Genomic DNA, 54,913 nt, shown 5'->3' with positions numbered 1-54,913 from the left:
GCCCACGGCCAGGCGCACCACGGCGCCCAGGGCGGGCACTACGCCCACCCGGCCTGAAACGGCTCGCAGGTCGCCTGGCAAGCGCTCAAAGATAGCTGGGCACCGGCTTTTTGGCCGGCAGCGGAATGAACTCGGTTTCGCCCGGCACCTTGGGGAAGCGCTGCGCTTCCCAGTCCTCGCCCGCCTGCACGATGCGCTCCTTGCTCGACGAAACGAAATTCCACGAGATGTAACGGTGGCCGTCCAGCGGTTCGCCGCCGATCACCACGAAATGGGCGTCACTGTCGTCGGCCGCCCTCACCCGTTGTACGTCGGCCGTGGCCAGCAGCGCCATCGTGTGCAGCGCCAGCGGTGCGCCGTCGATGCCGACCGTACCCGTCACCGGATAGATCGCCGCTTCTTCCGGCAGGCCGGTCAGGGCCAGCTCCTGGCCGGCCCTGAGCACGATGTCGAGGTACAGCGTCCGGCTGTAGGTCTTGACCGGCGACGTCTGGCCGAAAGCGCTACCCACCAGTACCCGGATCACCGCGCCATCGACAGTCAGCTGCGGGATGTCGGCAGCCGGCGTGTGGCAGAAGCCCGGTTCATCCTCTTCGTGCGCGCGCGGCAGCGCCGCCCACAACTGCAGCCCGTGCGTACGGTGCGGCACCTCGATCAGGTCGGCCGGCGTGCGCTCCGAATGGACGATGCCGCGCCCCGCGGTCATCCAGTTGACGGCGCCCGGTTCGATCCGCTGCACGGTGCCGAGGCTGTCGCGGTGATCCATCGCGCCCTCGAACAGATAGGTCACGGTGGACAGACCGATATGCGGGTGCGGGCGCACGTCGTGGTCGGCGTGGGCCGGCGCGTCGACCGGACCGAAGTGGTCGAAGAAGATGAACGGCCCGACCGCCTGCTTGATTGCGGACGGCAGGTAGCGGCGCACCAGAAAGCCGCCTCCGAGATCCTTTTCGTGGCCCTTGAGCAGATTGGCGATGGTCATGCTTGGTCTCCTTGGGTGAGATGCTAGATAACTTTGCGGACGAATTCCGTTTTCAGGCTCATGGCGCCGAAGCCGTCGATCTTGCAGTCGATATCGTGGTCGCTGTCCACCAGGCGGATGTTCTTGACCTTGGTGCCCACCTTGACGGTGCCGCCGCCGCCCTTGAGCTTGAGGTCCTTGATGACGGTGACGGTGTCGCCGTCGGCCAGCACGTTGCCCACCGCATCGCGGTACACGCGCGGCCCGTCTTCAGCGGCTGCGGCAGCGCCGGCGCCGGCGCCGGCCGTCGCGCTCCACTCGTGCGCGCATTCCGGGCAGACCAGCTGCCCGCCGTCTTCGTACGTGTATTCGGAATTGCATTGTGGGCATGGTGGCAAGGCGCTCATGGGTGTGATCCTGATGTTGGTAAAGAGAGCCGGCAGTATACACGCCCTGCACCCCACTTTACCCCACGCCATCCCGCCCTGCCTCCCCCATGTGCTAGACCAGCTTGCGGGCCACGCGAAAACCGACGATGTCGTTGGCCAGCAGGGCCGAATAGCCGTTGCGCACTGCCGAGCGCAGGTAGCGCGGGTTGTACAGCCAGGAGCCGCCACGCAGGATGCGGCGCGCCTGGTCGCCGCCGGTCTCCCACGCGCTGCCGTCGGCCGGCGCCCCGTCATAGGTGTCGTGCACCACGTCCTGGGTCCATTCCCAGACATTGCCATGCATGTCGAACAGCCCCCATGGATTGGGCGCAAACGCATCGACACGGGTGGTGCCCTGGCGGAATTCACCGCGCGGACCGCCGTTATAGACGTAGTTGGCGTCGTAATTGGCCTGGTCGGCACCGATGGTGTCGCCGAAGCTGAACGCGGTCCTGGTGCCGGCGCGGCACGCATATTCCCACTCCGCCTCGCTGGGCAGGCGGTAAGTCTGACCGGTTTGCTCCGACAGCCAGCGCAGGTAGCGCTGCGCGTCGTACCAGCTCACCCCCACCACCGGATGCTCGTCGTTCTGGGCGAAGCCCGGCGCGCGCCAGTCGACGTCCGATTGCGATTCCCATCCGGTGGCGCGCACGAACTGGCGCCACTGGCCGACCGTGACCGGGTAACGGCCCAGCGCAAACGACTGGCCGATGCCGACCCAGTGTTGCGGCCCTTCGCGCTGCAGCCACTTGTGCTGGGCGCCTGCCTTGACTGCCGCTGCCTGCTCCACCTCGTGCGATCCCATCTGGAAGCGGCCGGTGGGAATCAGCACCAGGTCGGGACCGGTGCCGGCGCCATCGACAAAGCGGTCGCGCAGCACGCCGCTGGCGTCGGCGACCGGACTGGCCGGACCGGGCATGAGCGCCGCCAGTTCGGCCGCATGGCGCTCGGCCTGCTGCTTGCGGTGACGATCCTGCTCGGCGCGGTAGGCCGCTTCCGCCTTCAGCTGGGCCGCCTTGCGCTGCTGTTCTTCGCGCGCTTCGCGCGCCTGCCTGGCGTCGGCGTCGCGCCGCGCGGCCAGCTGTTCGCGCAGCACCTGCTTGCGGGCCTGGGCGGCCGCCTCGGCCTCGGCACGCTGTTTGGCTTCCAGCGCGCGGCGTTGCTGCTCGAGCCGCAGCTTTTCGATGGCGGCCGCCTTGGCCAGCGCGTCGCGCCGCGCTGCCAGCTCGGCGGCCTTGGCGGCCCGTTCGCGTTCGGCCTCGCGCGCCAGCTCGGCAGCCTGGGCGTCGGCCTGCGCCTTGGCCTGTGCGGCGGCCACGGCGGCAGCCTGTGCGCGTTCGCGTTGCTGGCGTTGCTGCTCCTCCTGCTGCGCTAGTTGCTCCTGCTGCTGTTCCTCCCGTTCCCGCGCGCGCTGCGCCGCTTGCGCCAGCTCCGCCTCGGACGGCCCGGCCGCGTCGCGCAGCTCGGCCAGCAGCACCGCGACGGTGGCCTGGCGCCGCTCGGCCACCACGGCAACCCCCTGCTGCAGCACCTGCCACTGGCGCGGGGTCAGGCCGGGCGGCGCCGAGGGCTGAAAGTCGGCCGGGCGCAGGTCGTCGAACGGTACCCGCCCCTCGAGCAGCTGGTAGATCATCACCGCGACCGCGTACACATCGAGCCGTGGCGATGGCTGCCGCTGGTGCACCCCGGCTTCGGGCGCCCGGTAGCCCGCCGTGCCCGCATTCGGGGTCTGCAGCCCCAGGCTGCTGCCGGCATTACGGGCGCGCGAGGCGATGCCGAAATCGAGCAGCTTGACTTCGCCTTTGCGGGTGAGAAAGACATTGCCCGGCTTGAGGTCGCGGTGCACGAGCTTGTGCTTGTCCCAGGCATAGGCCAGTGCCTCGGCCACCGGCGACAGCAGGCGGAAGATGGCGTCGAGCGCCAGCGAACCCTCGCGCGCCAGGTAGGCGTCCAGGTCCTCGCCTTCCAGGTATTCCATGATGATGAAATAGCTCGAGGTGGCGGGATCCTGCGCCCATTCGTACACGCGCACGATGTTTTCGTGCGCCAGCCGGCGCGCCTGCGTCGCTTCCTCGATCAGCAGCTTGGCGTGGGTGGCGCTCTGGGTCAGCTGCGGCGGCAAGATCTTGAGCGCCACGGTTTCGCTATGGCCGAGCTCCGCGTGGGTGGCCAGGTCGGTGGCCTGCCACACCTGGCCCATGCCGCCCATGCCGATCAACCGTTCGAGCCGGTAGCGGCGATGCAGGGGGCCGATCTCCTGGCCCGTCATCAGGCCCAGCTCCGTCCCCTGGCGCGGCGCATGCAACGCAGCGGCCGGCGCAGCGGCGCTGCCCGGCGGCGCATATTCCGCATCGAGGATGGCGTTCTTGCGACGATCGAACTCCTGCAGGCTCAATAGGCCGTCTTCGTGCAAAGCGCGCAGTTCGCGTAGTTTGTCTCTTGCTGATTGCATCATCGCAGTGTAACCAACCCTAGGCCAAGCCAGCGCCGCATTGCGGGCAGAACTTGTCCTCGGGGTGGCCGGCGCGCTGCGGATGGCCGTTCGGGCAGCGGCGCGCCGGCGGCATGCCGGCCTGGTCCCAGGCGCCGTGGGTATGGCCGGTGACGGCGCCGGTCCGGTTCATGCCCGCCTGGATCTGGGTGGTCAGGGCGTTGGCATTGGCGACATTCTGTACATCGAGCAGGTCGAGCTGATGGCGGCGGTCCTTGTCGAGCTCCGTGTCGCGGTGGCGGCGTTCCTCGGCCACGCGCTCGTGGGCAAGGCGCGCCGCGTCGGCCGGCGTGACGCCCTGCTCGGCCGCCACGACCGACGCCAGCGACTGGATCTGTTCCGCCGTCATGCCGCCCTGGATCTGCATGCGCATGATCTGCGCCACCGCCTGCGCATTCGATTCGTTGGCGGTGGCCGCCATGCCGATATCGCTCAGGCGTCCGATCGCTTCGATGCGGCTGATCTCGTGGCCCTGCTGCGCCAGCAGCACGTCGTAATCGCCCTTCCAGCGTGCGTATTTTTCCTCGCGCTCGATGTCGAGCTTTTTCAGCTCCTGCTGCCACTCGGCTTCGCGCTCGCGCTGGCGCAGGATCTGGCGCTGCTCCTCGATGGCCAGCTGGTCGAGCGCGGCCTGCTTGCCCAGTGCCTGGTTCTGGCGCGCGTGGACACCGTCCGCCTCGATGGTGCGCAGCAGCTTCTCGTACTGGGCGATGGCGTCGGCCTCTTCGCCGCTGCGGCGCAGGTGCGCGATCTTCTGGCTGATCTCGGCCACCTCGACGGCGTTGGCGGCATCGCGGACCGCATCGCCGCGCAGCAGTTCGCGCTGGCGCGCCAGCGCCAGCTGGTCTTCCCATTCCTGCACCCGTTCCGCCTCGCGCTGGCGCGCCGCTGCAGCCACGGTCATGCCGTGGATGCGGGCATCATGGGCTTCCTGTTCCAGCTGCAGTTCGCGTGCCTTCTCGTCCTTTTCGCGCTGGCGCAGTGCAGCGAGTTCGTTCCTGCGATGGGCTTCGTCCTCGATCTGCAGGGCCTGGGCGATCTGGTTGTCGATGGCCTGCTGGCGCAGCTGGTGGCCCAGGCGCTGCTGCGCCAGCTGGCGCTGTTCGGCAGCGGTTTGCTGCAGCACCTCGAGCTCGGTACGCATCTTGAGCTGCGCCAGGTGACGCACATGCTCCCAGTCGGCCTGTTCGCCGGCGCGCACCATCTTCTTTTGCGCCAGTTCGTGTTCGAGGTCGGCCAGCACGGTGCCGGCGCCCTTGTCGATGGCCACCTTGCGGGTGTTCGCTTCCATGACCTGGCTGTAGAGTTCCACCTCGCGCGCGCGCAATGCCTGTACCCGCTCGCTTTCCCTGAGCGTGAGTTCGGCCTTGCCGACACTGGCGTCCTGGCGCAGTTCGGCGCGCCGGAAGTCCGAGCGCAGCTTGTGCTCTTCGCGCCGGATCGCCTGCCATTCTTCGGCGTCGTAGATCTGGTCCAGCTGCCTGACGTGGTCCAGTTGCGCCTGGCGCTCGTCCGCCACCAGCCACAGGGTGCCGACGCGGTCGCGGTTATGGTCGAACTTGTCGTGGCGCAGCGCGGCAGTCTCTGTCCGCTCCACCGTGAGGCCGTAGGCGGCCAGGCGCTGTTTGAGTGCGCTGTGCAGGCGCTCGTCGAGTTGCGCACGCAGGTCGGGGTTGCCGGCCATGTCGCGGATCGACCGGCTGCCGACGAATTCCGACGCCAGCTGGCGCACCGACGGCGCCAGCAGCTCCTGCAGCTGCGCCGTGCCGACCGCGCCCGGCGCTGTCATGAAGTGGCGCGAAAAGGCTGCGACATTGTCGATCCTGATGGCGAGCGTGAACCGTGCCGACATTTTCAGGTGTTCGGCCGTGTGCAGGTCGTCGTACGCCAACTCCACCGGCAGCGCAGTGCTGCGGGTGATCAGGATCTCGGCGGGCTGCTGGCGCTGCAGGTGGTTCAGGCGCGTGAAAAAACCGTCGCTGCCATCGCTATCGTACTCGCCCGGCGGAACCTCGGTGACCTGGTCGGCTTGCAGTACATAGGCGCGGGTGGCGGCTGGCACGCGCAGCGTCTTGCCGAAGATGGCCGTCAAGGCGTTCACGCCGAAATACACGGCCAGCTCGTCGTCGCCGGGCGCCCAGCGGTTCTCGCGCAGGACGGCGTCGCTGCGCGGTGCGCCCAGCGTCAGGCCGCAATGCCGGCAGTAGCCCGACCGGTCGTCGCTCTTGTGCGCGCAGCGCGGGCATTTGACGCCGCCAAACCCAAACATTTGAAACATGTCAGACTCCTTGATCTATCATCGCGCGGTGCCCGCCGCGTGCTGCCCGCCGGCCATCCGGACGATTCTAGCAGGGCGACGCGATTGGTCCGGTGCACCGGGGCCAGGCTGCGCGCGCCCGATCATGATGCCACAGCCGTGGCAGGCCATTGCCGCGCTTACAAGGCGAATTACCCGTCTGTTTCGGCGACTGCACCGACCGCATCGGCAGCTGCTGCCGCACTACCTGTCGCTTACAATTCGCCGCCGACTTTGTGTCATATGTAAAAAGTTGCATCAGTTAATCAAGCGCGGCACCGTGCTTGTTATATTGGCGCATGCACACAATGCATCGTTCAACAGGAGAACTGCCATGACCATCCGCCCGCACACCGTTTTTGCCGCCGCCCTGCTGGCCGTGAGCGCTGCCGCCTTCACGCCCACGACCGCTTCCGCCCAGGTGGGCGTGAGCGTGGTCATCGGCCAGGCGCCGCCGCCGTTGCGCTACGAAGCCGTGCCGCCGCCACGCCACGGCTATATCTGGTCGCCCGGCTACTGGGACTGGCGCAGCAACCGCCACGTCTGGGTCGGCGGTAACTGGGTGGCGGTACGCCCCGGCTATGTGTACTCGCAGCCGCACTGGGAGCAGCGCCAGGGCCGCTGGTACCGCGAACAAGCCCGCTGGAATCGCGGCCCCTACGGCGACCGCGACCACGACGGCATCCCCAACCGCTACGACCGCCACGACAACCGCGGTCATCACCACGATAACCGCCGCCACGGCTGGGGCGACCGCGATCATGATGGCGTGCCGAACCGCTACGATCGCGACCGCGATGGCGACGGCATCGCCAACCGCTACGACCACCGTCCGGACAACCCGCGCCGCGATTGATGACGAATATCGATCCACCGTTTGAGATGCTGGCCACGGCCGCCTACCATGGCGAGCGCGTGGCCGCGCGTCGTCTGGCCGCGCGCAGCCACATCACCATGTCGCAGGCGCTGGCGCAGGTGCTGACGACGGCAGCAAGCCGCGACGGCCTGGCCGACCTGTCCGAGCTGCTGGCAGTGCGCGCCCAGGCGCGCCAGCGCGAAGAAGAACGGCGCACCAGCCGCCGCGCGCAGCAGGCGCACGAGCTGGCGCTGCGCCAGGCGCAAAAGACGCCGCCGCCGGACCGCTGGCGCGGCTGGTTCGACGGTTCGGCCCATCCGAATCCGGGCCGGATCGGCATCGGCGCCCTGCTGTGCGGCCCCCATGGCGAACGGGTCGAGATCAGCCGCCGGGCCGGCCACGGTAACAGCAGCGTCGCCGAATACCTGGCCCTGACCGCGCTGCTTGCCGCAGCCGTGGACGCAGGCGCGCACAACCTGCTGCTGTACGGCGACAGCCAGGTGGTGATCAACGATGTACATGCGGGGATGACGGAAAATCAGGCGCCGGCCGGCGCCAGGACGGCCAGCACAGCCAGGGGGCTGGAAGACTACCGCGCCCGCGTGCTGGCGCTGATGCAGCAAACGGCCACCAGCCACCTGCAATGGATCCCGCGCCACCGCAACAGCGAAGCAGACCGCTTGTCGCAGCAAGCGATAGACCATATGGCGGAGGAACCTTAGCGCACAATGGCTTATTGCCGCAGGCACGACGATAGCGGACCGCGCAATAAGTTTATCTCCGGCCGCAGGCACGGCGAGAAACCGTAGCGAGCGGTTCGATATCGTCGCGAGTAGCGCAAGCGTACTTCAGTACGCTGAGCAACGCAGCGGCGATAGCGGACCGCGTAATAAGTTTATCTCCGGCCGCAGGCACGGCGAGAAACCGTAGCGAGCGATCCGATATCGTCGCGAGTAGCGCAAGCGTACTTCAGTACGCTGAGCAACGCAGCGGCGATAGCGGACCGCGCAGTAGGTTTATCGCCGTGCCTACGCTGCCAGGGCGGTTTTTTCGATGAGCCCCATGTCTTCGCTCGACATCAGCTTGTCGATATCGACCAGGATCAGCATGCGGTCTTCGATCGTGCCCAGGCCGACGATGTGGTCGGTGTTGATGGCGGAACCGATTTCCGGCGCCGGCTTGATCTGCTCGTGGGTCAGCGTGGTCACATCCGATACGCGATCGACCACCATGCCCACCACGCGGTTGCCGATATTGAGGATGATGACCACCGTGAACTGGTCGTAGCCCGGCTCGCCGAGGTTGAACTTGATGCGCATGTCGACGATCGGCACGATGATGCCGCGCAGATTGACCACGCCCTTGACGAATTCCGGCGCATTGGCGATGCGGGTCGGGGTTTCGTAGCTGCGGATCTCGCTCACTTTCTGGATGTCGATGCCGTATTCTTCCTGGCCGAGCGTGAAGGCCAGGTATTCGCCGGCGGTGGAGTTGGGGTGCAATTCGCTGACATTGCTGGTCATGGTGTGAGTCCTTGATGAAAAATATGGCGTAATGTTACCCTAAGCCAAGTTTCTTGACATTAACTATTCGTGACTTGAAGCACCGAACGCACATAATCGGCTGGTCAGACCGACAACCTTTGCAGTCCGTGCAATTATCTCGGAGACAACATTCAGCCTCGTTGGCATTTCAGCGGACGGCGGCGCGCGGTATCATGGGCATTTGATGTGGAGTTTCATGGACAGTTTGCTCGATTACTGGCAGCCGCGCCTGATCGCCCTGGTCAGCGCCGGACAGGACGACGATGGTGCGCACGACATCAATCACCTGCACCGCGTGTGGCGCAATGCAACGCTGCTGCTGGCCGAGCACGAAGAAGCGGACGCGCTGGTCGTGCTGGCCGCGTGCTATCTGCACGACCTGGTCAACCTGCCCAAGAATCACCCGCAGCGCCATCTGGCCTCGCGCCAGGCAGCCGCGCTGGCCGTGCGCGAACTGGCGGCGCGCGAGTTTCCGGCGCAACGGCTAGACGCCGTGTCCCACGCCATCGAATGCCACAGTTTTTCCGCCGCCCTGCCCGCCCGCACCATCGAAGCGCAGATCGTGCAGGACGCCGACCGTCTCGACGCGTTGGGCGCGGTCGGCCTGGCACGGCTGTTCTACATCGCCGGCCGCATGGGGTCGCGCCTGGCGCATGGCCAGGATCCGCTGGCGCGCCACCGCGAGCGTGACGACCGCGCCTATGCGCTCGACCACATCGAGACCAAGCTGGCCACCCTGCCCGCCATGATGCAAACCGCCACCGGCCGCCGCCTGGGCGAAGAGCGGCTGCAGGAGCTGCTGGCGTTCCGCGAGCGTTTCGCCGGCGAATGGTGCTAGTGGCCGCGCCATGGTGCACGGGCAGCGGTGACTGGCGGAGCGGCCTTGACAGACCGCCGCCGAACTGCAACCATACGTCCATGAATTTTTTCACCACATTGCTGATCGATTGGCGCCGCTCCTAGCAAGCGCGGCCACTGTTTAACGATAGTGATGTGATATTTTTATCAACGCCGCCCTGGTCTGGTGGCGTTTTTTATTCGTCGAGCCGGTCCGGGGCAACCCCAGGAATACTGCCCGATGAACCAGCCAGACCAGTCCCAAGTTGTTTCTTCCGCCCCCGCTGCCAATGCTGCCCAGGGTCCGACCGTGATCCTGACCGGTGACCGTCCCACCGGCCCGCTGCACCTGGGCCACTACGTGGGCAGCCTGCGCAACCGCGTGACCTACCAGGACGACTACAAGCAGTTCATCATGCTGGCCGACTCGCAAGCGTTGACCGACAATATGGACGACATCAACAAGGTCCACCGCAACGTGGTCGAAGTGGCGCTCGACTACCTCGCGGTCGGCATCGATCCGGCCAAGTCGACGATCCTGATCCAGTCGCAGATCCCGGAGCTGGCCGAACTGACCTTCTATTATCTGAACCTGGTGACGGTGGCGCGCCTGGAGCGCAACCCGACCGTCAAGGCCGAGATCACGCTGCGCGGTTTCGAGCGCGACATCCCGGCCGGCTTCCTGACCTACCCGGCTTCGCAGGCGGCCGACATTTCGGCGTTCAAGGCGTCGATCGTGCCGGTCGGCGAAGACCAGATCCCGATGATCGAGCAGACCAACGAGATCGTGCGCCGCTTCAACCGCATCGCCAACCGCGACGTGCTGGTCGAGTGCAAGGCGCTGGTGCCCGACATCGGCCGCCTGCCCGGCACCGACGGCAAGGCCAAGATGAGCAAGTCGCTCGGCAACACCATCAACCTCGGCGCCAGCGCCGCCGAGATCACTGCGGCCGTCAAGAAGGTCTATACCGACCCGCTGCACCTGCGCGTGGAAGACCCCGGCCACCTGGAAGGCAACGTCGCCTTCATCTACCTCGACGCCTTCGATCCCGAGCAGGACAAGCTGGCCGAGATGAAGGCCCACTATGTACGCGGCGGCCTGGGCGACTCGATCGTCAAGAAGCGCCTGGAACTGGTGCTGCAGGAAATGCTGGCGCCGATCCGGGCGCGCCGCGAGGAACTGGCCCAGGACAAGGGTTACATCATGCAAATGCTTAAGGAAGGCACGTTGCAGGCGCGCGAAGTGGCCGCCAGGACCGCCGAGGAAGTGAAGGCCGCGCTCGGCCTGTCCTACTTCTGAGCATGTCCGCGCCGGCAGTCTGGCCCCTGCTGCTGATGTGGCTGGCCTCGGTGTATGCGGTGGCCAGCACCGCATGCTACATCGCCTATGCCATCGACAAGGCGGCGGCCAGGCGAGGGGCGCGCCGCATCCCGGAGCGGGTGCTGCTGCTGGCCGGCTTGCTGGGCGGCTGGCCAGGCGGCTGGCTGGCCCAGCGCCGCCTGCGCCACAAGACAGCCAAGACCGCGTTCCAGGTGAAATTCTGGCTGACGGTGGCGCTCAACGTAACGGCGCTGGCGGCTGCGGCCTGGCTGGCCTGGCGCCGCTGACATGAACAACAGTGTCCTGAAAGGTGTGCTGTGCGGCCTGCTGGCTGGCGCCATGTGGGGCATGGTGTTTGTCGCGCCTGCCTATCTGACGGCGTTCACACCGCTGGAAATGGCGTGCGGCCGCTACATCGCCTACGGCCTGATCGCCGCCAGCCTGCTCGGGCGGCGCCTGCTGCCGCTGCTGCGCCGGCTCGATCGCAGCGACGTGACCGCCATGGTCAAGCATGCGCTGGCCGGCAACATCGTCTATTACATGTTGCTGGCGCTGGGCGTCCAGATGGCCGGCGTGTCCGCCACCTCGCTGATCATCGGCGTGCTGCCGATCAGCGTCACGCTCATGGGGCGCAAGGACCACGGCGCGGTTGCGCTGCACCGCCTGGCCTGGCCGCTGCTGCTGGTGGCGGCCGGCATCGTCTGCATCAATCTCGACGTGTTGACGCATGGCGCGGCAGGTGGCGAGGCAACGCTGCCGGTCAGGCTGGCCGGCGTGGCCTGCGCTGCCGGCGCCCTGCTGTGCTGGACCTGGTATTCGGTGGACAATGCGCGCTACCTGAAACGCAATCCCCATTTCAGCAGCGGCGAATGGTCGGCCCTGTACGGCGTGTCCAGCGGGCTGATCGCGCTGGCGATCGCCGCGCTTGGCTTGGCCCTGTTCCACCGCGACGTCACCGGCGCCGGCGCACTGTTAAGCGGGCGCGACTGGTCGGTGTTCTGGATCGTCAATGGCGTGCTGGCGCTGGGCGCCTCGGTGATCGGCAACCATCTATGGAATATCGCCAGCCGCACGGTGCCGCTGACCCTGTCGGGCCAGCTGATCCTGTTCGAGACGCTGTTCGCGCTCGGCTACGGATTCATCTACCACCAACAATGGCCGCGGACGCTGGAGCTGGCCGCCATCGGCCTGCTGGTGCTGGGCGTGATGTGGTCGGTGCGGGTCCACGCCCTCGACGGTGCCGCGCGGGTGCATGCCGGGGATTGAAACAGGCCCGGCCGATGACCTTATTGGTCGAGCAAACCATTTTCGCTGAGTACATCCTGGATTAATTCCAGGCGCAGCACGGGATTTTCCTGCAACAGCAGCCGTTGTTTTTCCTCTTGCGGCAGACGCAGTAATTCGCACCAGCGATTGGCCACCCAACCGGCCTCATCTAATCGATACGGCGGCGCCAGCGGCATTTTGGCAATTGAAATCTGTTTTTTTTGCAAAGATCGAATCAGCGAACCGAGCGCATCCGCTACATCCTGCTGTTCGGTGGGAATGGGCACCACCATGTCGTCATCGACATTCTCGACGTCGGCCATCCATAAACCGTGTTTTAACTGGTGCGTGGAACGCACATGAAAACGCGTGGTGCCGATGCACGATATCTGCAATAAACCCGCCATCGGCGTCACGCATTCAGTAATCCGGGCCATCGTGCCGCCGTTGGCCAAGGTATCGTGCTGATCGGGCACGCGGGTTTCGCTGCCCTCGAGCAGGGACACCACGCCGAATTGCTCGTCGTTTTCGATACAGCGTTTGACCATGTCCAGATAACGCACTTCGAACACCTGCAAGGGCAAATGTCCGTCAGGGAACAACGTCGTATTGAGGGGAAAGAGAGGAATCGAAGGCATGCCAGCATCATCGCACGAAACCGGGGTTGAAGGTTTCCACGCGCATACCTTTCATCAGAAAAGCAACGGCTGTCGGATAGCGTACAGCGATCGACAAGAATCAACAGAACAAGACAACACACGCGTTAATCGCCGGGCATTTGCCGCTGCCGGCGATCACGCGCGTGCTAGATTGCAATCGGGTTTGCAGATGACCTTGAAAAAACCAGTACTGCATTGCCCACTAAACGATTATTTAATCAGGTACTGGTTCTTGTCTTTACCCTCCAGCCATTTCGGAGCACGGCCGCGTCCGGTCCAAGTCTGGCCGGTCGCCTCATCGCGGTATTTGGTTGGCACCGGCGCACGGGTTTTGACCGGCTTGGCTTTGGTCACAGTGCCGAGGTCGGCAACGGTCAGGCCGTAATCGCGCATGATGGTGGCGATTTGCTCTTTGGCTTTGGTAATCTCGTTTTTACGTGCATTTTCAGCCAGGTTTTCCAGTTCGGCGATCTTGGCTTTGTACTCTTGATAGGTGGTCATCTCGTATCCTTCTTAGCGGCGGTTGATTACAAAAAAATCACAGGTGAGAATGTGTGAGAATTTTATAGACGCAATTTACCATAACTCTGGCGGTTTTCTCCATAGCGCACGTTACAAATGCCAATATAACTATAAATCCGGAGTTTTTCCACAAGTGTCGTCGCTGATCGAAGACGGCTTCGATCAATATCATGACTTGCTTATCGGGACTAAGGGGAGGAGTAAGTGCAGGGCCAGAACGGTGCCTGGTGATACTGGTGCGGAGTTTAAGCGATTTGAATCGGCAGGCCTTGTACCAATTATATGCCACAAAAATTATCCGGGTGGCGCAGCGCCACCCGGCAAGACCCGGCTTAAAACCGGCGTTCCACGGTGACGCGGAACTGGGTTTCTCCGGCATTGACGGTGGAACGCGCCGAGGTTCCCTGGGCATCGGCGTACAGGGATTCTGTGGTGTAATCCTGGGCCAGTAAATTCGACACGGCCACGCGCAGATTATTCCGCGTGTCGATTTTCCACAACGCATAAACATCGAGATCGCGGCGCACCGAGTTGTAGCCGCTCTGGGTATCGGTCAATCGCGCCAGGCCGCCATTGCGGAAGCTGAAACTGGTGCCGGTGCTGAGTTCGCCATCGGCAGTTTTATAATCGAGGCCCACCGTGGCGCTCAGCGGCACTTGCTGGTCGAGCCGGTTGTCCGGCCCCGGCACGCTGTCCACCCGCGACCAGTTGCGGCTGACGCTGGCGCGCACGTCGAGCGCCGGCGCCGCGTCCAGCACCACCCGCAGCGGGAACTTCGCTTCCAGTTCGATGCCGCGCGTTGCTGCCCGGCCGTCGTTGACCTGCATCGCCAGCCAGCGCTCGCCCTCCTGCATCAGCACGTTGTGGGTGTAATCGTCGATCTGGCGCAGCGAGGCGCTGGCGCTGAGCATGGCGCCGCTGTCACCGAAATAATGCTCGATCGAGGCGTCGAGGCCCAGCGCCACCTCCGGCTTCAGGCGCGGATTGCCGCGGCGGTCAGGGTCGAGCCGGCTGTTGTTGGCGGAGATGAAGTTACGCGGCACCATGTTGGCCGTGGCGGGCGCCTTGTAGGTCCGCGTGAGCGCCAGGCGCAGCTGGTCCTTCTTGTTGGGCAGCTTGTACAGCGTCTGGAAAAGCGGGCTGAGCACGCTGGAACGTTCGTTGACCGGGTCGAAACCGGCGCCGTCGATCTCGGTCCGGTAACCCTCCCAGCGCACGCCGGCGTACACCGACCAGCGCGGGGTGACGTTCCACTCGTCCTGCCCGTACACGGCCACGCGGGTGACGCGCGCGGAAAAATCCTCGTCGAAATTGGTCGGATCGCTGCCCGGCAGCGGCGCCTCGCGCTGGCGCCGCTGGTCGTCGCGCCCGGTCACACCGACGTCCCAGCCCAGCGCCAGCGCGTGCTCGGGCGCGTCCTCGCCATCGCGGGCCATTCCCAGCACCAGCGGGCGCGAATACTTGCCCTGGCTGCTCAGCCCCTGCTCGGTGGTGGTGGACGTGACGTTGCGCTCGAGCGTGGGCGCGGCGCCATCCTTGCTGCCCAGGTTGTAACCGTCCGATGCGTTGCGGCTGCCGTTGATCCCGAGTTTGGCATCGAGCTTGGCGCCGTCGTCCAGCTGCTTCACCCAGTTCAGATCGGTCCGGGCGAAACCGTTGTGGCTGTTGAAGCGGCCATCGATGCGGTCGTAAGCGGGGCCCGGATCGGCGGCCAGCGCCACGCTGGTCAGGCTCTGGTTGTTGCTGTCGAAGGTGTTGTAGTTGACAAAGGTTTGCCAGGTCAGCGTGTCGCCGTCGCCGAGCGCCCAGTTCAGGCGCGGCGACAGGTTGACGCCGTCCGACCGGCCGCGGTCGGCCCAGGTCGAAGCGCGCGCCACGTCGGGCGTGCCGAACGCATCGCTGCCGGTCTCGACGCTGGGCGTGGTGCGGGCGTACTGATAGCGCCAGGCGTTGGCGCTGACCGAAGTCGACAGCGCGCCGTCGCGATCCGACCACTGGAGGCTGGCGCCCGGCGACCAGAAGGTGCTACCCTTGGCCGCGCTCAGCTTGACCACGTGCTGATCGAGCTTGACGGTCTTCTTGAGCACGATGTTGATGGTGCCGGCGATCGACTGGGTCGAAAACTCGGCGCTGGCCGCGCGCAGTACCTCGATGCGTTCGATCACATCCGGCGACAGGTTGTCGATCGAGAAGCCGGCCGGCGCCTTCTCGCCATTGATCAGGATTTGCGTGTAGCCGGCGCCGAGGCCGCGCATGCGGATTTCACCGCCGCCGCGCCCGGCAGCGCCACCGACGGTGATGCCGGGCAGGCGCTTGAGCACGTCGTTGACCGAGGTGTCGCCGTATTTCTGGATTTCCTCGCTCCCCACCACCACCTTGCTGGCGGTGTCGTTGCGGCGCGCATCGTAGGTGGCGGCACTGCCCTTGATCATCACCATCTGCATCACCGGCTTCACCGCGCCGTCCGACCGCGACTTGGCGCCGTCCGGCGCCTCGTCGGCATGGGCCGGCGGGTGGAGGCTGGTGGCAAGACAGATGGCGCAAACGGCGGCGGCGATCCGGGTAGGACGCAGGATGGGCGTGGACATGGCGTGACCGGGAGAATGTTAAATGATGGAATCCGTTATTATGCATTGCCTGTATTAAACATTCATGACGAAGTTGGCCGCTGTGGCGCGTCTGCCGCAGTTTGGTGAAATTTCATAACGGCAGCTGGTAAAAATCTGAGTGCCGGTGACGTGGTGACAACAGCGTTACAACCGCGACGATCCGTTTATAATGCGCGATCGTTCCTCCGTTATTGGATTGCCATCGTGTCCGACCGCCTTGCCGTTTTGCCCCAATACCTGCTTCCCAAGGGAGCGCTGACCAATTTTGCCGGCCGCGTGGCCGGCGCCAGGGGCGGCGCCATGACCACGCGCCTGATCCGCTGGTTCGTCGGCCGGTACGATGTGAACATGGGCGAAGCGTTGAATCCGGACATCGCCAGCTATGCCAGCTTCAACGAATTCTTTACCCGGGCGCTGCGCCCCGATGCGCGACCGTTGGCAAACGCCGCCTTCATCTGCCCGGTCGATGGTCGCATCAGCCAGTTCGGCGCGATCGAGGACGACCAGATCTTCCAAGCCAAGGGCCACCGGTTCACCACCACGGCCCTGGTCGGCGGCGACCCCGCGCTGGCGGCAAAGTTTCAGCATGGTAGTTTTGCCAACCTGTATCTGAGTCCGCGCGACTACCACCGCATCCACATGCCGGTCGATGGCAAACTGACCCGCATGATCTATGTGCCCGGTGAACTGTTCTCGGTCAATCCCACCACGGCGCGCGGCATTCCCGGCCTGTTCGCCCGCAACGAACGGGTGGTGTGCGTGTTCGACACTGCGCACGGCCCGTTCGTCATGACGCTGGTGGGTGCGACCATCGTCGGCAGCATGGCCACCGTGTGGCACGGCCTGGTCAATCCGCCGCGCCTGCCCAAGGTGACCGAATGGACGTACGATGACCAGCACATCGTGTTGAAAAAAGGCGATGAACTGGGCCGCTTCCTGCTCGGTTCCACGGTCGTCATGCTGTTCCCGAAAGATACGCTGCGCTTCAATCCGGCGTGGCAGCCGGCGGCGCCGGTGCGTCTCGGCGAAGCAATGGCTGAGCTGGCCTGATCGAGTCCGCTCCTACAATGGCGCGGCATGTGCGCCTACGTGGCATTGCTTCAGCGCGGCTTAGAATGTGACTTCGGGTGACGAGAATATTAAATCAATGCTCTCGATCCCGCCCATTCCAGGAGAATTATCATGAGCCAAGCGAACAAACGTGGTTTCAAACCCGGCGCCAACATGCCGCACGACGACTACGATCCGATGGAACAAGGTATGTCCGAGAGCGGCAACCACGCGGTGGGCCATCCGGGCAACGATAATCCGACCAGCAACCATCATACGAACCAGCACGGCCGCCAGCCGGCCCGCTCCGAGCAGAGCGTGCGCGAAGGCAACATGGGACGCAGCTATTACGACAGCAAGCAGGCTGCCTCGGCTGCCGCTGCGCAGACCACCCACCGCTATAACGCGGCTGGCGCGCGTGCCGACGGCAACACCGGCAAGGGCCGCTGACCAGCCGATCGACCTGTTCCGGGCAGGCGACAGGGCGCAGCGATGCGCCCTTTTATTTTGCCCGCCCGCGTGCGCTCTTCAACTACGCCCTGTTTATTGCCCGATGCGCCACGTCAGGCAAAGTCGGTCTCGCCCGCGATCGTTTGCGGATAACCGCTGATCGCGCGTGAAGCCTGCATGCCGGCCATGACCGCCGCCTCCACGCAGCCGGCATTGATGCCCGTCTTGATCCAGTCGCCGGTCAGGAACAGGTTGCTGAAACCGGACTGGTCGGTGCGCAACCGGTACCGGGTACTGCCCACCACCGACATCACGTAGCGTTCGGACGGATCGACATTGGCCCGCCAGTACTGGGCGTCGAAGCGCTGGACGCCGGTGGCGCCGCTGGCATCGACCAGCCACTGCCACGGGAACGCGCCCGCCGGTCCCGTGGCCGACCACAGCGCAGCGATCTGGTGACTGAGCTGGTTGACGGCGCCTTCCTTGGCCAGCTGCGCCATGCGCGCCGGGAAACCGGTGTCGGTGGCGGGCGGATAGTCGGTCACCGTCAGCGCGCTGCAGAAGTACGAGACGTTGCGCGGTGCGATGGCAGCAGGCCAGTCTTCGCGCACCAGCAGCTGGTCCATCGGCGCCCAGGTATCGTACGGTTCCGTGAAGCCGCTCAGGACCGGCTGCTCGCCCTTGGGCTGGTGGCTCCAGCCCATCTGCGTCAGGTCCTTGTCCAGCCAGACCTGGTAGGCCTGGGTGGCCACCGTCTTGACGTGCTCGGTCGTGGCCAGCAATGCCGGGCTCTGCGCCAGTAACTGCGGGCACAGCACCGGCAGCGAACCGATCGAGATGCCGAATACGACCTTGTCGAAATCGACCCCGCGCTGCAGCGTGTGGGTGGGCAGTGGGCAGCCGAAGCGTTCCTGGTACACCTGCGGCCAGTCGGTCCAGTGCGATTCGAGGTTGATGTCCCTGACCTGCAGCAGCTCGGCCTGGTCCGGATCGAGCTGCGCATACAGCGGCTGGCTCGGCCAGCAGGCCAGGCCTTTTACATCGATCAGCGGATCGTATCCCTGGCCGGGCGTGGCCATGGCCACCTGCTCGGTCATGCGGATGCTGCCGATCTGCGCACCGTCGGGCACCAGCTCTTCGACCTTGTGAAAGAACTTGAACTTCACGCCGCGCGCCTTGAGCACCTGGTACAGCGGCGTGAACACGACGTCGCCCATGCCAGCCTGCATCTTGAACATGATGCCGCCCTTGTAGCACAGGCCGATCCGCGCCATGGCGCGCAGCAGCGTGCCGGCCTCGATGTTCGGCTTGTCGAAATCGCCGCCCTCGTAGGCAAACACCAGGTCGTAGAAGCCGCGTACCGGCGCCGAATCGATCGACAATGCCTGGTGGCCGCCGTGCTTGCGCAGCCAGTCGCGGAAGTCGATATCGTTGATGACATCAAAGCCATGCTTGATCACGCCATCCTCGAACACGCCCTTCATGACGGTGGTGCCGAGGTCGATGCAGATCAGCAGGCGGCGGATATCGTCGATCAGGTCGGCGCCCGGGGCGTCGCCCTCGGCCGCCTGCGCGCGCGCCAGCAGTGCGCCGTAGCGCTGGTGCAGGCGGGTGCGCACACCGGCCATCACGCCGGCGAGCAGATGGTGCTCGCCATCGCCATGGCGACGCGTGTCCGGCGACAGATTGGCCACCATGCCGGACAAGGCGCTGCCCAGCAAGGCGAAATCGCCCGCCAGTTCGCCCACGGTATGGACCACGCCTTTTGCCACGTGGTGCAGCCAGTCGGGCACGATGCCCGCGTGATGGGGCGGTTCGTCCAGCTCCAGCGCGGCAGTCAGGTGGTGCAGACTCCCGATCCACTGCTCGATCCAGCCGACCATGGCCACCGCCAGCTGCCACAGCGTGATGTCCTGGTCGCCCTGGCCCGGCACGCCGGGCAGGGTCGGAAACACGATCGACCAGTTGCGCCAGTGGCCGTCCACATCTTCCGACAGCGCCACGTAGTCGTGCTGCTTGAACGCCTGCTGCCAGGTGGCCAGCGGCGCACCGGCCGGCCGGTCCAGGCCCTCGTAAGCGGCCTGGATCATCTTGAACGCATTGGTGTAAAAGCCGAACCAGATGTGCAAGCCATGCTCCTCGATACGCTGGCCGTACTGCGCATTGCGCCCGCTGGCGCCCTTGCCGCCCAGGCGCCAGCCCTGCTGGTAGACGGTGATGTCATAGTTGTTTTGCCAGCCCGGCTGGTCGCTCAGGTAATAGGCAGCCGTCATGGCCGACACCCCGCCGCCAAGCACGGCGATCTTTTGCGGCGCGATGCGGGAATTGTCGATCAATTCCTTGCCCGTTTCTGCGGTGAAGTCGAAGTGCAGATTGAACGGCAGGATCGCCTGCTGCGGTCCCAGCCTGAAGCCCAGCGTGCGGTCGAGCGGGAAGCTGTCGAACGCGTGCAGCACGGCCTGGTACTCGTAGCCGAGCAGCTTGCCGCCATGGATCTTATCGACCGTGGCAGGCGCCGCCAGGATGGCCTGGTACACGGCCTCGATGCCGGCGCTGTCCGGGAACTGCTTGAGGAAAATCTGGTCGATGCGCGGATTGCGCAGCAGCGACACGATATCTTCCCAGCCGGCCACGTCGAGGTTGAAGAAATCGGGAATCGACAGGAACAGCGCGATCGCCTCTTCGATCAGGTCCAGCACGCTGTGCACGGGTTTTTCGCTGCCGGTCTTGCTGGTGGCGTTGACTTCGAGCAGCGGATGCATGGCGATGCGGGTCTCGGGCGAGAACGGGTGAAATCCCTTGGCCGCCACGGAATAGCGCAGCGGCTCGGCGCCGGCAGCGGGGATCTCGTACTCGCACAGGTATTTCGGGTAGCCGAACAGCTCGCGGCCATTGATCAGCGCCATACCGTCATCGACGAAGATGTGCGCCGGATAGTAGTAAATATGTGCCAGCTGGCCGGCGTCATCCATGGCGCCCACCATGATCCAGGTGACGATGTCGATTTCGCTGATCCAGCCCTTGTCCTGGTCCACCGGGACCGCCGAATTGGCGTGGCCGACGCGCGTAAACGTGGTCAGCACGTACGGCGAAATCGCCTTGAAACGCATGCGGCCGCCCGCCACGCAGTTGAGCGTGTCGTCGAGCGTGGCCTGCAGGCAGGCGCTGTCGCCCTTGATGAAGAAGCCGGACATCTGGGCGTTTTTCAGTTGCAGCGGCGCGTGCATCAGCGCCGATCCGCCCTGGTAGATATAAGAAGGTCTGGTTGCCATGAAGTGGGGTGAGAGGTGTAGAAGATAAGGAATGAGGCCAGCGCACCAGTGTAGGACAAAACGCCGTCCAGCAGGCCACTATGTTGCTTAAATAAAACATTCTGCGATGGTGTACGATGGCCCGATGACATCTGCCCCCCATCGAAAACCGGACGGCCGCACGTCCATCCTGCTGCCTTCCGGGTACGTCTTCAACCTGCTGCAACCGGATGCCAGCGGTATGCCGATCACCGATATCGCGCTGTGCCTGGCCTCCCAGCCGCGCTGGGGCGGCGCTGCCCGCCCCTGGTACTCGGTGGCCGAACACTCGATCATGTGCTCGCAGCTGGTGGCGCCCGAATACGCTTATGCAGCGCTGATGCACGACTGCGAGGAGTTTCTCGGCGACTGGCCGTCGCCGGTCAAGGTCATGCTCGGACGCGACTACGTGAAGGAGCGCATGCACCCGGTCAAACAGGCGCTGCGGCGCCGCTTCGGCTTCCAGGACGACGTGCCGGAGATCAAGCACGCCGACCTGGTCTGTATGGCCACCGAGCTGCGCGACCTGCTGCCGCCGGCCTGGATGGAATGGGGCCACCTGCCGCCGCCGGCCGCAGGCGTGATCGTGCCGGTCGGGCCGCAGCGGGCCTATGATCTGTTTCTGGCACGGTACGAGGCGCTGAAACCGTAAGCCAGCGCACCGAACCGGCCCGATGGCAGGGGAAACCCGCGCGTGCGCGCGGTACACTTGTGGCAGGATAATTCGACAGGAGTGAACATGACCGAACAAGACAACCGCGAGACCGGCAGCCAGAACCGCCGCAACGTCCATACCGCCCACTATGTGCCGCTGGCCACGGCCCGCACCAAGGATGTGGTCAAGCACCTGCAGGTGCCGGGCGAACGCCACAAGATCGACGTGGCGCGCATCGGCAACCGTCACCAGCGCGCCGAAGTGGATGCCTGGCTGGTTGCCGAAGCCGACGGCCCCGTGCACTTCTTCTACCAGGACGGCGTTGACGGCCACGAGGTCGAATTCGGTTTCGCGGACGAGGTGCGCGAAGCGATCGACGAGGCGGAAACCGAAAGCTGAGCACAAGGACCACGCGGGGCATCATGGCACACGGGAACGCCGTGCTGGCGAACGCCAAGCTGCGCCTGTCGCACACCGAGGCCGACTATTGGCTCAGCGGCACCAGCAAACCCCGTGCGTCTGCCTTCCTGGCCAGCTTCTCCGACGCCGCCCGCGCTGCCATGGCGCGCTACCAGGCAGCGCACCATTAGCAGCCCTATCGTGGCTCAGGTCCGCTGTCGGCCGGCATCGAGGCGCTGCCGGCGCCGGCCACCCCCGGGCCACGCCATGTACCGCGCGCAGCGCCGGCCAGACCTTGCTGACCTGTAGCGATATCGTGCATGTGAGCGCGATCCAGTTCGACCACCCGCAAGCGCACGTCAAGTATGACAGCAGCGCGACCGACGCGCGCCACTCCTAGCCGCCTGCTGCACACGCTGGCGCAAGACCGCACGCTGGGCGCGACCGCCCACATCGCCTTCCCAGCCTCGGGCGCCCCCGCAAGACGGGCCAGCACTACAACTGGCTGCCGCTCGACTACGACGGCGCACCGGACGCCGCCAACCGACCGGGCTGGCGCGGCTGAGCCAGGCCGGCAGCAGCGCCCCCCAACGTTGCAGCCTGCCCTGCACTTTTGGCAGGAGCTTTCCAGCCGCGCGCTGACTACACTGGATGCGCACCGTCCCCCATCCCCCTCACTGTGTCAGCAAAGGAGCAATACCATGGCAAACAGCAATCTCGGCATCGACAGCGTCATCACCGAAGACGGCACCCGCATCCACTTCAAGGACTGGGGCAGCGGCCCGGCCGTGGTGTTCAGCCACGGCTGGCCGCTGCAGGGCGACGCCTGGGAAGACCAGATGTTCTTCCTGGCCAGCCATGGCTACCGCGTGATCGCCCACGACCGTCGCGGCCACGGCCTGTCGAGCCAGCCATGGGGCGGCAACGACATGGACACTTATGCCGACGATCTGGCCACCCTGCTCGACGCGCTCGACATCAGGGAGGCCACGCTGGTGGGCCACTCCACCGGCGGCGGCGAAGTGGCGCGCTACCTGGGCCGCCACGGCAGCGCCCGCGTCAAGAAGGCCGTACTGGTGGGCGCCGTACCGCCGCAGATGGTCACATCCGCCACCAACCCGGGCGGCTTGCCGATGGACGTGTTCGACGGCATCCGCGCCGGCGTGCTGGCCGACCGCGCCCAGTTCTTCAAGGACCTGTCGATGCCGTTCTATGGCTATAACCGCCCCGGCGCCAAGGTGTCGGAGGGCGTGCGCGACACCTTCCAGGCCCAGGGCATGCAGTGTGGTATCAAGAACGCCTACGACTGCATCAAGCAGTTCTCGGAAGTGGACTACACGGAAGACCTGAAAAAGATCGACGTGCCGGTGCTGGTCGTGCATGGCGACGACGACCAGATCGTACCGATCGACGCTTCGGGCAAGGCCTCGGCCAAGATCCTCAACAACGCCAGGCTGGTGATCTACGAAGGTGCGCCGCACGGCCTGCCGACCACGCACAAGGATCGCCTGAACGCCGACCTGCTGGCCTTCCTGCAATCCTGATCCCCCGATCGGGTAAGCGCCAACCCTGCCCTGTTCGCGCTTCTGTCTCACCCTTTCGGAGCTGAACGCCATGACGATGGCGGCCCATAATCGCCCGGTGGCACAACAGGCACTTTTAAAGGAATACCATCATGAGCAATGCCAATACCAAGCAAGTCCTGCAGCATTTCGGCGCCCTGACCGAGGTGCGCATCGGCCTGCCGAGCGAGGTGCGGGCGAACAGCGTGCATGCGCTGAACCGCCTGCTGGCCCACACCATGGCCATCCGCGACGCCTACAAGAAAGCCCACTGGCAGGTATCGGGCGCCACCTTCCACCAGCTGCACCTGCTGTTCGACCAGCACTACAACGAGCAGGTCGCCATCATGGACAGCATCGCCGAGCGCGTGCAGACGCTGGGCGGCGTCACCTTCGCACTGGCGCAGGACGTGGTGGAAGAATCGGCCATCGCGCGCAGCGCGCCGCGTGGCCGCGAAACGGCAGCGGCGCAGCTGGCCGGCCTGCTGGACGCGCATGAAACCATCCTGCTCGAAGCCCGCCCGCTGGCGCGCGCGGCGGCCGACCAGGGCGACGACGGCACCAACGACCTGATCGTCAGCCAGGTGGTGCGCAGCAACGAGCTGCACAGCTGGTTCATCGGCGAGCACCTGGCCGCGCAAACGCAGGCAGCCAGGTAAGCGGGACCGGCCGTGCCGCCTCCCGCCGACCTCGTAACGGAAAGACTGCTCGACAGCGAGCAGTTATACCGGCGCTACCTGGCTGAAAAAGCCCGCCGCCTGCAGGCCGAGGAAGCGCTGCGCGAAACCGAGGAAGAGCTGGCGCGGCTGGCGCGCATCTCGTCCATGGGCGAGTTTGCGGCCTCGATCGCGCACGAGGTGAGCCAGCCGCTGGCCGCCATCGTGCTGCAGGCCGAGGCGGGGCTGTTGGCGCTGCAGTCGGGCCAGACCGAACGGGCGCGCGAGACGCTGACCCTGATACGCCACGCCGGCGCCACTGCCGCTGACGTGGTACGCAGCATCCGCGGCATGTCCTGCCGCGCCCAGCCGGAGGCCACGCGCTTCGATGTCGATGAAGCGCTGCGCGAAGTGCTGCGCCTGCTGCGTGCCGAGCTGCACAAGCACGGCATCGAGGTCCACGACGCCCTGGCCCTGCAAGGTCGCCAGCTGTGCGCCGACCGCGTGCAGCTGCAGCAGGTGATGATGAACCTGGTGCTCAATGCCATCGAGGCGATGAAGGACGTGCACACGCGGCCGCGCCGCCTCGAGGTGCGCTCGATGCTGGCCGACAGCGCCGGCACCGTGCGCATCAGCGTGGAAGACAATGGCGTCGGGGTGCCGGCCAAGCTGGCCGCGCGCCTGTACGACCCGCTGTTCTCGACCAAGCCGGGCGGCACCGGCCTCGGACTGGCGATCTGCCGCGCCATCATCGACGCCCATCACGGGCGCATCTGGTCCACCTCGCGCCAGCCGCATGGCGCCGCCTTTCACATCAGCCTCAAGGGATATCCAGGATGACTACCACCACTACCCATACCGTTACCGGCACCGGAGCCGACACCATTTCCGTGCTGATTGCCGACGACCACCCGCTGATCCTGGCCGGGCTGGCGGCGCTGATCGAGGCCACCGCGGGGCTGCGCCTGGTCGGCCAGGCCGATAACGGCGAGCGCGCCGTGGCGCTGTACTGCCAGCATCGTCCGCAGGTGGTGATCATGGACCTGAGCATGCCGGTCATGCACGGCCTCGATGCCATCGCCCGCATCATGGCGTTCGATCCGCACGCGCGCATCGTGGTCCTGACTACGTTCCAGGGCGACCAGGACGTGCAGCGCAGCCTGCGCGCCGGTGCGCGCGGCTACCTGCTCAAGCATGCCGACGCCGGGCAGCTGGTGGCATGCATCCATGCCGTGGTGCAGGGCCGCAGGTTTCTGCCGCCGGACGTGGCAGGCAAGCTGGCCGAACACTCGGCAGCGGCGCCGCTGTCGCCGCGCGAACTGGAAATCCTGGCCCACCTGGCGACCGGCAAGAGCAACAAGATGATCGCCCGCAGCGCCGCCATCGAGGTAGGCACCGTGAAATTCCACGTCAATAATATTCTCGCCAAGCTCAATGTCGAAAGCCGTACCGAGGCCGCCACAGTGGCGACCCGGCGCGGCTTGCTCAGCGCATTCTAGCCTGCTCCGCAGCAGGCTTCAGGCGTTGCCCTTACTTGGCGGGAACCGGCGCCAGGGTCTTGTGATCGGGATTGGCGCGCGAGGGGGCCTTGTGCACCATGGTGTAGGCGTAGTCCACGCCCATGCCGTAGGCGCCCGAGTGCTCCTTGACGATCTTCATCACGTCGTCATAGGTTTCCTTGCGGGCCCAGTCGCGCTGCCATTCCAGCAGCACTTGCTGCCAGGTCACCGGGATCACGCCCGCCTGCACCATGCGCAGCATGGCCATGTCGTGCGCTTCCTTCGAGGTGCCGCCCGAGGCGTCGGACACCATGTAGATTTCGTAGCCGCCCTCGAGCATCGCGCACAGGGCGAAGGTGGTGTTGCATACCTCGGTCCACAGGCCGGAGACGATCACCTTCTTTTTGCCGCTGGCTGCCAGCGCGTCGCGCACTTTCTGGTCGTCCCACGAGTTCATCGACGAGCGTTCGAGAATGTCTTTGCCAGGGAACACGTCCAGCAGCTCGGGGTAGGTATGGCCCGAGAACGCTTCAGTTTCCACGGTGGTGATGGTGGTCGGAATATTGAACACCTTGGCGGCCTTGGCCAGTGCCACGGTATTGTTTTTCAATACCTGGCGGTCGATCGACTGCACGCCGAATGCCATCTGCGGCTGCTGGTCGATGAAGATCAGCTGCGAGTTTTGCGGGGTCAGGACTTCGAGTTTTGGGTTCATCATCATGCTTCCAGAGTGGTGTAAGGAAGCTTCATGGTAGGAGCCGCCCCCCCTGCTGCACCACTGCAAAAAGATAGGCTCCGCCATAGGGGGGACTCTGTTAAGCTGCGGCCATCATCATCGACAGGAATTCCCATGCATACCGACGACGCCGTGCAACGCGCCAGGCTCACTGCGCTCGGCCGCGCGCTGCGCGACCTGCACAAGCAGCTGATCCACATCGAGAGCCAGTATTTCGGCGCGGTTGGCAGTCCGCTGGAGTTGCTGCAGCTGGTCACCAACCATCCCAACTTCGCGTGGCTGCAAAAGCTGTCGGGGCTGATGACGCAGATGGACGAGCGCCTCGACGACGAGGAACCGGTGACGGCGGAAGATGCGGTGACATACCGGCGCGCCATCGAGTCGCTGATCGGTCCGTCCGAGCAGGGCGACCTCGAATTCCGCGCCAAATACAACGCCATGTTGCACGACGGCCCGGAACTGGTGATGGCGCACGGCGCGGTGCGCAAGCAGTTGTCGGAGATCGTCGCCATCGGTGACCCGGCCTAGTCGAGATATCCACATCATTTGTGGATAAGGTTGTGAATAAGCACCACTTGACAGCCCGGACCGCCTTTAATGGCGGGCGTTTCAACAAAATGCTTAAACGGAAGGCAAAATTTTACCCGAATAAAATCAATGACTTACAGCGTCGCTTGACGATCCCGGCGCTGTTTTCAAGCGTGGCAAAAAAATATTTTTTGGCACGAGCCTGCGGTGGATACCACAGCGGACAATCCGGCCCCGAAATCTTTGACAAAACCGCCCGCCAGGCATAGTGTGGCTTCGAAGGCCACAATTTTCTTCAAAGAACGCGTTGCGGGATCGATGCATGAATCAGGATGATGACGATACGGGCTGGCTGATCGACGACGATGACGCAGTCGCGGCCGCCCGCCAGGCGCCAGCGCACAGCGCAGCTGCCGCTGCGCCGCCGTGGAAGGTGCTGATCGTGGACGACGATGTCGATGTGCACGTGGTGACGAAATTCGCCCTGAGCAACGTCAGTTTTCGCGGTCGCCGGCTCAGCTTCCTGCATGCCTACAGCGGCGAGGAAGCGCTGACCACGCTGCGCAACACGCCCGACATCGCCCTGGTGCTGCTGGACGTGATCATGGAAACCAGTAACGCCGGCCTCGACGTGGCGCGCCAGGTGCGCGATGTCCAGCACAACGCGCTGGTGCGCATCGTGCTGCGCACGGGCCAGCCGGGCCAGGCGCTCGAACACAGCATCATCCTCGACTACGACATCAACGATTTCTGGTGCAAGACCGATCTCACCACGCGCAAGCTGTTTACCACCGTGATTGCCTCGCTGCGCGCGTATGCCACCCTGCACGAGGCACAGAGCCATGCGGCCGCACTGCAGGCGCAGCTCGATCACACCCGGCGTCTGCTCGATGCGGTGGATCAGCACGCAGTGATCGCCAGGTTCGATGCGCGCGGCCGCATTGTCAGCGTCAACGACAAGTTCTGCAGCAAGTTCCAGTTCTCGCGCCAGGAACTGGTCGGCGTCGACCTGCGGCTGTTGCACACGCCGCCGTATCCGCCCGACCAGCTGGCCGACGCGCTGGCCGCACTGGGCGCCGGCGAAAGCTGGAGCGACGTCGTCACCGCGTGGCGGCGCGACGGCCAGGAACTGCGCCTGCGGGTCACGGCCAGTGTGGTCGATGACCCGGCCGCGCCGTACGTGGTCGTGGGCAGTGTCATGCAGGCCCTGAAAAAACCGCTGTGATCGCGGTTAAGTCCCGGATTCGCAAGCGTTTTTCATGATATCCACAAGCTCTGTGGACATCTCTGTGGATATCACCCCATTGACAACGAAGCGCACCAGTAACGGCGCGGTATTCAACAAACTGCCCGTCCAACAGGCAATTTTTATCGCCTTACAAATCAGTCACTTAGCAGCCGCATCGGCTGATAAGTTTTCGGATGAAAAAAATTTTTTGAGCAGCCGCGTCAGTGCATAAGTCGTCCTGCAGGCGCCGGCTAGTGCGCATGCTGCCGGCGCTGGTCCGGATAGGACAGCACCCGTTCGATGATGTGCGACTGGACATTGTGCGAACGCAGATATTCGATCGCGCACACGGTGTTGAACGTCGACTGCACGGCAATGCCGCGCTCGACGATGGCGCTGCTGCGGTGGTCGCTACGTTGCTGTTGGGCTTGCTCGGCTGGTGGCATAAACACATCGTTCATCATGATCCTCGCTGACATGGAAGGGTTTTGATTAAGATCAAGCAGTTCCGCAACGGGAGTATGCGCGCCGACGCGCCAAAGTCAATGTCAGGTTCCTATCATTGCGCAATAAAATCACGCCGGGCAGCGTCGGGAATGGACACGCGGCAATAAGCGGGGCGATAATACCCGCATGACTTCGGAACCGCCCCGCCCTCAGCCCTCTTCCCTGACCGACCTGTTCATCTCGTTTACCTTGCTGGCGCTGCAAGGCTTTGGCGGCGTGCTGGCCGTGGTCCAGCGCGAGATCGTCGAGCGCAAGCGCTGGCTGACGCAGGAGGAATTCATCGAGGACTGGGCCGTGGCGCAAGTGATGCCCGGTCCCAACGTGGTCAACCTGTCGCTGATGATCGGCGACCGCTATTTCGGCCTGCGCGGCGCCATGGTGGCGCTGGCCGGCATGCTGACGGTGCCGCTGCTGCTGGTGCTGTGCCTGGCCGTGCTGCATGCGCAGTATGCCAACCACCCGGGCGTGGCCGGTGCCCTGCGCGGGATGGCGGCCGTCGCTGCCGGCCTGATCGCCGCCACCGGCGTCAAGCTGGCCTCGGCGCTGCGCACGCATCCGCTGCCGGGCTGGTTCAGCGGCCTGGCCGCCGTGCTGTGCGTGACGATGCTGGTGGTGTTCAAGGTGCCGCTGGCGTGGACGCTGCTGTCGCTCGGCGGCGTGTGCGTGGGACTGACGTACCGGATCCTGGGCAAGCGCGCAGACAGGACGCCCGACGCCGGGTCTCAGGCCCCATGAGCGGCGCCCCGCTACACATCGTCCTGAGCGCTGCCGACTGGTGCAACCTGTTCGGCCAGTACCTGCTGCTGTCGCTGCTGTCGGTGGGCGGCGCCATTTCCACCACCACCGAGATGCACCGCTATCTGGTGCTCGAACATGGCTGGCTGACCCAGTCGCAGTTCAACGACGCGATCGCCATCGCCCAGGCGGCACCCGGTCCGAACGTCCTGTTCGTGGCGCTGATGGGCTGGAATGTGGGATTGAATACGGGCAGCTATCTTGCTGCGTGCGCGGGCGTGGCGGTAACCATGCTCGGCATCCTGATCCCGAGCACCACGATCACCTACCTGACTGCGCGCTGGGCGCGCCGCCACCGCGACCAGCTGGGCGTGCGCGCCTTCAAGCAGGGCATGGCGCCGGTCGTGGTCGGCCTGATGGTGTCGGTGGGCATTACGCTGGGCAGCGCCCACCGCGACTTCGCCATCGACTGGCCGCTATGGCTGGTGTCAGTGGCCGCCGGCGTGCTGATCTGGCGCACCCGCATCCACCTGTTGTGGCTGCTGGCTGCCGGCGCCCTGCTCGGCTGGTTCCAGGTCGTGTGACCCGGAACCGGTTGACGGCAGGAGATTACTCCTTGATCGCTTCGATGGCGAGCGTCAGGGTGACTTCGTCGCCGACGTTCGGCGCGTATTTGCCGGCGTTGAACTCGGTGCGCTTGATCTTGGCGGTGGCGTTGGCGCCGCAAGCCATTTTCTTCATCATCGGGTGGTCGGCGCACTGGAAGTGCGTGACGGTCAGGGTCACTGGCTTGGTGATGCCCTTGATGGTCAGGTTGCCGTCGATGGTGGCAGGCACGTCACCCTTGAAGTTGACCTTGGTCGACTTGTAGGTGATGGTCGGGAACTTGGCGGTGTCCAGGAAATCTTCGCCCTGGATGTGGCTGTCGAACAGCTTGGAACCGGTATCGACCGACTTGGTGTCGATGGTCGCTTCCACGGAGCCGGTCTTGGCAGCGCGGTCCACCGTGAACTTGGCGGTGGTGTTGTTGAAGCGGCTGGTCTGGATTGAGTAGCCGAAGTGGCTGTAGCTGAAGCTCGAGAACGTGTGGTTGGCATCGGAAGTAAAGGTTTCCGGTGCAGCAAAGGCGGACATCGAGATACCGGCAGCGACCATCAGGGCAAAGATTTTTTTCATTGTCAGACTCCTGTGTTGTGAATCGGTGAGCCATGCAACCGCCCGGGGTTCCGGGCAAGTCCATGTCTCTGGTGGCAATGATTATGCTCTGCACAATTGGCGTTGTAAAACGAAAAATTTGCCTCGTTACTATCGAGAAAATCGATCATAGGCCACTGCCGATCCATCAGGCAGCCTGGTCCCTGCCGCGCACCGGCGCTGCGGCAGCCGCCGGCTGCAGGATTCTCTCGAGCAGACGCTGCTCGAGCGCCGCGAACGCCGCAGTACCGCGTGCGCGCGGACGCGGCAGGTTCACTGCCAGGTCGAGCGTGATGCGCCCGTCTTCGATCAGCACCACGCGGTCGGCCAGCGCCAGCGCTTCCTGCACGTCGTGGGTCACCAGCACTGCCGTGAAACCGCGCGCCAGCCACAGGCGTTCGATCAGTTGCTGCATTTCGATGCGGGTCAGCGCATCGAGCGCACCCAGCGGCTCGTCGAGCAGCAGCAATTGCGGCTCGTGCAGCAGTGCGCGCGCCAGGGCCACCCGCTGGCGCTGGCCACCCGACAGTTCGGCCGGCCAGTCATCGGCGCGTTCGCCCAGGCCCACCGTGGCAAGCGTGGCGGCAGCCGCGTTGAGCGCGCGCGGCAGGCCGAGCGCCACGTTGTCCAGCACCGTCCTCCACGGCAGCAGGCGCGCTTCCTGGAACATGATGCGGATATTTGCCGCGCCAGGGTCAAGCACGCCCTGGCCCACTGCAATGGTGCCCTGCTCAACGGCTTCGAGTCCGGCGATCGCGCGCAGCAGCGTGCTCTTGCCGCAGCCGCTGCGCCCGACCACGGCCACGAATTCGCCCGGATGCAGCTGCAGCGCGATATCGTTGAGCACTGCGCGTTCGCCGTACGACTTGTTCAAACCGTCCAGCGCCAGGGCCACGCCCTGTCGCCGCGCCGGCGGCTTGCCGGTGCTGGCGCCGGACGGCGGCAGCGCCGCCAGGTTTTCGCGCGCCATGCCGCCGCGCTCGAACAAGGTGGTGGAAATGGTCATGAGGTACTCCAGTTGAAAGGCAATTAGCGGTAGGCGGGGTTCCAGCGCAAGAAGTGCTTTTCCATGGCGCGCGACGCCAGGTCGGCGGCCTTGCCCAGCAGCGCGTACAGCAGGATCCCGACCAGCACCACGTCGGTCTGCAAAAACTCGCGTGCGTTCATGGTCATGTAGCCGATGCCGGCCTGCGCCGAAATGGTTTCGGCCACGATCAGCAGCACCCACACCAGGCCCAGCGAAAACCGCACGCCGACCAGGATCGACGGCAGCGCCGCCGGCAGGATTACGTCGCGGTACAGCGGCCAGCCCGACAGCCCGTAGCTGCGCGCCATCTCGATCAGTCCCTGGTCGGCCGAGCGGATGCCGTGGAAGGTATTCAGGTACACGGGGAAGAACACGCCCACCGCCAGCAGGAACAGCTTGGCCGTCTCGTCGATGCCGAACCAGAGGATCACCAGCGGGATCAAGGCCAGCGCCGGGATGTTGCGCACCATTTGCAGCGTGGTGTCGAGCAGCGTCTCGGCGCGGCGGAAGCTGCCCGTCAACAAGCCCAGCAGCAGGCCCAGGCCGGCGCCGATGGCAAAGCCGGTGGCCGCGCGCCACAGGCTGGTGCGCAGATGCAGCCACAATTCGCCCGACTCGGCCAGCGTCCAGAAGGCCTTGGCCACGGCCCATGGCTCGGGCAGGATGCGGCTCGACAGCCAGCCTGCCTGCGACGCCACCTGCCACAGCACGATCAGCGCGACCGGCAGGATCCACGGCGCCCACGGGCTAGGTGGTGTATCGATCTGGTGGCGCATGTCAGGCCGCCTTTTTCGGCACGATGTCGCTGGCCATGATTTCGCCGAACGGCCCGCTGAGCGACTGGGTGCCGGCCGCCTTGCCCTTGCCCAGCAAGGGGAAGACCAGTTCGGCGAAACGGTACGATTCCTCCAGGTGCGGGTAGCCGGAGAAGATGAAGGTGTCGATGCCGAGGTCGGCGTATTCTCGGATGCGGGCCACGACCGTCTCGGCGTCGCCGACCAGCGCCGTGCCGGCGCCGCCGCGCACCAGTCCCACGCCGGCCCACAGGTTGGGCGCCACTTCGAGCTTGTCGCGGCGCCCGCCGTGCAGCGCTGCCATGCGCTGCTGCCCCACCGAGTCCATCTTGCCGAACGCCTGCTGGGCCTTGGCGATGGTCTCGTCGTCGAGGTGGCTGATCAGCTCATCGGCTGCGCGCCACGCCTGCTCGCTGGTGTCGCGCACGATCACGTGCAGGCGGATGCCGAATCTGACGGTGCGACCGTGTTTGACGGCGCGCGCCCGGATGTCGGCGATCTTTTCGGCCACCGCAGCGGGCGGCTCGCCCCAGGTCAGGTAGACGTCCATCTGCTCGGCAGCCAGCGCGTGCGCCGGTTCCGACGAGCCGCCGAAATACAGCGGTGGATACGGCTTTTGCACGGCCGGATACAGGGTCTTGGCGCCCTTGACCTTGATATGCTTGCCCTCGAAATCGTAGCCGGCTTCGCCGCCCTCGCCGGCCAGCGACGCGCGCCACACGCGGATGAATTCATCGGAAATCTCGTAGCGTTTGGCGTGATCGGCAAACAGGCCGTCCGCTTCCAGTTCGCCCTGGTCGCCGCCGGTGACCACGTTGATCAGCAGGCGGCCGTTGGACAGGCGGTCGAAGGTGGCAGCCATGCGCACGGCCAGTCCGGGCGTGGTGAGGCCGGGGCGGATCGCCACCAGGAACTTGAGTTTCTGCGTGACCGGGATCAGCGACGACGCCACCACCCATGCGTCTTCGCACGAGCGTCCGGTCGGCAGCAGCACACCGTCGTAGCCGAGCGTGTCGGCAGCCACCGCGCACTGCCGCAGGTAGTCGGCATCGACGGGGCGCGCGCCCTTGGTGGTGCCGAGATAGCGGCTGTCGCCGTGGGTGGGAATGAACCAGAAGATATTCATGCAGTACTCCTTCACAATGGCTATTTCGTCGATGGCGGGGCGGCAGGCGCCGGCTGCAGCCGGGCGTCCGCGACCACGATCGGTTTCGGTATCAGCCGCAGGCTGGCGAATGCGTCGGCCACCTTTTGCTGCTGTTGCAGCACGCTGGCGCTGATCGGCTGCACCCCATAGGCGTAGCGCGATGCCGCCAGCGCCACCACGCCCGGTTCCAGGCCGGTCTGGGTGGAGAGGATGGCTGCCACCTCTTTCGGATGGGCGGCGCCCCAGGCATCGACCTTGGCGATTTCTTCGAGCACGATGCCCACGGTCTCGCGGTGCTTTTCTGCGTAGGGACGCGACGCCAGGTAGAACTGGTAGTTGTTGACCAGGCCCTTGCCATCGGCCAGCACACGGGCGCCGATCTGCTTCTCGGCAGCGGCCAGGAACGGATCCCAGATCACCCAGGCATCGACGCTGCCGCGCTCGAACGCGGCGCGCGCGTCGGCCGGCGGCAGGTAGATCACCTGCACGTCGCGGTAGGCCACGCCCGCCTTTTCCAGCGCCTTGACCAGCAGGTAATGGACATTCGACCCCTTGTTCAAAACGATCTTCTTGCCCTTGAGGTCGGCCACGCTGCGCACGGTGGACGCCTGCGGCACGACGATGGCCTCGCTGCCCGGCGATGGCGGCTCGTTACCGACATAGACCAGGTTGGCGCCGGCCGCCTGCGCGAAGATCGGCGGCGCTTCGCCGACGGTGCCGAAATCGACACTGCCCACGTTGAGCCCTTCCAGCAGCTGCGGTCCGGCCGGGAATTCGGTCCACTTGACCGTGATGTTCCTGCCGGCCAGGCGCTGCTCCAGCGTGCCGCGGCCCTTGAGCAAGGTGAGCGTGCCGTATTTCTGGAAGCCGATCCTGATTTCCTGCTTGCCCTCTGCACCGCCGGTCTGCGCGCGCGCCGGCGCGTGGGCAGTGGCGGCGATCACGCCAGCGGCAAACAGCACACCGAGCGTGCGCCTGCGCGTTCCGCGCAAATCCCGAACAGTCATCTCGTCTCCTTTCAGCGCGCCAGGCGCAACGCAGCCCCCGGTGTTGTACCCGGCGCTGCGCACCGGTCGTCGGCCCGGGCCTGGAGATCGCGCCACGCCTGCTGCCCGTGCAGCCCGGCGGCCAGCGCATCCACGCCGGCCTGGACGCGCCAGGCCACGGCCGGATCGACCACCAGGCCGCCTGCCTCGCTCCACACCAGCTGCGCCGAGGTGGCGTAGATACCGGCCAGCACATGGCGTGCATCGAGCGCCTGCAGCACCGGCCGCAGCGCATAGTCCAGCGCCAGCATGTGCGACTGGCTGCCGCCGGTGGCCAGCGGCAGCACCAGCTTGCCGGCCAGGCCGTCCTGCGGCAGCAGGTCAAGGAAGGCTTTCAGCAGGCCGGTGTAAGACGCCTTGTACACGGGCGTGGCGACGATGACGGCATCGGCGTCTGCCACCGCGCCCAGGGCGCGCTTGATCGCCAGGTCCCCCGTGTCGGCGTGCAACAAGGCGTGCGCCGGCAATTCGCGCACCGGCACCCGGGTGAAGCGGTGTTCCGCCGCGTCGTCGGCGAGGCGCTCGGCCGCCCTGGCAGCGACGTGGTCGAGCAAACGGCCGGTGCTCGATGCCGCGGCAGGACTGCCGCCCAATAAAAGAATGTTCATGATCCGGTCCCCAGCGTCAGTGTGCGTGTTTGCATTGGTAGGTGCGTGAATGGCGTGAATGGTGTGAATGGCGTGCCGCCTGGCTGCGCTGCATGCGCCGTCTGCATCCAGGCCAGAATAGATCGGCCGGGCCGATAGCAGAACGAATAGTTTTGCGCTTCCATATGCGGTTTCCGACACATGACTTTTTTGCATATAAATAGCCGGATTTGTTCGTGTACGGCGCGCCAGACCCGGTGCAATACTGGCCACCGCTTACCGATATTGACCATCACATCGACCCACGGACATACCATGTCTCTCCCGCTCAGAACGGCGTTGCCCGACCCGGCGCTGCCATCCGCTTCCGATCCGCTCACCGTGGCCGCCGACCTGGCGCGCCGCCTGGGCGACACCGCCAACGCCCGCGACCGGGCCGGCGGCCACGCAGCGCAGGAGCGCGGCTGGATCCGCGATTCCGGTCTGCTGACCCTGTCGATACCCGAGGCCTATGGCGGCCAGGGCGCAGACTGGCCGACAGTGCTGCACGCAGTGCGCATCCTGGCCCGCGCCGACAGCGCGCTGGCCCATGTTTTCGGCTTTCACCATCTGCAGCTGGCCGGCATCGCGCTGTATGGCACGCCGCCACAGCAACGCCGCTTTCTGACACAGACCGTCGACCAGCAGCTGTTCTGGGGCAATGCGCTCAACCCGCTCGACCGCCGCACCACGGCGGTGGACACCGGCGACGGCTTTCGGCTCGATGGCGTCAAGAGCTTTTCGTCCGGCTCGGTGGGATCGGACTGGCTGACCGTCTCGGCCTGGCACGCAGCCACCGGCACCGCGCTGATCGGCGTGCTGCCCACGCGCCAGGCCGGCGTGGCGGTGCAGGCCGACTGGGACGCGTTCGGCCAGAAGCAGACCGACAGCGGCAATGTCCATTTCGATGCGGTAGCGCTGCCGGCCGACCAGGTGCTGCAAGCGCCCGGCGTTGCGGCCACGCCGCAATCGACGCTGCGCTCGCAGGTAGCCCAGCTGATCATGACCAACCTGTACCTGGGCATCGCCGAAGGCGCGTTCGAGGCGGCGCGCGCCTACACGGTGGACGAAGCGCGGCCTTGGTTCGCCTCGGGCGCACCGTCGGCGGCGGCCGATCCCTTGATCCAGCACCGCTTCGGCCAGCTGTGGCTCAAGTTGCGGCCTGCCGCCGTGCTGGCCGACCAGGCCGCGCGCGAACTGGAGCGGCTGTTCCGCCTGGGGCCGGACGTCACCGCGCGCCAGCGCGGTGAGCTGGCCGTGGCCGGGGCCGAAGCCAAGGTGCTGGCGCACGTGGCCAGCATCGACATCAGCAACCAGATGTTCGAGCTGACGGGCGCCCGGTCCACGTCGGCCCGCTACGGCTACGACCGGTTCTGGCGCAATGCGCGCGTGCACACGCTGCACGACCCGGTCGACTACAAGATCCGCGACCTCGGACGCCACGCGCTCGACGGTTCGCTGCCCGAACCCACCGCTTACTCGTGACAACCCGATGACTGCTCCCCTGATCCATATCGCGCACGCGAGCAAGACGTTCACTTTGCCCGACGGCCGCCGCTTCGACGCCGTGCGCGACGTCTCGCTGCGCATCGATGCCGGCGACATCTTCGGCTTGATCGGCAAGAGCGGCGCCGGCAAGTCGACGCTGCTGCGCCTGTTCAATCTGCTCGAACGGCCCGATGCCGGCGCCATCACCGTCGCCGGGCGTGAACTGACTGCGCTGCCGCGCCACCAGCTGCGCGCCGCACGGCGCACGATCGGGATGATTTTCCAGCAGTTCAACCTGCTGCAAAACGCCACCGTATTCGACAACGTCGCCTTCCCGCTGCGCATCCACGGCGGCCAGCGTGCGGAGCAGATCGCTGCCCGCGTCGCACAGTGTCTCGATCTGGTGGACATGGGACACAAGGCTGGCAGTTACCCGGCGCAGCTTTCGGGTGGGCAGAAGCAGCGCGTGGCGATCGCGCGCGCGCTGGCCAGCGGCCCGGCGGTGCTGCTGTGCGACGAGCCGACGTCCGCGCTGGACGCCGAAACCACGCGCGCGCTGCTGGCCACCCTGCGCGACATCAACCGCCGCCTCGGCGTGACCATCGTTATCGTCAGCCACGAGCTGTCGGTGCTGGCCGACATCTGCAACCGGGTGGCGGTGATCGAGGACGGCGCACTGGTTGAGGAATTCGCCCTCGACGCCGCCGCCGGCCGCGACGCGGCGCCGCGTCACACCGCGCTGGGCCGCGAACTGGCCGCCTTTTACGCGGAGACAGCGGCCAGCATTTACCGGGAGGCTGCCCATGTCTGAGCTGTTGTCCACGCTGGGTGCGTCGTTTACCGCGATTGCTGCCATGCTGCCCGAAATGGTCACCGCCGTCGGCCAGACCCTGACCATGCTCGGCATCGGCCTTGCCGCTGCGGTGCTGGTCGGCGGACCGCTCGGCATCGTGCTGTTCCTGGTGGCCGACGGCCAGTCGCTGCAGAATCGGCCGGCGGCGCTGGTGCTGGGGTGGCTGGTCAATACGGTGCGCTCGTTCCCGTTCATTATCCTGCTGGTGGCCCTGGTGCCGCTCACCCGCATCATCGCCGGCACGTCGATCGGACCGCTGGCCGCTGCGGTGCCGCTGTCGTTCGCGGCGATTCCGTATTTCGCGCGCATGGTCGAACAGAATCTGCGCGACGTGCCGCGCGGCGTGATCGAGGCGGCGCACGCGATGGGCGCCTCCGAACTGCAGATCGTGCTGCGGGTGCTGCTGGTGGAAGCGCGTTCCGGCCTGGTGCTGGCGCTGACGGTGGTGGCGATCAGCTTCCTTTCCTACTCCGCCGTCGCCGGCGTGGTCGGTGGCGGTGGCATCGGCGACTTGGCGATCCGCTACGGCTACTACCGCTTCGAAACCGACATCATGGTGGCCACCGTTGCCATCCTGATCGTCATGGTGCAGCTGATCCAGTTCACCGGCAACCGCATCGCCCGCCGCATCGACAAACGCTAAGGAGCGCACATGACCCACCCTATCACCGATCGCCGTCGCGTGCTGACCGCCGTGGCGCTGGCCGCCGTGGCACTGGTATCGAGCGCCAGCGTCCACGCCAGGGATCCCAAGGAAATCGTCATCGGCACCAGCGCCGGTCCGTACGCAGACCAGGTCAAGCTGGGCATCAAGCCGCTGCTGGAGAAAAAGGGGTACAAGGTCAGGCTGGTCGAGTTCAACGACTACATCCAGCCCAACTTCGCGCTGGCCGAGGGTTCGCTCGACGCCAATATCTTTCAGCACAGCGTGTACCTGAACAAGTTCGCGACCGAGAACAGGCTGGCCATCTCCGAACTGGTCAAGGTGCCGACCGCGCCGATCGCCATCTACAGCAAGCGTCACAAGACGCTGACCGAGGTGAAGGAAGGCGCAACGGTGGCGCTGCCCAACGACCCGACCAACCAGGCGCGCGCGCTGGTCATGCTAGACCAGCTGGGCTGGATCCGGCTGCGCGAGCGGTTCGATCCGGTGCGCGCGTCCGAGCGCGACATCGCCGCCAACGTCAGGAAAATCCGCCTGATTCCGCTGGAAGCGGCCCAGCTGCCACGTTCGCTGCAGGATGCCGACTACGCCTTCGTCAACGGCAACTATGCGCTGGCATCGGGCCTGAAGCTCAGGGACGCGTTGAAGACCGAAAAAATCTCGGACCACTATGCCAACCTGGTGGCGGTGCGCACGGCCGACCGCGACAAGCCGTTCGCGCGCGACATTGCCGCCGCCTACCGCTCGCGCGAATTCCTCGACATCACCAACCTGCACTTTGCCGACTATGCCAAGACCGACTACCAGCTCAAGCTGGCGCAGGCGCAACGGGCACAACAACCGGCCAGCCCGGTGCGATGACATGACCAAGCCGATAATACGCTTCAACGCCTTCCAGATGAATACGGTGAGCCACCAGTCGCCGGGCCTGTGGACGCATCCGCGCGACACCGGCCACCGCTACACCGATCCCGAACACTGGACAGCGCTGGCGCGCCTGCTGGAAGCGGGCCTGTTCGACGCCGTGTTCCTGGCCGACGTACTGGGCGCCTACGATGTCTTCCAGGGCAGCGCCGACGCCGCCTTGCGCCACGCGGTGCAGGCGCCGCTGAACGATCCGCTGGCGCTGGTGCCGCTGATGGCGCAGGTGACCGAGCACCTGGGCTTCGGCGTGACCTGCGCCCTCACCTACGAGCATCCGTACACGTTTGCGCGCCGCATGTCCACGCTCGACCACCTGACCCGTGGGCGCATCGGCTGGAACATCGTGACCGGCTATCTCGACAGTGCAGCGCGCAATCTGGGGCTGGACCGTCAGCTGAGCCACGACGCGCGCTACGACCTGGCCGACGAGTACATGGAGGTGGTCTACAAGCTGTGGGAAAAAAGCTGGGACGACGATGCGGTGGTCAACGACAAGGCGCGCGGCGTGTATGCCGAGCCGTCACGGATCCACCCGATCCGGCACGAGGGCCGCTATTACAAGGTGCCGGGCTTTCACCTGTGCGAACCGTCGCCGCAGCGCACGCCGCTGCTGTACCAGGCCGGCACTTCGCCACGCGGCACCGCGTTTGCGGCGCGGCACGCCGAATGCACGTTCGTCAGTGGCCCCAGCAAGAAGGTGGTGCGCCAGTATGCCGGCGACCTGCGCGCTGCCGTGCGCGCCGCCGGACGCGATGGCGACGACCTCAAGATCTATGCCCAGGCGCTGATCGTCACCGCGCCTACCGAGGCCGAGGCGCGCGCCAAGCATGACGAGTACCGCCGTCACATCGATATCGATGCGGCGCTGGCGCTGCTGTCCGGCTGGACCGGCATCGACTTCAGCCGCTTTCCGCTCGACGCCACCGTGCACTACATCGAATCGGACGCCGGCCGCTCGGCGCTGGCCTCGTTCACCGAGGCCGATCCCGAACGCACCTGGACCGTGCGCGAAGCGGCGCAGTTCGTGGGACTGGGCGGACGCGGACCGGTGCTGGTCGGGGACCCGCGCCAGGTGGCGGACCAGCTGCAGGCATGGCAGGACGAGACCGGCATAGACGGTTTCAATCTCGCCTTTGCCGTGGCCCACGACAGCATGCGCGACGTGGTGGAGCTGATCGTGCCGGAACTGCAGCGCCGCGGACGGTACCGCAGCGCCTACGATAACCATAACGATAGCGATAGCGGCACGCTGCGCAGCCGCATCACGGGCGGCGGCGCGCGCCTGCCTGCCAGCCACGTCGGGCGACAGGTCGCGATTTAATCGCTGCGCATCTGCGCCTGCGAGACATTGCTGTTGGGCGGCACGCTCTGCGTGAGCCACACATTGCCGCCGATGGTGGAGCCGGCGCCGATGGTGATGCGGCCCAGGATGGTGGCGCCGGCGTAGATCACCACGTCGTCCTCCACCACCGGATGGCGCGGCACACCCTTGATCAGCACGCCCTGGTCGTCGGCAGGAAAGCGCTTGGCGCCCAGCGTTACATGCTGGTACAGGCGCACGCGCTGACCGAGGATGGCGGTCTCGCCGATCACCACGCCCGTGCCATGGTCGATGAAGAAGCTGCCGCCGATGTGCGCGCCGGGATGGATGTCGATGCCGGTCAGCGAATGGCCGATGTCGGAAATCAGCCGCGCCAGGAACGGCGAACCGAGACGATGGAGGCAGTGCGCCAGGCGGTAATACAGGATGGCGATGGTGCCCGGGTAGCACAGCATGATCTCGGCGATCGACGTGGCGGCCGGATCGCCGGAAAACGCCGCGTGCACGTCGGACACCAGCAGCGCGCGGATGGCCGGCAGGTTGGCCGCGAACTCGCGCGTGATGACGTGCGCCTGCTGGGTCAGCGCGGCCTCGTCGGACAGGTCCTCGGTGGCCGAAAACTGCAGGCCGCGCCGTACCTGCTCGGTCAGGCGGTTCAGCGTGGTGTTGAGGGTATCGCCGACGAAGTAGTCGATGCTTTCGTCGGTCAGGTTGGGCCGGCCGTAGTGGGTGGGGAACAGCACGGCCGACAAGCCGTTGACGATGATCTGCAGCGCCTCGCGCGACGGCAGCTCGCGCACCCTGCCCTGATGGCGGATGTTGTGGGTGGCCTCGCGCGAGACCCGCAGCTGTTCGATCACGCTGGTCAGGTTCCAGTGCGACGGTTTGACGCCGGCGGCGTCGAAGGTATCGATAGTCATGGCTCTGTCATCTCATGTGTTGGCCGGTACGGGTGGGAGCCGAACCGGCGCCGATGGCCCAGCATACGCGCACCGCGCCGCCGCGTGAACGAATCAATCTGTCGCGCCATATGCGCTGGCGGTATAACGCGTACACTCGGTCATCCCGCATATGATGGGCCGACAGCGGCACTGCCGCGATATCGCGTAAAATGCCGGGTCCACCGAACAATACCCTTTTCATGAATATTTTGCTGACCGTCCTGTTGGCGGGCCTGACCATGGTCGGACCGCTGGCCATCGATACCTATCTGCCGTCGTTCCCCGCCATCGGCGTGGCCTTCGACGCCAGCCCCATCCTGGTGCAGCAGACGCTGAGCATGTTCCTGTTCTGCTTTGCCTTCATGATGCTGTTTTACGGCACCCTGTCCGACTCCTTCGGCCGCCGCCCGGTCATCCTGGTCTCGCTGGTGCTGTACATCGCCGCGTCGGTGGGCGCCGCGCTGGCGCAGTCCATCGGCGTGCTGCTGGCGTGCCGCATCGTGCAGGGTTTGGCAGCAGGCGCCGGCTCGGTCGTGGGCCGCGCCATCGTGCAGGACCGCTTCAGCGGCGCCGCTGCCCAGAAAATCCTGGCGCACATCATGATGGTCTTCGGCCTGGCGCCGGCCATCGCTCCGGTACTCGGCGGCTGGCTGCAGGTCAATTTCGGCTGGCGCTCGGTGTTCTGGTTCCTGGCAGCCTTCGGCCTGGTGATGGCGGTTGCCGTGCAGCGCGCGCTGCCGGAGAGCCTGGCCGTCAAGGACCGTCATCCGTTTCACCTCGCGGTCATCGCGCGCAACTACCTGAAGGTGCTGCGCCACCCCCATTTCCTGCTGCTGGCCATCGCCGTGGGCATGAGTTTTGCCGGCGTGGCGCTCTACATCGGCTCGGCCGCCTACTTCGTGATGAACATCCTGCACTTGCCGGAGACGGCCTTCGCCTGGATGTTCGTGCCGCTGATCGGCGGCATGGTCGTGGGCTCGGCCCTGTCCGGTAAATTCGCGCACCGCTTCGCCCGCAAGACGCAGGCGTGGATCGGCTTTGCAGTGATGCTGCTGGCAGGCGCGATCAATGTCGGCTACAACCTGTCATTTGTTGCGGCCGTGCCGTGGGCGGTGCTACCGCTGTTCATCTATTCGTTCGGCCTGTCGCTGACCATGACGCCGATCACGCTGATGTCGCTCGAGTACTTCCCGCACAACAGCGGGCTGGCATCGTCGATGCAGTCGTTCATCCAGATGCTGCTGTTCGCGCTGGTGTCGGGGCTGGTAGCGCCGCTGCTGTTCGACAGCGCGCTCAATCTGGCGTGGGGTGTGCTGGGGAGCCTGGTGGTGGCGCTGGCGGCATGGCTGCTGGCGCAAATCGGCAGGCCGGTCGTGCACTGATGGTGGTGCCAGGGGTAGGCGCCCGCACCGTGCGGGCGTTTCTCCCTGCTACCTGTTGGGCCGGACCTTCAGGGCCACGGGGCCGGCGTGACATCGACGTACTGCGCGCCCCCCTGTTCCGGTTCGCGCGCATCGGGCACCTTGCCCGGGGCTTGCGCCGGGTTGCGCAGGCCGAGGATTTCCTTGCGCGCTTCCACGAAGTCGGCGCTGGTCAGCGGGTTTTCCTGGTCGGGCCAGTTGGCCTCGGCCCAGCGCTGCAGTTCTTCGAAGCGCTCCCACAGTTCATTGATGAATGCGCGGCGCGATTGGTCGTCGATCATATGTCCTCCTTGTTGTCACAGGAGTATCGGCCGGGAAGGTCGTGACGGTCGGTGCGCCTGCGCACAAAAGAGACCGTCGCCGATGCAAGCTACCGCGCATGAGGATCGCCCCGACCGCGCCACGCGCAGGCCGATGCCGCGCTCAGGACTCCTTGCGCGCACCGCTCTGCCGGCTGCCCTGGGACGCCGACTGCGCCCCGGTCTGCGCGGCCGACGGGGCCGCAGCTTGCGCCGACATGGGCTGGCGGTCGTGCCCATCCTGGCCGTCCTGGCCGTCGTGCGTGCGCTGGCCATTCTGGCGGAACGGATCGGTGGACCGTTCGACCGATGCCTGCTGCTTTTGCAAAGCCCGCTGTGTTTCTTCCTGCGTGCTGCGCGCAACCTCTTCGGCCAGCGCCTTGGCGGTGCGGCTGGTCGATTCGACGTGCTCGCCGGCGACCTTGGACATTTCCATCTGGGTGTCGGCAGCGATGCGCGACAGGTGCTGCTGGTAGGCGCGCAGCTTGTCGGAAGCCGGCTGGGCGCGGTTGGTGGCGGCCGAGATCATGTCGGTCGCGCGTTCTGCCGTCAGGCACTCGCAGCCGGTTTGCGCCGCGTCTTCCAGCATGGTTTGCGCCATGTGCAGGTGGAGATCGCTGAATTGCTGAACGGTGCGAAACATCGAGCGCGACACGTCGTTGAAAAACGCCATCTGGGCGTCGAGATGCGATTTGACGGCAGGCGTGACGGATGGTGAATATGGAAACATTGGGTAACCTCCATGCATGGGTTGGTGGATCGGAAAGCGAACCGGGCGCATTGCGTTAGCGCAGATCGAACACCAAGGCTACGTCAGCAAACCAAAGCAAGCATGATTTGGATCAAAGGTGTACAATCGAGATATTGCCTTAGGGGAATATCATCATGGCCATTTCCGCTCTCAATATCGGCGCCAGCGGCGTGACCGCCGGCCTCACCGCGCTGTCCAACAGCGCCAATTCGATCGCCAACGCGTCCACCCAGGGATTTGCGCCGGCGCAGGCGACGTTCCGCGAAACGACGCCAGCCGGCAGCGGCGTATCGATTTCGCTGCAGGGACAGCAACTGGCAGCCGGCAACGCGCCCAGCGGCACCGACCTGGCTACCGAGATCACCGACTCGATGGTGTACAAGGCGCAGACGCAGGCCTCGCTGTCGGTCATCAAGACGTCCGACGCCACCCTCGGCTCGCTGCTCGACATCAAGGCCTGAGCGACGCCGGCACGCGACCGGCCGCCGGCCCTGGCCGCCGCTCATCCGCCGGTCGGCGCGGCCACTTGACAGCGGCCGGGCGCACCGTCACATTGGCGGCTTTTGACACGCCAGCGCTGCGAGCGGCCAGATGAACCCAGACGATTTCCACCACCAGCCGAGTGTCGATCCCATCGATCCCGACGATCGGCCGGCGCGGCTCGGCGCCATCGTGCGCCGCTGGTCGGACGCGACGCCGCACGCCCCCGCCCTGCACGACGGCCAGCGCTGCTGGACCTATGCCGCGCTGGCTGCCGCCGTCGGGGCGACCGCCGCCAGCTTGCGCGCGCTCGGCGTGCGCGCCGGCGACCGCCTGATGGTGGTCGGCGAAAATTGCGCGGCGCAAGTGGCGCTCACCTTTGCCGCCGCCGACATCGACGCTGTCGTCGTCCACGTCAACGGCCGCCTGAGCGCCCCTGAAATCGACCGCATCCGCCACCATTGCCAGCCGCGCCGCGTGATCTACACCAGCGCTCCCGGGTGCGCGGCGTCGCCCGAAACCGCTGCCCACGGCCTGCGCCACGACGCCCTGCCAGGCGAAGGTCCGTGCGGCGCCTGGATGGTGGGCGCGCTGAACCCGGACTGTGCGCCGGACCCCGTGCATGGCAGGTCCGACCAGCAGGTAGCGGCGCTGGTGTACACCACCGGCACCACCAGCGCGGACGGGGCGCCGAAGGGCGTGATGCTCAGTCACCGCAACCTGCTGTTCGTGGCGGCCGTGTCGAGCCGCCTGCGCGCGCTGACGCCATTGGACCGCGCATACGGCGTGCTGCCGATCACCCATGTGTACGGCATGACCTCGATGATGCTCGGCACCCTGTACGCGGGCGCCTGCCTGGTCCTGTGCCCGCGCTACACGCCCAATGCGCTGCTGGCCGCGCTGCACGATCACCGGCTCACCATCGTCCAGGGCGTGCCGGCCATGTATGCCAGGCTGCTCGAAAAGCTGGGCCGCGACGATATGCCCGTGCCCAACCATCTGCGCTTCGCCTATGCCGGCGGCTCGCCGCTGGCGCCCAGCCTCAAGGCGCGGGTGGAGCGCGTGCTCGGCGTACCGCTGCATAACGGCTACGGCCTGACCGAAACCGCCCCCACGGTGTGCCAGACCCGCCTCGACCAGCCCCGTACCGATACCTCGGTCGGCCACGTGATTCCGGGCGTGGCGGCGCAGGTGGTCGATGCGGGCGGCGCGCCGGTGGCGTCCGGCGTGACGGGCGCGCTGTGGGTGCGCGGCCCCAACCTCATGCTCGGCTACTACCGCGACCCGGAGCTGACCGCTGCCAGCATGCGACCCGGCGGCTGGTTCGATACCGGCGACCTGGCGCGGCAGGACGCCGATGGCGCACTGTTCATCGTCGGCCGCAGCAAGGAACTGATCATCCATGGCGGTTTCAACGTCTATCCGTTGGAAGTGGAGACCGTGCTCAACGCCCACCCGGGCGTGACGCAATCGGCCGTGGTGGGCCGCGCCCGTGCGGACGGCGACGAGGACGTGGTGGCCTACATCGAGCCCGACACCCGTCACCCGGTCGCGCTGGACGCGCTGCACACCTGGCTGGCGCAGCACCTGGCGCCCTACAAGCGACCGACCGAGATCGTCGCAATGGCGACCTTGCCGTCGGCCGCCACGGGCAAGATCCTCAAGGGGCAGCTGAAGGCGCTGGCCGACGGATCGCAGCCGAATAGTCGGGCGCCCGGTCCGCCGCGTGCGCGCGGGCAGTGATGTGGGCGGCCTGGCGCAGGACGGCAAACTGCTGCGGTCCGGCCAGCGCGCCCAGGTCGAACAGGTAGCGGTCCAGGTAGCCGGAGGCCAGCAGGCGCCAGTCCAGCGGCAGCGCGGTGTCGATACGCCTGGCCATTTCAAAGACGATGGTGGTGCAGTTGGCGGTGAGCGTATTGTAGAAGCGCGGCGTGCGTTTCAGCTGCGCGCCTTCGTCCAGGTAGGACAGGAACAGCGAACGCATGGTCGATTGCGGCATGTTCAAACGGTATAAATACATATCCTCGCCGCGCACATTGGTGCGCACGCGCAGGATGTCGCGTTCGTCGGCGGCGATCAGCACCGTCTCGTAGCGCCTGAAAAAGCCGGCGATGGCGTCGAACTGTTCGCCGCGCTCCTTGCGGATCTCGATCGAAAACGTCAGGTAGCGGCCGTCGGCAAAGCCGAACGACACCAGCGTGTGCGCGATCGCCGGCCCCATCCAGTAGGACAGCGCCACGTCCACCGACCGCAGCTGGTCGAGGTCATAGCTGCGGCGCTCCCAGCGCTGCGTGTAATCGTCATCGCTGCGCCAGTCGAAGTTGCGCACCTGGTCGAGCGTCACCACGCTGCCATGCACCTGCCCGGTCACCATGCGCGCCACGTCGTCGGCCCACACGCGGTCGTGGCGCGGCTGCAGCGTGCCCCACCACAGCAGCAGCGCCATCATGGCTGCGGCCCAGGGCAGCAGCACGCGCGCGCGTTGCAGGCGCCACCACCAGAACAGCGTAACCGCCGCCAGCGCCACCCACAGCCCCATCGCCGGCACCCGCAGCGCCGCCAGCTGGAACGGCGGCTGGAACCACAGGACCAGCGCGCCCCAGGCGCTGGCCAGGCCCAGCGCGACCGATGCCGCCACGCGGCCGAACGTCTTCCATGGTTTTCTCATCGGCCGATTATAGAAGCAACGTCGCGCAAGCAAGCGCGTGCACCACTGCCCGGAGTACGCTGGCGAACGGTCCGCTACCGGCAGTTGTAAGGATTTGTGAACCGGGCGACTGCCGACGCCGGCTTGTGGCACACTGACAACACGTCTACAGCAAACGAGGAACAGCATGACTGACGGCCCTGACGACCCGCCCAGCACGCCGCACCGTCGCGCCACCGATCACCAGCAGGGCCCGCTGCGCAGCAGCCGCGGTGACGTCGGCAGCAACGGCACGCCGCGCTACCTCGACCCCGGCGACACCGTCTTCAGCCTGTGGGGCCGCGTGCTGATGGCGCGCTACCGGCGCGTGGCCGCGTCGGTGACGCGCCACATCGTGCAGCGCCCGCTCCACATCGGCATCTCGGCGCGCATCTTCCACCCCGAGGCCGGCTCTACCGGACTGCGCAGCAAGAACCTGCAATATCTCGAAGAATCGATCGCCCAGTGGGTGATGTCGCGCGACGTGCTGGTGTTCATGATCCCGACCGTGAACACGGACGGCCTGCTGCATCCGTCCAACATCCGCCTGCGCGACTATGCGCGCCACCTCGACGGCCTGGTGCTCCAGGGCGGCGCCGATGTCTCGCCGCAAAGCTACGCCGAAACGCCCACCCGCCCCGAGTGGAGCGGCGACCGCGCGCGCGACATGTACGAGCTGGAACTGCTGCACGAATTCGTGGAGGCCGGCAAGCCGGTGCTGGGCATCTGCCGCGGCTGCCAGCTGATCAACGTGGCGTTCGGCGGCACGCTGTACCAGGACATCGCGTCCGACGTGCCCGATTCGCTGGCCCACGTCAACGACGACTACGACCGCAACCGCCACGACATCACCTTCCCGCCCGGCTCGTCGCTGGCGCGGCTGTTCAAGGGACAGGCCAGCGGCACCGTCAATTCCATCCACCACCAGGCCGTCAAGACGCTGGGGCGCGACATGATGGTCGAAGCGCTGTCGGTACCCGACAATATGGTGGAAGCGATCCGCTACCGCAAGGCGCCGTTCGTGATGGGCCTGCAATGGCACCCGGAATTCCACCGCGCCGGCGGCGTCGAACTGCTCGACTGTACCGGCATCCTGGACCAGTTCCTGCGCGTGGCGCGGGAGACGCGGTTCTGACGCTTGCCGCTTGCGGTCTGACGCTTGCCGCTTGCGGTTCTGACGCTTGCCGCTTGCGGCTCAGCGCACCTGCAGGCGCGGTGCGGTAGCCGTGGGTCGCGCTGGCGCGGCCAGCTTGAAGACCGCCATGCGCTCGCTGAGGGCGGCTGCCTGGTCCTGCAGCGATTCGGCCGCTGCTGCCGCTTCCTCCACCAGCGCGGCATTCTGCTGGGTGACCTGGTCCATCTGCGTGATGGCCTGGTTGACCTGCTCGATGCCGGCGCTCTGTTCCTGGCTGGCCGCGGTGATCTCGCTGACGATGTCGGCCACCCGCGTGATGCTGGCGACGATGTCGCCCATCGTGGCGCCGGCCTGGTCCACCAGCGCGGTGCCCGCTTCCACGGTGCCGACCGAATCGTCGATCAGCAGCTTGATGTCCTTGGCGGCCGCGGACGAGCGCTGCGCCAGGTTGCGCACCTCGGAGGCCACCACGGCAAAGCCACGCCCCTGTTCATCGGCGCGCGCCGCTTCCACCGCCGCGTTCAGCGCCAGGATGTTGGTCTGGAACGCGATGCCGTCGATGACCGAGATGATGTCGACGATCTTCTTCGACGAAGCGTTGATCGAGGCCATGGTGCCCACCACCTGCCCCACCACGTCGCCGCCCTTGACGGCAATCTGCGACGCCGACAGCGCCAGTCCCTTGGCCTGACGCGCATTGTCGGCATTCTGTTTGACGGTGGCGGTCAGTTCTTCCATCGACGACGCGGTTTCTTCGAGCGAACTGGCCTGCTGCTCGGTGCGCGAAGACAGGTCCTGGTTGCCGGCGGCGATCTGGCTCGATGCGGTGGCGATGGTGTCGGTACTGCCGCGCACCTGGCCCACCAAGCGCTGCAGGCTGTCGTTCATGTGCCGCAGCGACGCCATCAGCTGCCCGCTTTCGTCGCGCGACGTCACCTGCACGTCGGCCGTCAGGTCGCCGTCGGCCACGCGGCGCGCCACGTCCACTGCCTGCTGCAGCGGCCGCGAAATGATGCGGGCCACCCACGCCGCCAGCAGGCCGCCGATGACGATGCTGGCGACCAGCAGGCCGAGCGCCTGTTCGCGCGCCGACAGGTACTGCGCTTCCGCTGCGTCGCTGGCGGCGTCGCCCTGCTCCTGGGCGCGCTGGGCGATCTTGTCGATCACGTCGGCGGTCTGGTTGATCAGCTTGAACGAAACGCCTTCTGCGATGGCCATCAGCTCGTCGCGCTGGCCCTGCTTGCGCAGCTCCACCATCCTGGCCCGCTGCACCGCGTACTCGGCGCGCACGGCCACCAGCTGCGCCAGCAGCCGGCGGTCTTCTTCGTTGGTGATGGTGCCCTGGAACTGGCCTTGCAGCTTGTCCACCTTGGCCACCATGCGCGCCACCATGTCGTCATACTTGGCCACGCGCACCGGGTCGCTCGACAGCAGCTGCTCCATCTCGTAGCGGCGCATGGTATTGAGCGCAGCCTTGAGCGCCAGGATGTAGCGCATGCTCGGCAGCGACTGCGACGACAGGTGATTGGACGCCGCGTTGAGCCGCCCCATGCTGGCGATCGTCACCGTCCCGAGCAGCAGTGTCAGGGCCAGCACCGCGCCGAAGGACAGGAACAATTTTTTACTGATTTTCAGATCGTAGAACCATTGCATGACATTCTCCGGGTGCTTCAGTTGATGGCGGTGTGCCCTTGATGTGTGCGCTGGCGCCAGCGGTGCGCCAGCAGCGCCAGTCCGGCGACGATGGCCAGCACGCCCAGCGCCATGGCCGCGCGCGCCAGCAGCAGGAGCGGCGACGGCTCGCCGCCGGCGCGCAATGCCCGCACGCGCTGCTCGGTGATGGTCACCTTGCTCTGGCCGAACGTGGCCATCACGTAGTTGGTCAGCTCGGCCACGTCGCGGTCGGTCAGTTCGTCGCCGAAGCCGGGCATGCCTTGCCCGTGCTCGGGCCATATCCCTTCCAGGACTGCCATGCCCACGTTATCGGCAGTCGGATGGCGCAGCGACGGATGGTTGCGCAAGGCCGGCAGGCCGCGCACGCCGTCGCCGTCGATCTGGTGGCAGGACGCGCAGTTGTTGCGGTACAGGCGCTCGCCGGCGCCGATCTTGCCGGCCATTTCCGCGATATCGCTGGCCGGCAGCCTGGCCCCCGGCGCCGGCGCAGCTGGCCGAACTTGCAGCGCTGGCGCACCTGCGGGAATTGCGGAAGCAGGCGTGGCTGCTGGTGCGGGCGAGTTTGGCGGAACTCCTGGCGCTGGCGTAGCCGGCGAAGCTACTGGCGCCGAGCTAGCCATCGGCGCCGCTGCGCCTGCCGCCGCCGGCGTGGTCAGGTACACCGAGATCGCCTTGACGTCCTGCGGATCCATCCTCGAAAAGCTCTTGTCGATCGCTTCGCGCATCGGACCGCCGGCGGTGGCGCCGTTCGGGGCGTGGCCGGTTGCCAGGTATTGCTGCAGCGTTGCCGGGTCCCAGCCGGCGGCGGCCAGTGCGCCCGGCGTGATATCGGGCGCATACCAGGTACCGAGCGAGCCCCCGCGCAGGTATTCGGACGATTTCTCGGCCATCAGGAAGTTGCGCGGCGTGTGGCAGGTCGCGCAATGGGCCAGTCCCGTCGCCAGGTAGGCGCCGCGGTTCCATTCCACCGACTTCGATTTGTCGGCCTGGTACGGCTGGCGGTCGAGATACAGCGCATTCCACACCGCCATCGACAGGCGGAGATTGAACGGGAACGGCAGGCTGGTGGCCGGCGCCGGCGTGTCGTCGGCAGCCACGCCGTGCATGAAGTAGGCGTACAGCGCGGCGGTATCGTCGTCGGTCATCTTCGCGTACGCGGTGTAAGGCATGGCCGGGTACAGGTGGCTGCCGTCGCCGCGCACGCCGGCGCGCACCGCGCGGCTGAACTGCGCCAGGGTGTAGGCGCCGATGCCCGACTTGACGGACGGCGTGATGTTGGTCGAATAAATCGTGCCGAGCGGGCTGGCGATGGCCAGGCCGCCAGTGTAGGCAGGACGCGCGGGTGCGCTATGGCAGGCCATGCAGTCGCCGGCCACGGCCAGGCTCCTGCCCCGTTCCACCAGCGCCGGCGTGGCGCCGGTTTTGAGCGGCTGCCCGGTTGCCTGCGCCGGCGCATGGAGTGCGCCGAAGCCGGCGGCAAGCACGAACCATGCGGCAGCGGCCAGGCGCCCATGCACGGCATGGCGCACGGCGTTGAGCACGGCGCTGAGCGCCTCGTTGAACGCAGCTTTGCGCACAGCTTTGCGCACAGAGTTGGACACGGAATTGGACACAGAATTTACCACGGCGGCAGGCCATCCGCTGAGTACGGACTTATGCACGGTACCGGCGCATCTGGCGCGCGCGGGGGGACGGCAGGATTCACGCATGACGGGCCTCCGACAGGATCTTGTCCGCCGTCCGCAGCGCCAGCGCCACGGCGGTCAGCGTGACGTTGCAGGTGCCCACGGTGGGCATCACGCCGGTGCCGACCATGTACAGGTTCGGGTGATCGTGCGCGCGGCCGAACGGATCGGTCACGCTGCTCCGCTCGTCCTTGCCCATCGACAGGGTGCCGGTGATGTGCTGGCGGTTGCTGAACGCACCTTCCTTGCTGTGCTTGATATTGGTCGCGCCCAGCTGTTTGGCGATCTCGTCGTAGCGCTTGCGCGTTTCGACCGTGCCCTGCTTGACGTAGTCGTCGATGTCCCAGTAGATGCGCGGCGTGGGCAGCCCCAGCGCGTCGCGCTTGTCGCTCAGGGTCACGCGGTTGTTCGGGTCCGGCAGCTGCTCGAGCGCGTTCTTGATGCTCACGCGGCGCGCCGCGCGGTCGCGGATTGCGCCTTCGAGCTTGACGCCGTAATAGCCGGCGCCGATCAGCTCTTTGGTCACCGACGCCACTTGCGAGGCGTTCGAGATATCGATGCGGAACGGTGCATGATCGCGGCGGAATTCGCCGTCGCGGAACTGGCCGATCGAGCACGGACTCACCGGGCCCCGGCCCGGCCAGATCGGCTCATCGACATCGAAGGTCACACCGATGGCCGGGTGGTCGCACAGGTTGCGTCCCATCTGGTCGCTGCGGTTGGCCAGGCCGGTCGGGAATGCCGGGCTGGCCGACATCAGCAGCAGCTTGACCGATTCGATGGCGTTGGCGGCGATGACGAAGGTCTTGGCCGTGACGCGGTGGCTGGTCTTGTTCCAGTCGTAGTAGTGCACCGCCGTGATGGCGCCGCGGGCGTCATGTTCGAGCTTGTACACCACCGCTTCGGTGATGGTGCGGACGCCCGCCTTTTCGGCACTGGTGGCGGCGATGCCGCCGTGGTACTGGGCGTCGATCGGGCACAGCGGCATGCAGTTGTTGTTGCCGCAGCAGGCCGGACGGCCATCGAAGCTGCGGCTGTTACGCGCGGTGCAGTCGTCGAGCACCTTGAAGTCCGGCGCCAGGCGCGCGGTCACGCGCTGCTGGAAGTACGATGCCGGCACCGTCTCCATCGGGAACGGCTGCGAACGCGGCGAGCCGGTTTCGGTCGAACCGCCGACGCCGGCGATGACTTCGGCCTCGCAGTAGTACGGCTCCAGCTCTTCGTAGCTGATCGGCCAGTCTTTGCCGACGCCATACAGCGACTGGGTCTTGAAGTCCGAAGGGAGGTAGCGCCACATCTGCGCCGCCCAGTGCCAGCTGGTGCCGCCCAGCATGCGGATGTACTGTGCCTGGAACGGGTGCGGTCCGACCTGTTCGATGTACTTGTTCGCTTCCGGCGAAAACACCGGGTGCGGCGACATTTCCGAAAACGGGTACGGCGCCATGAAGTCCGATTTGAAGGCGGAATGGCGATAGCGCTCGACCAGTTCGCCGCGGCCGACGCGCGGCCCCGATTCGAGCATCAGCACCGAGCTGCCGGCCAGCGCCAGCTTGCGCGCCAGCAGCGCGCCGCAGATGCCGCCGCCGATCACGCAGATGTCGGCAGAATTGATAGTATTCATAGGTTGTCTTTACTTGTTCAGGGCTTGAGGTTGGGCGGACCAGCTGCCGCACGGGCCGTAGGAAAAACTCGGCGGCACCAGCACGTCGGCCACGGCCAGGTTGGACAAGGTATCGGCATAGGCCACGCACACCGACTTCTTGCCCTTGCCGACCACGCCCAGGTACCAGGCCTGCAAGATCGCCTGCGACAGCGCCTGGTCGGCCTTCTGCGCTTCGGTGAACGTGGTCTTGTCGTCCTGCGCCAGCACTTCGCCGGCGCCCAGCGTGGCGTTCAGGCGCGCCAGCGCCGCATCGGTGTCGGGCGCCTGCTTGACGAACGCCTGGTACAGCGCCAGCGCCAGCGTGGGATTGATCTCGGCCTTGCCGGTCAGCGTGCGCGAGACGGCGATAAAGTCGGTCAGTCCCGGCCCAGCCGGGGCGATGGCCGCGCCGGCGCGGGTGGAAAGCAGCAGCTGGCTGGCGACGCCAGACAATGTCAGCGCACCGAGCGCACCCAGCGCCTTGAGCGCACTGCGCCGCGAAGTGTGTTTGCTATGCATGGGATTCCTTAGTTGGCGCCGGCGCGCTTGCGGCGACGCAGGATGAAGACGATCAGCAAGGCTACGGCCAGTGCGCCGAGCACCATGCCGGCGCGGGCCAGCGTCAGCAGGTTCGACTGCGGACCGCCCTGGCGCACCTGCGCCACTGCCTCCGGCGTGACGGTGGCGGCAGCCTGGCCGGGACCGAACTGCACCAGCATGTAGTTGGCCAGCGCGGCCACCTCGGTGTCGCTCAGGTGGTTGACGGCGTTGACCTGGTCGCCGAACGGCGGCATGAACACGTGGCCGTCAGCCGTCTTGCGGTCCACGCCGAGCAGGATGGTGGCCAGCAGGTTGTTGGTGTTGACGGTGGCCGAATTGTGGAACAGGCTTGGGTAATAAGCATCGCTGGTGCCCTGGCCGCTGGCGCCGTGGCACGAGGCGCAGTTGGCCGAGAACACCTGCGCGCCAAGGTTGGCGCCCTTGATATTCTCCTGGTAAGGCACGCCACGGATCTTGTCGAGCGCATTGCCCGCCTTGCCCTGCTCGAAACGCGACGGACCGGCCGACTGGTCGCCATGGCCGACCGACGGCGGCAGCGACTTGATATACACGGCGATGGCCCGCAGGTCGCCCGGTTCCAGGTGGCTGAAACTGAGGCTGATGGCCTCGGCCATGCTGCCCGCCGCCTGCGCCTTGCCGGCCACGCGGCCCGTCTGCAGGTACTGCACCACCTCGGCCTCGGTCCAGGCGCCGATGCCGGCGACAGGATGCGAGGTGATGTTCGGCGCATACCACGGGCCGACCTGGGCGCCGGACAGGTGGCGTGTCTTATCCTCCTGCATCAGCGCGCCGCGCGGCGTGTGGCAAGTGCTGCAGTGGGCGGCGCCTTCGGCCAGGTACTGGCCGCGCAGCCATTGCGCCGAGCGCTGCGGCTCGGGCCGCAACGGCTGCTGATCCAGGAACAGCGCGTTCCACGCCTTCATCGACAGCCGGATGTTCATCGGGAACGGCAGGCTCGTTGGCGTGGTGGGCCGGTCCACCGCCGGCACGCCCTGCATGAAGTACGCGTACATGGCGTTGACATCGGCGTCCGTCATCCTGGCGTACGCCGTGTAGGGCATGGCCGGATACAGCATCTGGCCGTCGGCGCGCACGCCCTTGCGTACCGCGTCGCTGAACTGCTGCGCGGTGTACTTGCCGATGCCGTGCTCGCGCGACGGCGTGATGTTGGTCGAGACGATCTCACCCACCGGCGACGACATCACCAGCCCGCCCGCCATCGGCTGACCGTGGTGCGCCGTGTGACAGGCCATGCAGTCCGACGCGGTGGCCAGGTATTTGCCGCGCGCGACGGTGGCCGCATCGAACGGCTGCGCCGGCGCTGCCAGCACCGCGCCCGGCAGCATCAGCGCCAGCAAAAAGTTCAATGCTGCTTTCATCATGCCCCCTTCATCTGACGCACCATCGCGTCGGCGGCCTTGAACGCCAGCGACACCATGGTGATGGTGCTGTTGCCGCAGGCCGTGCTG

General features: G+C 66.1%; 58 protein-coding genes (2 of these 58 running past the window's edge). 31 read left to right on the top strand and 27 right to left on the bottom strand.

Annotated elements, in window-relative coordinates; genetic code table 11:
- Positions 1-57, top strand: partial view of an FHA domain-containing protein gene (locus ASF61_RS09720; RefSeq protein ID WP_082491411.1) — the 3' portion only. 1,500 nt of this gene lie to the left of the window's left edge; only the last 57 of its 1,557 coding nucleotides appear in the window; its start codon lies off the left edge, out of view; it ends in the stop codon at positions 55-57.
- Positions 58-85: 28 nt separating this feature from the next.
- On the opposite strand, the gene ASF61_RS09715 is transcribed toward ASF61_RS09720, so the two are convergent.
- The 4 genes from ASF61_RS09715 to ASF61_RS09700 form a co-directional block, all read right to left on the bottom strand.
- The gene (locus tag ASF61_RS09715; protein ID WP_056154574.1) at positions 86-982 is read right to left on the bottom strand and encodes a pirin family protein; all 897 of its coding nucleotides are present in this window, start codon (positions 980-982) and stop codon (positions 86-88) included.
- A gap of 23 nt (positions 983-1,005) precedes the next feature.
- On the bottom strand, positions 1,006-1,368 hold the full coding sequence (locus tag ASF61_RS09710) for a zinc ribbon domain-containing protein YjdM (protein ID WP_056154571.1): 363 nt from the start codon (positions 1,366-1,368) through the stop codon (positions 1,006-1,008).
- Positions 1,369-1,462: 94 nt separating this feature from the next.
- The gene (locus tag ASF61_RS09705; protein WP_056154568.1) at positions 1,463-3,844 is read right to left on the bottom strand and encodes an SUMF1/EgtB/PvdO family nonheme iron enzyme; all 2,382 of its coding nucleotides are present in this window, start codon (positions 3,842-3,844) and stop codon (positions 1,463-1,465) included.
- Positions 3,845-3,860: 16 nt separating this feature from the next.
- Entirely contained in the window at positions 3,861-6,158 is a 2,298-nt protein-coding gene (locus tag ASF61_RS09700; RefSeq protein WP_056154563.1) for a hypothetical protein, read from the bottom strand.
- Between the two features lie 352 nt (positions 6,159-6,510).
- Here ASF61_RS09700 and ASF61_RS09695 point away from each other — a divergent pair, with 352 nt between their 5' ends.
- Together ASF61_RS09695 and ASF61_RS09690 are read left to right on the top strand one after the other, a co-directional pair.
- Positions 6,511-7,032: a YXWGXW repeat-containing protein gene (locus tag ASF61_RS09695; protein ID WP_056154560.1), complete on the top strand. Its 522-nt coding sequence runs from the start codon at positions 6,511-6,513 to the stop codon at positions 7,030-7,032.
- Positions 7,032-7,754 carry a reverse transcriptase-like protein gene (locus tag ASF61_RS09690; RefSeq protein WP_056154558.1) on the top strand — a complete coding sequence of 241 codons (723 nt, stop codon included), beginning with the start codon at positions 7,032-7,034 and terminating at the stop codon, positions 7,752-7,754. The genes ASF61_RS09695 and ASF61_RS09690 overlap by 1 nt, the downstream gene beginning before the upstream one ends.
- Positions 7,755-8,060: 306 nt before the next feature.
- Here ASF61_RS09690 and ASF61_RS09685 read toward each other — a convergent pair whose 3' ends face one another.
- Entirely contained in the window at positions 8,061-8,555 is a 495-nt protein-coding gene (locus ASF61_RS09685; RefSeq protein WP_056154555.1) for a chemotaxis protein CheW, read from the bottom strand.
- 217 nt (positions 8,556-8,772) lie between these two features.
- Between ASF61_RS09685 and ASF61_RS09680 the strand changes: the two genes are divergently transcribed.
- From ASF61_RS09680 to ASF61_RS09665, 4 genes are all read left to right on the top strand, one after another.
- The gene (locus tag ASF61_RS09680) at positions 8,773-9,414 is read left to right on the top strand and encodes an HD domain-containing protein (RefSeq protein WP_056154552.1); all 642 of its coding nucleotides are present in this window, start codon (positions 8,773-8,775) and stop codon (positions 9,412-9,414) included.
- A gap of 240 nt (positions 9,415-9,654) precedes the next feature.
- Entirely contained in the window at positions 9,655-10,713 is a 1,059-nt protein-coding gene (gene trpS / locus ASF61_RS09675) for a tryptophan--tRNA ligase (protein WP_056154549.1), read from the top strand.
- 2 nt (positions 10,714-10,715) lie between these two features.
- The gene (locus ASF61_RS09670) at positions 10,716-11,021 is read left to right on the top strand and encodes a DUF1294 domain-containing protein (protein ID WP_056154546.1); all 306 of its coding nucleotides are present in this window, start codon (positions 10,716-10,718) and stop codon (positions 11,019-11,021) included.
- 1 nt (position 11,022) lies between these two features.
- Entirely contained in the window at positions 11,023-12,000 is a 978-nt protein-coding gene (locus tag ASF61_RS09665) for a DMT family transporter (protein ID WP_056154544.1), read from the top strand.
- A 20-nt stretch (positions 12,001-12,020) separates the two neighbouring features.
- Here the strand turns inward: ASF61_RS09665 and ASF61_RS09660 are convergent, their stop codons facing one another.
- The 3 genes from ASF61_RS09660 to ASF61_RS09650 all read right to left on the bottom strand — a co-directional run bounded on the left by ASF61_RS09660 (position 12,021) and on the right by ASF61_RS09650 (position 15,769).
- Positions 12,021-12,638 carry an LON peptidase substrate-binding domain-containing protein gene (locus tag ASF61_RS09660; protein WP_056154541.1) on the bottom strand — a complete coding sequence of 206 codons (618 nt, stop codon included), beginning with the start codon at positions 12,636-12,638 and terminating at the stop codon, positions 12,021-12,023.
- A gap of 231 nt (positions 12,639-12,869) precedes the next feature.
- Positions 12,870-13,160 carry an H-NS family nucleoid-associated regulatory protein gene (locus ASF61_RS09655; protein ID WP_056154538.1) on the bottom strand — a complete coding sequence of 97 codons (291 nt, stop codon included), beginning with the start codon at positions 13,158-13,160 and terminating at the stop codon, positions 12,870-12,872.
- 353 nt (positions 13,161-13,513) lie between these two features.
- Positions 13,514-15,769, bottom strand: a complete 2,256-nt coding sequence (locus tag ASF61_RS09650; RefSeq protein ID WP_056154535.1) for a TonB-dependent siderophore receptor — start codon at positions 15,767-15,769, stop codon at positions 13,514-13,516.
- A gap of 225 nt (positions 15,770-15,994) precedes the next feature.
- On the opposite strand from ASF61_RS09650, the gene asd reads away from it, so the two are divergent.
- Both asd and ASF61_RS09640 read left to right on the top strand, forming a co-directional pair.
- The gene (gene asd / locus ASF61_RS09645) at positions 15,995-16,840 is read left to right on the top strand and encodes an archaetidylserine decarboxylase (RefSeq protein WP_056154531.1); all 846 of its coding nucleotides are present in this window, start codon (positions 15,995-15,997) and stop codon (positions 16,838-16,840) included.
- A 132-nt stretch (positions 16,841-16,972) separates the two neighbouring features.
- A complete protein-coding gene (locus tag ASF61_RS09640) occupies positions 16,973-17,290 on the top strand; it encodes a hypothetical protein (RefSeq protein WP_056154528.1) in 318 nt (105 codons plus the stop codon).
- Between the two features lie 113 nt (positions 17,291-17,403).
- Here the strand turns inward: ASF61_RS09640 and ASF61_RS09635 are convergent, their stop codons facing one another.
- On the bottom strand, positions 17,404-20,562 hold the full coding sequence (locus tag ASF61_RS09635; RefSeq protein ID WP_056154524.1) for an NAD(P)-binding protein: 3,159 nt from the start codon (positions 20,560-20,562) through the stop codon (positions 17,404-17,406).
- A 124-nt stretch (positions 20,563-20,686) separates the two neighbouring features.
- Between ASF61_RS09635 and ASF61_RS09630 the strand changes: the two genes are divergently transcribed.
- The 7 genes from ASF61_RS09630 (at position 20,687) to ASF61_RS09605 (ending at position 25,351) form a co-directional block, all read left to right on the top strand.
- Positions 20,687-21,232, top strand: coding sequence for a hypothetical protein (locus tag ASF61_RS09630; protein ID WP_056155430.1), 546 nt, complete (start codon positions 20,687-20,689; stop codon positions 21,230-21,232).
- Positions 21,233-21,319: 87 nt separating this feature from the next.
- Positions 21,320-21,634 (top strand): hypothetical protein, encoded by a 315-nt coding sequence (locus ASF61_RS09625; RefSeq protein WP_056154520.1) that lies wholly within the window; start codon positions 21,320-21,322, stop codon positions 21,632-21,634.
- Positions 21,635-21,657: 23 nt separating this feature from the next.
- A complete protein-coding gene (locus tag ASF61_RS23230) occupies positions 21,658-21,825 on the top strand; it encodes a hypothetical protein (protein WP_156369511.1) in 168 nt (55 codons plus the stop codon).
- 510 nt (positions 21,826-22,335) lie between these two features.
- Entirely contained in the window at positions 22,336-23,178 is an 843-nt protein-coding gene (locus ASF61_RS09620; RefSeq protein WP_373994537.1) for an alpha/beta fold hydrolase, read from the top strand.
- Between the two features lie 131 nt (positions 23,179-23,309).
- Entirely contained in the window at positions 23,310-23,855 is a 546-nt protein-coding gene (locus ASF61_RS09615; RefSeq protein ID WP_056154519.1) for a Dps family protein, read from the top strand.
- A gap of 12 nt (positions 23,856-23,867) precedes the next feature.
- Positions 23,868-24,692, top strand: coding sequence for a sensor histidine kinase (locus ASF61_RS09610; protein WP_056154516.1), 825 nt, complete (start codon positions 23,868-23,870; stop codon positions 24,690-24,692).
- Positions 24,689-25,351 carry a response regulator transcription factor gene (locus ASF61_RS09605; RefSeq protein WP_056154513.1) on the top strand — a complete coding sequence of 221 codons (663 nt, stop codon included), beginning with the start codon at positions 24,689-24,691 and terminating at the stop codon, positions 25,349-25,351. Before ASF61_RS09610 ends, ASF61_RS09605 begins: the two co-directional genes overlap by 4 nt.
- A 31-nt stretch (positions 25,352-25,382) precedes the next feature.
- Here the strand turns inward: ASF61_RS09605 and ASF61_RS09600 are convergent, their stop codons facing one another.
- Positions 25,383-26,069 carry a hydrolase gene (locus ASF61_RS09600; RefSeq protein WP_056155424.1) on the bottom strand — a complete coding sequence of 229 codons (687 nt, stop codon included), beginning with the start codon at positions 26,067-26,069 and terminating at the stop codon, positions 25,383-25,385.
- A gap of 132 nt (positions 26,070-26,201) precedes the next feature.
- Here ASF61_RS09600 and ASF61_RS09595 point away from each other — a divergent pair, with 132 nt between their 5' ends.
- The 4 genes from ASF61_RS09595 (at position 26,202) to ASF61_RS23220 (ending at position 28,075) form a co-directional block, all read left to right on the top strand.
- Positions 26,202-26,615 (top strand): hypothetical protein, encoded by a 414-nt coding sequence (locus ASF61_RS09595; protein WP_056154510.1) that lies wholly within the window; start codon positions 26,202-26,204, stop codon positions 26,613-26,615.
- 32 nt (positions 26,616-26,647) lie between these two features.
- Positions 26,648-26,884, top strand: coding sequence for a hypothetical protein (locus ASF61_RS23225; RefSeq protein ID WP_156369510.1), 237 nt, complete (start codon positions 26,648-26,650; stop codon positions 26,882-26,884).
- Positions 26,885-26,937: 53 nt separating this feature from the next.
- Positions 26,938-27,840, top strand: coding sequence for a PAS domain-containing protein (locus tag ASF61_RS09590; RefSeq protein WP_056154507.1), 903 nt, complete (start codon positions 26,938-26,940; stop codon positions 27,838-27,840).
- Positions 27,841-27,904: 64 nt separating this feature from the next.
- Complete coding sequence (locus ASF61_RS23220; protein ID WP_156369509.1) at positions 27,905-28,075, top strand: hypothetical protein; 171 nt, start codon at positions 27,905-27,907, stop codon at positions 28,073-28,075.
- Positions 28,076-28,094: 19 nt separating this feature from the next.
- On the opposite strand, the gene ASF61_RS09585 is transcribed toward ASF61_RS23220, so the two are convergent.
- The gene (locus tag ASF61_RS09585; RefSeq protein WP_056155421.1) at positions 28,095-28,289 is read right to left on the bottom strand and encodes a hypothetical protein; all 195 of its coding nucleotides are present in this window, start codon (positions 28,287-28,289) and stop codon (positions 28,095-28,097) included.
- A 187-nt stretch (positions 28,290-28,476) separates the two neighbouring features.
- Here ASF61_RS09585 and ASF61_RS09580 point away from each other — a divergent pair, with 187 nt between their 5' ends.
- Together ASF61_RS09580 and ASF61_RS09575 are read left to right on the top strand one after the other, a co-directional pair.
- Positions 28,477-29,085 carry a chromate transporter gene (locus ASF61_RS09580; RefSeq protein WP_056154504.1) on the top strand — a complete coding sequence of 203 codons (609 nt, stop codon included), beginning with the start codon at positions 28,477-28,479 and terminating at the stop codon, positions 29,083-29,085.
- On the top strand, positions 29,082-29,669 hold the full coding sequence (locus ASF61_RS09575) for a chromate transporter (RefSeq protein WP_056154501.1): 588 nt from the start codon (positions 29,082-29,084) through the stop codon (positions 29,667-29,669). The genes ASF61_RS09580 and ASF61_RS09575 overlap by 4 nt, the downstream gene beginning before the upstream one ends.
- A 25-nt stretch (positions 29,670-29,694) precedes the next feature.
- Here ASF61_RS09575 and ASF61_RS09570 read toward each other — a convergent pair whose 3' ends face one another.
- The 6 genes from ASF61_RS09570 to ssuE all read right to left on the bottom strand — a co-directional run bounded on the left by ASF61_RS09570 (position 29,695) and on the right by ssuE (position 34,901).
- A complete protein-coding gene (locus ASF61_RS09570) occupies positions 29,695-30,261 on the bottom strand; it encodes a YceI family protein (RefSeq protein WP_056154498.1) in 567 nt (188 codons plus the stop codon).
- A 166-nt stretch (positions 30,262-30,427) separates the two neighbouring features.
- The gene (locus ASF61_RS09565) at positions 30,428-31,285 is read right to left on the bottom strand and encodes an ATP-binding cassette domain-containing protein (RefSeq protein WP_056154495.1); all 858 of its coding nucleotides are present in this window, start codon (positions 31,283-31,285) and stop codon (positions 30,428-30,430) included.
- Between the two features lie 23 nt (positions 31,286-31,308).
- A complete protein-coding gene (gene ssuC / locus ASF61_RS09560) occupies positions 31,309-32,082 on the bottom strand; it encodes an aliphatic sulfonate ABC transporter permease SsuC (RefSeq protein WP_056154492.1) in 774 nt (257 codons plus the stop codon).
- 1 nt (position 32,083) lies between these two features.
- Complete coding sequence (gene ssuD / locus ASF61_RS09555; RefSeq protein WP_056154488.1) at positions 32,084-33,226, bottom strand: FMNH2-dependent alkanesulfonate monooxygenase; 1,143 nt, start codon at positions 33,224-33,226, stop codon at positions 32,084-32,086.
- 20 nt (positions 33,227-33,246) lie between these two features.
- Positions 33,247-34,254 (bottom strand): sulfonate ABC transporter substrate-binding protein, encoded by a 1,008-nt coding sequence (locus tag ASF61_RS09550; RefSeq protein WP_056154485.1) that lies wholly within the window; start codon positions 34,252-34,254, stop codon positions 33,247-33,249.
- Between the two features lie 11 nt (positions 34,255-34,265).
- Positions 34,266-34,901, bottom strand: a complete 636-nt coding sequence (ssuE, locus tag ASF61_RS09545) for an NADPH-dependent FMN reductase (RefSeq protein WP_082491409.1) — start codon at positions 34,899-34,901, stop codon at positions 34,266-34,268.
- Positions 34,902-35,195: 294 nt separating this feature from the next.
- Here ssuE and ASF61_RS09540 point away from each other — a divergent pair, with 294 nt between their 5' ends.
- From ASF61_RS09540 to ASF61_RS09520, 5 genes are read left to right on the top strand one after another with little or no spacing between them, the layout of a single operon-like run.
- Positions 35,196-36,404 carry an acyl-CoA dehydrogenase family protein gene (locus ASF61_RS09540; RefSeq protein ID WP_056154481.1) on the top strand — a complete coding sequence of 403 codons (1,209 nt, stop codon included), beginning with the start codon at positions 35,196-35,198 and terminating at the stop codon, positions 36,402-36,404.
- A gap of 7 nt (positions 36,405-36,411) precedes the next feature.
- Positions 36,412-37,218: a methionine ABC transporter ATP-binding protein gene (locus ASF61_RS09535; RefSeq protein WP_056154478.1), complete on the top strand. Its 807-nt coding sequence runs from the start codon at positions 36,412-36,414 to the stop codon at positions 37,216-37,218.
- On the top strand, positions 37,211-37,903 hold the full coding sequence (locus ASF61_RS09530) for a methionine ABC transporter permease (protein ID WP_056154475.1): 693 nt from the start codon (positions 37,211-37,213) through the stop codon (positions 37,901-37,903). The genes ASF61_RS09535 and ASF61_RS09530 overlap by 8 nt, the downstream gene beginning before the upstream one ends.
- Positions 37,904-37,912: 9 nt before the next feature.
- Positions 37,913-38,785, top strand: coding sequence for a MetQ/NlpA family ABC transporter substrate-binding protein (locus ASF61_RS09525; RefSeq protein ID WP_056154472.1), 873 nt, complete (start codon positions 37,913-37,915; stop codon positions 38,783-38,785).
- 1 nt (position 38,786) lies between these two features.
- Complete coding sequence (locus tag ASF61_RS09520; protein ID WP_056154469.1) at positions 38,787-40,169, top strand: LLM class flavin-dependent oxidoreductase; 1,383 nt, start codon at positions 38,787-38,789, stop codon at positions 40,167-40,169.
- On the opposite strand, the gene epsC is transcribed toward ASF61_RS09520, so the two are convergent.
- Positions 40,166-41,089 (bottom strand): serine O-acetyltransferase EpsC, encoded by a 924-nt coding sequence (gene epsC / locus ASF61_RS09515; RefSeq protein ID WP_056154465.1) that lies wholly within the window; start codon positions 41,087-41,089, stop codon positions 40,166-40,168. The two genes, ASF61_RS09520 and epsC, sit on opposite strands and share 4 nt — an antisense overlap.
- Before the next feature lie 221 nt (positions 41,090-41,310).
- Between epsC and ASF61_RS09510 the strand changes: the two genes are divergently transcribed.
- Positions 41,311-42,492, top strand: a complete 1,182-nt coding sequence (locus ASF61_RS09510; protein WP_056154462.1) for a multidrug effflux MFS transporter — start codon at positions 41,311-41,313, stop codon at positions 42,490-42,492.
- Between the two features lie 68 nt (positions 42,493-42,560).
- Here the strand turns inward: ASF61_RS09510 and ASF61_RS09505 are convergent, their stop codons facing one another.
- Positions 42,561-42,812, bottom strand: a complete 252-nt coding sequence (locus ASF61_RS09505; protein WP_056154459.1) for a hypothetical protein — start codon at positions 42,810-42,812, stop codon at positions 42,561-42,563.
- Positions 42,813-42,954: 142 nt separating this feature from the next.
- Positions 42,955-43,560: a phasin family protein gene (locus ASF61_RS09500; RefSeq protein WP_056154455.1), complete on the bottom strand. Its 606-nt coding sequence runs from the start codon at positions 43,558-43,560 to the stop codon at positions 42,955-42,957.
- Positions 43,561-43,715: 155 nt separating this feature from the next.
- Between ASF61_RS09500 and ASF61_RS09495 the strand changes: the two genes are divergently transcribed.
- Together ASF61_RS09495 and ASF61_RS09490 are read left to right on the top strand one after the other, a co-directional pair.
- Positions 43,716-44,042 carry a hypothetical protein gene (locus ASF61_RS09495; RefSeq protein ID WP_056154453.1) on the top strand — a complete coding sequence of 109 codons (327 nt, stop codon included), beginning with the start codon at positions 43,716-43,718 and terminating at the stop codon, positions 44,040-44,042.
- Positions 44,043-44,172: 130 nt separating this feature from the next.
- Complete coding sequence (locus ASF61_RS09490) at positions 44,173-45,804, top strand: class I adenylate-forming enzyme family protein (RefSeq protein WP_056154449.1); 1,632 nt, start codon at positions 44,173-44,175, stop codon at positions 45,802-45,804.
- Here the strand turns inward: ASF61_RS09490 and ASF61_RS09485 are convergent.
- Positions 45,722-46,729 (bottom strand): DUF4105 domain-containing protein, encoded by a 1,008-nt coding sequence (locus tag ASF61_RS09485; protein WP_056154446.1) that lies wholly within the window; start codon positions 46,727-46,729, stop codon positions 45,722-45,724. The two genes, ASF61_RS09490 and ASF61_RS09485, sit on opposite strands and share 83 nt — an antisense overlap.
- 166 nt (positions 46,730-46,895) lie before the next feature.
- Between ASF61_RS09485 and ASF61_RS09480 the strand changes: the two genes are divergently transcribed.
- Positions 46,896-47,882 (top strand): gamma-glutamyl-gamma-aminobutyrate hydrolase family protein, encoded by a 987-nt coding sequence (locus tag ASF61_RS09480; RefSeq protein WP_056154443.1) that lies wholly within the window; start codon positions 46,896-46,898, stop codon positions 47,880-47,882.
- 60 nt (positions 47,883-47,942) lie between these two features.
- On the opposite strand, the gene ASF61_RS09475 is transcribed toward ASF61_RS09480, so the two are convergent.
- From ASF61_RS09475 to ASF61_RS09450, 6 genes are all read right to left on the bottom strand, one after another.
- Positions 47,943-49,535, bottom strand: coding sequence for a methyl-accepting chemotaxis protein (locus ASF61_RS09475; RefSeq protein ID WP_056154439.1), 1,593 nt, complete (start codon positions 49,533-49,535; stop codon positions 47,943-47,945).
- 17 nt (positions 49,536-49,552) lie between these two features.
- Positions 49,553-51,133: a cytochrome c gene (locus ASF61_RS23720; RefSeq protein ID WP_229205778.1), complete on the bottom strand. Its 1,581-nt coding sequence runs from the start codon at positions 51,131-51,133 to the stop codon at positions 49,553-49,555.
- Between the two features lie 124 nt (positions 51,134-51,257).
- Entirely contained in the window at positions 51,258-52,862 is a 1,605-nt protein-coding gene (locus ASF61_RS09465; protein ID WP_056154436.1) for a GMC family oxidoreductase, read from the bottom strand.
- A gap of 9 nt (positions 52,863-52,871) precedes the next feature.
- Positions 52,872-53,402: a sugar dehydrogenase complex small subunit gene (locus ASF61_RS09460; RefSeq protein ID WP_056154433.1), complete on the bottom strand. Its 531-nt coding sequence runs from the start codon at positions 53,400-53,402 to the stop codon at positions 52,872-52,874.
- 8 nt (positions 53,403-53,410) lie between these two features.
- On the bottom strand, positions 53,411-54,826 hold the full coding sequence (locus tag ASF61_RS09455; protein ID WP_056154431.1) for a cytochrome c: 1,416 nt from the start codon (positions 54,824-54,826) through the stop codon (positions 53,411-53,413).
- Positions 54,823-54,913, bottom strand: partial view of a GMC family oxidoreductase gene (locus tag ASF61_RS09450; RefSeq protein ID WP_056154428.1) — the final stretch only. It continues 1,556 nt past the right edge of the window; only the last 91 of its 1,647 coding nucleotides appear in the window; the start codon falls outside the window, past its right edge — the gene reads right to left on this strand; the stop codon is at positions 54,823-54,825. The genes ASF61_RS09455 and ASF61_RS09450 overlap by 4 nt, the downstream gene beginning before the upstream one ends.

The sequence above is a fragment of the Duganella sp. Leaf126 genome, assembly GCF_001423125.1.
Taxonomy (GTDB): Bacteria; Pseudomonadota; Gammaproteobacteria; order Burkholderiales; family Burkholderiaceae_D; genus Rugamonas.
This window is presented reverse-complemented; position numbering and strand designations above follow the sequence as displayed.

Bases quoted from the DNA above. Each gene is read 5' to 3' on its own strand.
- ASF61_RS09660 (WP_056154541.1), bottom strand. From the start codon at position 12,638: ATGCCTTCGATTCCTCTCTTTCCCCTCAATACGACGTTGTTCCCTGAC.
- ASF61_RS09620 (WP_373994537.1), top strand. From the start codon at position 22,336: ATGGCAAACAGCAATCTCGGCATCGACAGCGTCATCACCGAAGACGGC.
- ASF61_RS09540 (WP_056154481.1), top strand. From the start codon at position 35,196: ATGTCTCTCCCGCTCAGAACGGCGTTGCCCGACCCGGCGCTGCCATCC.
- ASF61_RS09670 (WP_056154546.1), top strand. From the start codon at position 10,716: ATGTCCGCGCCGGCAGTCTGGCCCCTGCTGCTGATGTGGCTGGCCTCG.
- ASF61_RS09455 (WP_056154431.1), bottom strand. From the start codon at position 54,826: ATGATGAAAGCAGCATTGAACTTTTTGCTGGCGCTGATGCTGCCGGGC.
- ASF61_RS09570 (WP_056154498.1), bottom strand. From the start codon at position 30,261: ATGAAAAAAATCTTTGCCCTGATGGTCGCTGCCGGTATCTCGATGTCC.
- ASF61_RS09505 (WP_056154459.1), bottom strand. From the start codon at position 42,812: ATGATCGACGACCAATCGCGCCGCGCATTCATCAATGAACTGTGGGAG.
- ASF61_RS09480 (WP_056154443.1), top strand. From the start codon at position 46,896: ATGACTGACGGCCCTGACGACCCGCCCAGCACGCCGCACCGTCGCGCC.
- ASF61_RS09605 (WP_056154513.1), top strand. From the start codon at position 24,689: ATGACTACCACCACTACCCATACCGTTACCGGCACCGGAGCCGACACC.
- ASF61_RS09650 (WP_056154535.1), bottom strand. From the start codon at position 15,769: ATGTCCACGCCCATCCTGCGTCCTACCCGGATCGCCGCCGCCGTTTGC.
- ASF61_RS09615 (WP_056154519.1), top strand. From the start codon at position 23,310: ATGAGCAATGCCAATACCAAGCAAGTCCTGCAGCATTTCGGCGCCCTG.
- ASF61_RS09475 (WP_056154439.1), bottom strand. From the start codon at position 49,535: ATGCAATGGTTCTACGATCTGAAAATCAGTAAAAAATTGTTCCTGTCC.
- ASF61_RS09525 (WP_056154472.1), top strand. From the start codon at position 37,913: ATGACCCACCCTATCACCGATCGCCGTCGCGTGCTGACCGCCGTGGCG.
- ASF61_RS09535 (WP_056154478.1), top strand. From the start codon at position 36,412: ATGACTGCTCCCCTGATCCATATCGCGCACGCGAGCAAGACGTTCACT.
- ASF61_RS09700 (WP_056154563.1), bottom strand. From the start codon at position 6,158: ATGTTTCAAATGTTTGGGTTTGGCGGCGTCAAATGCCCGCGCTGCGCG.
- ASF61_RS09585 (WP_056155421.1), bottom strand. From the start codon at position 28,289: ATGCCACCAGCCGAGCAAGCCCAACAGCAACGTAGCGACCACCGCAGC.
- epsC (WP_056154465.1), bottom strand. From the start codon at position 41,089: ATGACTATCGATACCTTCGACGCCGCCGGCGTCAAACCGTCGCACTGG.
- ASF61_RS09705 (WP_056154568.1), bottom strand. From the start codon at position 3,844: ATGATGCAATCAGCAAGAGACAAACTACGCGAACTGCGCGCTTTGCAC.
- ASF61_RS09665 (WP_056154544.1), top strand. From the start codon at position 11,023: ATGAACAACAGTGTCCTGAAAGGTGTGCTGTGCGGCCTGCTGGCTGGC.
- ASF61_RS09510 (WP_056154462.1), top strand. From the start codon at position 41,311: ATGAATATTTTGCTGACCGTCCTGTTGGCGGGCCTGACCATGGTCGGA.
- ASF61_RS09465 (WP_056154436.1), bottom strand. From the start codon at position 52,862: ATGAATACTATCAATTCTGCCGACATCTGCGTGATCGGCGGCGGCATC.
- ASF61_RS09710 (WP_056154571.1), bottom strand. From the start codon at position 1,368: ATGAGCGCCTTGCCACCATGCCCACAATGCAATTCCGAATACACGTAC.
- ASF61_RS09460 (WP_056154433.1), bottom strand. From the start codon at position 53,402: ATGCATAGCAAACACACTTCGCGGCGCAGTGCGCTCAAGGCGCTGGGT.
- ssuE (WP_082491409.1), bottom strand. From the start codon at position 34,901: ATGAACATTCTTTTATTGGGCGGCAGTCCTGCCGCGGCATCGAGCACC.
- trpS (WP_056154549.1), top strand. From the start codon at position 9,655: ATGAACCAGCCAGACCAGTCCCAAGTTGTTTCTTCCGCCCCCGCTGCC.
- ASF61_RS09640 (WP_056154528.1), top strand. From the start codon at position 16,973: ATGAGCCAAGCGAACAAACGTGGTTTCAAACCCGGCGCCAACATGCCG.
- ASF61_RS09530 (WP_056154475.1), top strand. From the start codon at position 37,211: ATGTCTGAGCTGTTGTCCACGCTGGGTGCGTCGTTTACCGCGATTGCT.
- ASF61_RS09625 (WP_056154520.1), top strand. From the start codon at position 21,320: ATGACCGAACAAGACAACCGCGAGACCGGCAGCCAGAACCGCCGCAAC.
- ASF61_RS09580 (WP_056154504.1), top strand. From the start codon at position 28,477: ATGACTTCGGAACCGCCCCGCCCTCAGCCCTCTTCCCTGACCGACCTG.
- ASF61_RS09630 (WP_056155430.1), top strand. From the start codon at position 20,687: ATGACATCTGCCCCCCATCGAAAACCGGACGGCCGCACGTCCATCCTG.
- ASF61_RS09590 (WP_056154507.1), top strand. From the start codon at position 26,938: ATGAATCAGGATGATGACGATACGGGCTGGCTGATCGACGACGATGAC.
- ssuD (WP_056154488.1), bottom strand. From the start codon at position 33,226: ATGAATATCTTCTGGTTCATTCCCACCCACGGCGACAGCCGCTATCTC.
- ASF61_RS09495 (WP_056154453.1), top strand. From the start codon at position 43,716: ATGGCCATTTCCGCTCTCAATATCGGCGCCAGCGGCGTGACCGCCGGC.
- ASF61_RS09575 (WP_056154501.1), top strand. From the start codon at position 29,082: ATGAGCGGCGCCCCGCTACACATCGTCCTGAGCGCTGCCGACTGGTGC.
- ASF61_RS09490 (WP_056154449.1), top strand. From the start codon at position 44,173: ATGAACCCAGACGATTTCCACCACCAGCCGAGTGTCGATCCCATCGAT.
- ssuC (WP_056154492.1), bottom strand. From the start codon at position 32,082: ATGCGCCACCAGATCGATACACCACCTAGCCCGTGGGCGCCGTGGATC.
- ASF61_RS09485 (WP_056154446.1), bottom strand. From the start codon at position 46,729: ATGAGAAAACCATGGAAGACGTTCGGCCGCGTGGCGGCATCGGTCGCG.
- ASF61_RS09685 (WP_056154555.1), bottom strand. From the start codon at position 8,555: ATGACCAGCAATGTCAGCGAATTGCACCCCAACTCCACCGCCGGCGAA.
- ASF61_RS09595 (WP_056154510.1), top strand. From the start codon at position 26,202: ATGCATACCGACGACGCCGTGCAACGCGCCAGGCTCACTGCGCTCGGC.
- ASF61_RS09550 (WP_056154485.1), bottom strand. From the start codon at position 34,254: ATGACTGTTCGGGATTTGCGCGGAACGCGCAGGCGCACGCTCGGTGTG.
- ASF61_RS09690 (WP_056154558.1), top strand. From the start codon at position 7,032: ATGACGAATATCGATCCACCGTTTGAGATGCTGGCCACGGCCGCCTAC.
- ASF61_RS09600 (WP_056155424.1), bottom strand. From the start codon at position 26,069: ATGATGAACCCAAAACTCGAAGTCCTGACCCCGCAAAACTCGCAGCTG.
- ASF61_RS09715 (WP_056154574.1), bottom strand. From the start codon at position 982: ATGACCATCGCCAATCTGCTCAAGGGCCACGAAAAGGATCTCGGAGGC.
- ASF61_RS09695 (WP_056154560.1), top strand. From the start codon at position 6,511: ATGACCATCCGCCCGCACACCGTTTTTGCCGCCGCCCTGCTGGCCGTG.
- ASF61_RS09655 (WP_056154538.1), bottom strand. From the start codon at position 13,160: ATGACCACCTATCAAGAGTACAAAGCCAAGATCGCCGAACTGGAAAAC.
- ASF61_RS09520 (WP_056154469.1), top strand. From the start codon at position 38,787: ATGACCAAGCCGATAATACGCTTCAACGCCTTCCAGATGAATACGGTG.
- ASF61_RS09680 (WP_056154552.1), top strand. From the start codon at position 8,773: ATGGACAGTTTGCTCGATTACTGGCAGCCGCGCCTGATCGCCCTGGTC.
- ASF61_RS09635 (WP_056154524.1), bottom strand. From the start codon at position 20,562: ATGGCAACCAGACCTTCTTATATCTACCAGGGCGGATCGGCGCTGATG.
- ASF61_RS09565 (WP_056154495.1), bottom strand. From the start codon at position 31,285: ATGACCATTTCCACCACCTTGTTCGAGCGCGGCGGCATGGCGCGCGAA.
- ASF61_RS23230 (WP_156369511.1), top strand. From the start codon at position 21,658: ATGGCACACGGGAACGCCGTGCTGGCGAACGCCAAGCTGCGCCTGTCG.
- ASF61_RS09500 (WP_056154455.1), bottom strand. From the start codon at position 43,560: ATGTTTCCATATTCACCATCCGTCACGCCTGCCGTCAAATCGCATCTC.